Origin of the sequence: Polymorphospora sp. NPDC051019, from assembly GCF_040683055.1 — a bacterium.
GTDB lineage: Bacteria > Actinomycetota > Actinomycetes > Mycobacteriales > Micromonosporaceae > Polymorphospora > Polymorphospora lycopeni.
Genome location: NZ_JBFBCH010000008.1, coordinates 169,417 through 225,694, shown reverse-complemented (window position 1 = coordinate 225,694; position 56,278 = coordinate 169,417). Strand labels below are relative to the sequence as shown.

The 56,278-nt window shown below is 73.7% G+C and carries 51 protein-coding genes (2 of these 51 running past the window's edge); 26 read left to right on the top strand and 25 right to left on the bottom strand.

All coding sequences use genetic code 11. The features are described from left to right. Positions 1 to 1,513 carry the 3' portion of an ATP-dependent RNA helicase HrpA gene (hrpA, locus tag AB0M79_RS17315; protein WP_364214147.1) on the top strand. Its footprint begins 2,576 nt before the window's first position, so 1,513 of the gene's 4,089 nt are visible here — the last part of the coding sequence; its start codon lies off the left edge, out of view; its stop codon occupies positions 1,511 to 1,513. A gap of 22 nt (positions 1,514 to 1,535) precedes the next feature. Here the strand turns inward: hrpA and AB0M79_RS17310 are convergent, their stop codons facing one another. The 4 genes from AB0M79_RS17310 to AB0M79_RS17295 form a co-directional block, all read right to left on the bottom strand. Next, entirely contained in the window at positions 1,536 to 1,805 is a 270-nt protein-coding gene (locus AB0M79_RS17310; protein ID WP_364214144.1) for a hypothetical protein, read from the bottom strand. Positions 1,806 to 2,055: 250 nt separating this feature from the next. Then, positions 2,056 to 4,962, bottom strand: a complete 2,907-nt coding sequence (locus AB0M79_RS17305) for a DUF87 domain-containing protein (protein ID WP_364214141.1) — start codon at positions 4,960 to 4,962, stop codon at positions 2,056 to 2,058. Between the two features lie 5 nt (positions 4,963 to 4,967). Then, a complete protein-coding gene (locus AB0M79_RS17300) occupies positions 4,968 to 6,764 on the bottom strand; it encodes a hypothetical protein (protein WP_364214138.1) in 1,797 nt (598 codons plus the stop codon). Positions 6,765 to 7,209: 445 nt separating this feature from the next. Then, positions 7,210 to 7,518 carry a hypothetical protein gene (locus AB0M79_RS17295; RefSeq protein ID WP_364214135.1) on the bottom strand — a complete coding sequence of 103 codons (309 nt, stop codon included), beginning with the start codon at positions 7,516 to 7,518 and terminating at the stop codon, positions 7,210 to 7,212. 105 nt (positions 7,519 to 7,623) lie between these two features. On the opposite strand from AB0M79_RS17295, the gene AB0M79_RS17290 reads away from it, so the two are divergent. The 3 genes from AB0M79_RS17290 to AB0M79_RS17280 all read left to right on the top strand — a co-directional run bounded on the left by AB0M79_RS17290 (position 7,624) and on the right by AB0M79_RS17280 (position 10,732). Next, the gene (locus AB0M79_RS17290; protein WP_364214132.1) at positions 7,624 to 8,142 is read left to right on the top strand and encodes a hypothetical protein; all 519 of its coding nucleotides are present in this window, start codon (positions 7,624 to 7,626) and stop codon (positions 8,140 to 8,142) included. 602 nt (positions 8,143 to 8,744) lie between these two features. Further along, complete coding sequence (locus tag AB0M79_RS17285; RefSeq protein WP_364214130.1) at positions 8,745 to 9,956, top strand: hypothetical protein; 1,212 nt, start codon at positions 8,745 to 8,747, stop codon at positions 9,954 to 9,956. Between the two features lie 95 nt (positions 9,957 to 10,051). Then, a complete protein-coding gene (locus AB0M79_RS17280; RefSeq protein WP_364214127.1) occupies positions 10,052 to 10,732 on the top strand; it encodes a hypothetical protein in 681 nt (226 codons plus the stop codon). A 22-nt stretch (positions 10,733 to 10,754) separates the two neighbouring features. Here the strand turns inward: AB0M79_RS17280 and AB0M79_RS17275 are convergent, their stop codons facing one another. Continuing rightward, positions 10,755 to 11,690: a LysR substrate-binding domain-containing protein gene (locus AB0M79_RS17275; protein ID WP_364214284.1), complete on the bottom strand. Its 936-nt coding sequence runs from the start codon at positions 11,688 to 11,690 to the stop codon at positions 10,755 to 10,757. 113 nt (positions 11,691 to 11,803) lie between these two features. On the opposite strand from AB0M79_RS17275, the gene AB0M79_RS17270 reads away from it, so the two are divergent. From AB0M79_RS17270 to AB0M79_RS17255, 4 genes are all read left to right on the top strand, one after another. Beyond that, positions 11,804 to 12,448 carry a succinate dehydrogenase cytochrome b subunit gene (locus AB0M79_RS17270; RefSeq protein ID WP_364214281.1) on the top strand — a complete coding sequence of 215 codons (645 nt, stop codon included), beginning with the start codon at positions 11,804 to 11,806 and terminating at the stop codon, positions 12,446 to 12,448. Between the two features lie 3 nt (positions 12,449 to 12,451). Continuing rightward, positions 12,452 to 14,392, top strand: coding sequence for a fumarate reductase/succinate dehydrogenase flavoprotein subunit (locus AB0M79_RS17265; RefSeq protein WP_364214124.1), 1,941 nt, complete (start codon positions 12,452 to 12,454; stop codon positions 14,390 to 14,392). After that, positions 14,389 to 15,144, top strand: a complete 756-nt coding sequence (locus AB0M79_RS17260) for a succinate dehydrogenase/fumarate reductase iron-sulfur subunit (RefSeq protein ID WP_364214121.1) — start codon at positions 14,389 to 14,391, stop codon at positions 15,142 to 15,144. Before AB0M79_RS17265 ends, AB0M79_RS17260 begins: the two co-directional genes overlap by 4 nt. Before the next feature lie 113 nt (positions 15,145 to 15,257). Beyond that, on the top strand, positions 15,258 to 15,809 hold the full coding sequence (locus tag AB0M79_RS17255; protein WP_364214119.1) for a hypothetical protein: 552 nt from the start codon (positions 15,258 to 15,260) through the stop codon (positions 15,807 to 15,809). On the opposite strand, the gene AB0M79_RS17250 is transcribed toward AB0M79_RS17255, so the two are convergent. From AB0M79_RS17250 to AB0M79_RS17235, 4 genes are all read right to left on the bottom strand, one after another. Next, positions 15,785 to 18,208, bottom strand: a complete 2,424-nt coding sequence (locus AB0M79_RS17250; protein WP_364214116.1) for an EAL domain-containing protein — start codon at positions 18,206 to 18,208, stop codon at positions 15,785 to 15,787. The genes AB0M79_RS17255 and AB0M79_RS17250 overlap by 25 nt on opposite strands. Positions 18,209 to 18,331: 123 nt before the next feature. Then, entirely contained in the window at positions 18,332 to 19,876 is a 1,545-nt protein-coding gene (dgt, locus tag AB0M79_RS17245) for a dGTP triphosphohydrolase (protein ID WP_364214113.1), read from the bottom strand. 477 nt (positions 19,877 to 20,353) lie between these two features. Further along, positions 20,354 to 21,091: an SDR family oxidoreductase gene (locus AB0M79_RS17240; RefSeq protein ID WP_364214110.1), complete on the bottom strand. Its 738-nt coding sequence runs from the start codon at positions 21,089 to 21,091 to the stop codon at positions 20,354 to 20,356. Positions 21,092 to 21,187: 96 nt separating this feature from the next. Further along, positions 21,188 to 23,326: an EAL domain-containing protein gene (locus AB0M79_RS17235; RefSeq protein ID WP_364214107.1), complete on the bottom strand. Its 2,139-nt coding sequence runs from the start codon at positions 23,324 to 23,326 to the stop codon at positions 21,188 to 21,190. A 291-nt stretch (positions 23,327 to 23,617) separates the two neighbouring features. Here AB0M79_RS17235 and AB0M79_RS17230 point away from each other — a divergent pair, with 291 nt between their 5' ends. Both AB0M79_RS17230 and AB0M79_RS17225 read left to right on the top strand, forming a co-directional pair. Then, positions 23,618 to 24,643 carry an ROK family protein gene (locus AB0M79_RS17230; RefSeq protein WP_364214104.1) on the top strand — a complete coding sequence of 342 codons (1,026 nt, stop codon included), beginning with the start codon at positions 23,618 to 23,620 and terminating at the stop codon, positions 24,641 to 24,643. A gap of 345 nt (positions 24,644 to 24,988) precedes the next feature. Further along, positions 24,989 to 27,436: a Tex family protein gene (locus AB0M79_RS17225; protein ID WP_364214101.1), complete on the top strand. Its 2,448-nt coding sequence runs from the start codon at positions 24,989 to 24,991 to the stop codon at positions 27,434 to 27,436. A 211-nt stretch (positions 27,437 to 27,647) separates the two neighbouring features. Here the strand turns inward: AB0M79_RS17225 and AB0M79_RS17220 are convergent, their stop codons facing one another. Further along, entirely contained in the window at positions 27,648 to 28,952 is a 1,305-nt protein-coding gene (locus AB0M79_RS17220; RefSeq protein ID WP_364214098.1) for an NAD(P)/FAD-dependent oxidoreductase, read from the bottom strand. Between the two features lie 137 nt (positions 28,953 to 29,089). Between AB0M79_RS17220 and AB0M79_RS17215 the strand changes: the two genes are divergently transcribed. Both AB0M79_RS17215 and AB0M79_RS17210 read left to right on the top strand, forming a co-directional pair. Next, complete coding sequence (locus tag AB0M79_RS17215; protein WP_357538001.1) at positions 29,090 to 29,266, top strand: hypothetical protein; 177 nt, start codon at positions 29,090 to 29,092, stop codon at positions 29,264 to 29,266. A 42-nt stretch (positions 29,267 to 29,308) separates the two neighbouring features. Continuing rightward, entirely contained in the window at positions 29,309 to 29,992 is a 684-nt protein-coding gene (locus tag AB0M79_RS17210) for a methyltransferase domain-containing protein (protein WP_364214278.1), read from the top strand. Between the two features lie 152 nt (positions 29,993 to 30,144). Here the strand turns inward: AB0M79_RS17210 and AB0M79_RS17205 are convergent, their stop codons facing one another. Beyond that, positions 30,145 to 30,534: a DUF2267 domain-containing protein gene (locus AB0M79_RS17205; RefSeq protein ID WP_364214094.1), complete on the bottom strand. Its 390-nt coding sequence runs from the start codon at positions 30,532 to 30,534 to the stop codon at positions 30,145 to 30,147. 166 nt (positions 30,535 to 30,700) lie between these two features. Here AB0M79_RS17205 and AB0M79_RS17200 point away from each other — a divergent pair, with 166 nt between their 5' ends. Together AB0M79_RS17200 and AB0M79_RS17195 are read left to right on the top strand one after the other, a co-directional pair. Further along, positions 30,701 to 31,549, top strand: a complete 849-nt coding sequence (locus tag AB0M79_RS17200) for an aldo/keto reductase (protein ID WP_364214091.1) — start codon at positions 30,701 to 30,703, stop codon at positions 31,547 to 31,549. A 15-nt stretch (positions 31,550 to 31,564) separates the two neighbouring features. Then, complete coding sequence (locus tag AB0M79_RS17195) at positions 31,565 to 31,978, top strand: hypothetical protein (protein WP_364214089.1); 414 nt, start codon at positions 31,565 to 31,567, stop codon at positions 31,976 to 31,978. A gap of 8 nt (positions 31,979 to 31,986) precedes the next feature. Here AB0M79_RS17195 and AB0M79_RS17190 read toward each other — a convergent pair whose 3' ends face one another. The 5 genes from AB0M79_RS17190 to AB0M79_RS17170 form a co-directional block, all read right to left on the bottom strand. Then, on the bottom strand, positions 31,987 to 32,457 hold the full coding sequence (locus tag AB0M79_RS17190; RefSeq protein WP_364214086.1) for a MarR family transcriptional regulator: 471 nt from the start codon (positions 32,455 to 32,457) through the stop codon (positions 31,987 to 31,989). 22 nt (positions 32,458 to 32,479) lie between these two features. Continuing rightward, a complete protein-coding gene (locus AB0M79_RS17185; protein ID WP_364214083.1) occupies positions 32,480 to 33,694 on the bottom strand; it encodes a PP2C family protein-serine/threonine phosphatase in 1,215 nt (404 codons plus the stop codon). 102 nt (positions 33,695 to 33,796) lie between these two features. Next, entirely contained in the window at positions 33,797 to 34,501 is a 705-nt protein-coding gene (locus AB0M79_RS17180; RefSeq protein ID WP_364214080.1) for an SDR family NAD(P)-dependent oxidoreductase, read from the bottom strand. 112 nt (positions 34,502 to 34,613) lie between these two features. Continuing rightward, positions 34,614 to 35,288, bottom strand: a complete 675-nt coding sequence (locus AB0M79_RS17175) for a phosphatase PAP2 family protein (protein WP_364214077.1) — start codon at positions 35,286 to 35,288, stop codon at positions 34,614 to 34,616. Positions 35,289 to 35,329: 41 nt separating this feature from the next. Continuing rightward, complete coding sequence (locus AB0M79_RS17170; RefSeq protein ID WP_364214074.1) at positions 35,330 to 35,887, bottom strand: GNAT family N-acetyltransferase; 558 nt, start codon at positions 35,885 to 35,887, stop codon at positions 35,330 to 35,332. Between the two features lie 154 nt (positions 35,888 to 36,041). Here AB0M79_RS17170 and AB0M79_RS17165 point away from each other — a divergent pair, with 154 nt between their 5' ends. The 3 genes from AB0M79_RS17165 (at position 36,042) to AB0M79_RS17155 (ending at position 38,468) form a co-directional block, all read left to right on the top strand. Beyond that, positions 36,042 to 36,410 carry an FKBP-type peptidyl-prolyl cis-trans isomerase gene (locus tag AB0M79_RS17165; protein WP_364214071.1) on the top strand — a complete coding sequence of 123 codons (369 nt, stop codon included), beginning with the start codon at positions 36,042 to 36,044 and terminating at the stop codon, positions 36,408 to 36,410. A gap of 74 nt (positions 36,411 to 36,484) precedes the next feature. After that, the gene (locus AB0M79_RS17160) at positions 36,485 to 37,636 is read left to right on the top strand and encodes a polysaccharide pyruvyl transferase family protein (protein ID WP_364214068.1); all 1,152 of its coding nucleotides are present in this window, start codon (positions 36,485 to 36,487) and stop codon (positions 37,634 to 37,636) included. Positions 37,637 to 37,745: 109 nt separating this feature from the next. Then, entirely contained in the window at positions 37,746 to 38,468 is a 723-nt protein-coding gene (locus AB0M79_RS17155) for a DUF4142 domain-containing protein (protein ID WP_364214065.1), read from the top strand. Between the two features lie 63 nt (positions 38,469 to 38,531). Here the strand turns inward: AB0M79_RS17155 and AB0M79_RS17150 are convergent, their stop codons facing one another. After that, entirely contained in the window at positions 38,532 to 39,170 is a 639-nt protein-coding gene (locus AB0M79_RS17150) for a hypothetical protein (protein ID WP_364214062.1), read from the bottom strand. A gap of 18 nt (positions 39,171 to 39,188) precedes the next feature. Here AB0M79_RS17150 and AB0M79_RS17145 point away from each other — a divergent pair, with 18 nt between their 5' ends. After that, positions 39,189 to 39,377, top strand: a complete 189-nt coding sequence (locus AB0M79_RS17145) for a hypothetical protein (RefSeq protein ID WP_364214059.1) — start codon at positions 39,189 to 39,191, stop codon at positions 39,375 to 39,377. Between the two features lie 84 nt (positions 39,378 to 39,461). On the opposite strand, the gene AB0M79_RS17140 is transcribed toward AB0M79_RS17145, so the two are convergent. Together AB0M79_RS17140 and AB0M79_RS17135 are read right to left on the bottom strand one after the other, a co-directional pair. After that, positions 39,462 to 40,553, bottom strand: a complete 1,092-nt coding sequence (locus AB0M79_RS17140; RefSeq protein ID WP_364214056.1) for a phosphatase domain-containing protein — start codon at positions 40,551 to 40,553, stop codon at positions 39,462 to 39,464. A 121-nt stretch (positions 40,554 to 40,674) separates the two neighbouring features. Next, positions 40,675 to 41,463 (bottom strand): trypsin-like serine protease, encoded by a 789-nt coding sequence (locus AB0M79_RS17135; RefSeq protein ID WP_364214053.1) that lies wholly within the window; start codon positions 41,461 to 41,463, stop codon positions 40,675 to 40,677. A gap of 288 nt (positions 41,464 to 41,751) precedes the next feature. On the opposite strand from AB0M79_RS17135, the gene AB0M79_RS17130 reads away from it, so the two are divergent. The 4 genes from AB0M79_RS17130 (at position 41,752) to AB0M79_RS17115 (ending at position 45,324) form a co-directional block, all read left to right on the top strand. Then, complete coding sequence (locus AB0M79_RS17130; RefSeq protein WP_364214050.1) at positions 41,752 to 42,597, top strand: ATP-binding protein; 846 nt, start codon at positions 41,752 to 41,754, stop codon at positions 42,595 to 42,597. Between the two features lie 48 nt (positions 42,598 to 42,645). Beyond that, entirely contained in the window at positions 42,646 to 43,551 is a 906-nt protein-coding gene (locus tag AB0M79_RS17125; protein ID WP_364214048.1) for a diacylglycerol kinase family protein, read from the top strand. Between the two features lie 121 nt (positions 43,552 to 43,672). Then, a complete protein-coding gene (locus tag AB0M79_RS17120; protein WP_364214045.1) occupies positions 43,673 to 44,593 on the top strand; it encodes an ABC transporter ATP-binding protein in 921 nt (306 codons plus the stop codon). Further along, positions 44,590 to 45,324, top strand: coding sequence for an ABC transporter permease (locus AB0M79_RS17115; protein ID WP_364214043.1), 735 nt, complete (start codon positions 44,590 to 44,592; stop codon positions 45,322 to 45,324). Before AB0M79_RS17120 ends, AB0M79_RS17115 begins: the two co-directional genes overlap by 4 nt. Before the next feature lie 43 nt (positions 45,325 to 45,367). Here AB0M79_RS17115 and AB0M79_RS17110 read toward each other — a convergent pair whose 3' ends face one another. From AB0M79_RS17110 to AB0M79_RS17085, 6 genes are all read right to left on the bottom strand, one after another. Beyond that, positions 45,368 to 46,222: an anchored repeat-type ABC transporter permease subunit gene (locus AB0M79_RS17110; protein WP_364214040.1), complete on the bottom strand. Its 855-nt coding sequence runs from the start codon at positions 46,220 to 46,222 to the stop codon at positions 45,368 to 45,370. Then, positions 46,219 to 46,968 (bottom strand): anchored repeat-type ABC transporter ATP-binding subunit, encoded by a 750-nt coding sequence (locus AB0M79_RS17105; protein WP_364214037.1) that lies wholly within the window; start codon positions 46,966 to 46,968, stop codon positions 46,219 to 46,221. The genes AB0M79_RS17110 and AB0M79_RS17105 overlap by 4 nt, the downstream gene beginning before the upstream one ends. Next, a complete protein-coding gene (locus AB0M79_RS17100) occupies positions 46,965 to 48,500 on the bottom strand; it encodes a TIGR03773 family transporter-associated surface protein (RefSeq protein ID WP_364214275.1) in 1,536 nt (511 codons plus the stop codon). The genes AB0M79_RS17105 and AB0M79_RS17100 overlap by 4 nt, the downstream gene beginning before the upstream one ends. Before the next feature lie 5 nt (positions 48,501 to 48,505). After that, positions 48,506 to 50,020 (bottom strand): anchored repeat ABC transporter, substrate-binding protein, encoded by a 1,515-nt coding sequence (locus AB0M79_RS17095; protein ID WP_364214034.1) that lies wholly within the window; start codon positions 50,018 to 50,020, stop codon positions 48,506 to 48,508. After that, a complete protein-coding gene (locus AB0M79_RS17090; protein WP_364214031.1) occupies positions 50,017 to 51,192 on the bottom strand; it encodes a DUF916 domain-containing protein in 1,176 nt (391 codons plus the stop codon). The genes AB0M79_RS17095 and AB0M79_RS17090 overlap by 4 nt, the downstream gene beginning before the upstream one ends. 159 nt (positions 51,193 to 51,351) lie before the next feature. Continuing rightward, the gene (locus AB0M79_RS17085) at positions 51,352 to 52,818 is read right to left on the bottom strand and encodes a choice-of-anchor M domain-containing protein (RefSeq protein ID WP_364214028.1); all 1,467 of its coding nucleotides are present in this window, start codon (positions 52,816 to 52,818) and stop codon (positions 51,352 to 51,354) included. A gap of 304 nt (positions 52,819 to 53,122) precedes the next feature. On the opposite strand from AB0M79_RS17085, the gene AB0M79_RS17080 reads away from it, so the two are divergent. From AB0M79_RS17080 to AB0M79_RS17065, 4 genes are all read left to right on the top strand, one after another. Then, positions 53,123 to 54,223, top strand: coding sequence for a PP2C family protein-serine/threonine phosphatase (locus tag AB0M79_RS17080; protein ID WP_364214025.1), 1,101 nt, complete (start codon positions 53,123 to 53,125; stop codon positions 54,221 to 54,223). Between the two features lie 48 nt (positions 54,224 to 54,271). Continuing rightward, positions 54,272 to 54,508, top strand: a complete 237-nt coding sequence (locus AB0M79_RS17075) for a hypothetical protein (RefSeq protein ID WP_364214022.1) — start codon at positions 54,272 to 54,274, stop codon at positions 54,506 to 54,508. A 214-nt stretch (positions 54,509 to 54,722) separates the two neighbouring features. Further along, positions 54,723 to 55,424, top strand: coding sequence for an FKBP-type peptidyl-prolyl cis-trans isomerase (locus AB0M79_RS17070; RefSeq protein ID WP_357538046.1), 702 nt, complete (start codon positions 54,723 to 54,725; stop codon positions 55,422 to 55,424). 21 nt (positions 55,425 to 55,445) lie between these two features. After that, positions 55,446 to 56,278, top strand: partial view of a M56 family metallopeptidase gene (locus AB0M79_RS17065; RefSeq protein ID WP_364214018.1) — the 5' portion only. Its footprint extends 103 nt past the window's final position; 833 of the gene's 936 nt are visible here — the first part of the coding sequence; its start codon is at positions 55,446 to 55,448; its stop codon lies beyond the right edge, outside the window.

Below are 56,278 nucleotides of genomic sequence, written 5' to 3'. Positions count from 1 at the left end.
CTACGACCAGCGGATTCCGGCCGACGTCGTCTCCGGCCGGCACTTCGACACCTGGTGGAAGCGGGTTCGCCGGGAGAAGCCGGAACTGCTCACCTTCGACCGGGAGATGCTGGTCAACGCCGGCCGGGGCGGCGTCGACCCGGCCGACTATCCGGACGTGTGGCGTTCCGACGGCTTCCAGTTGCCACTGAAATACGAGTTCGAGCCCGGCAAGCCGACCGACGGCGTCACCGTCGACATCCCGCTGCCGGTACTCAACCAGGTCCGGGCCGACGACTTCGACTGGCAGGTGCCCGGCCTGCGCGAGGAACTCGTCGTCGCGCTGATCCGCTCGCTGCCGAAGGCCACCCGGCGCAACTTCGTACCGGTGCCCGACTACGCGCGGGCGGTGCTGGCCCGGATCACCCCCGGCCAGGAGCCGCTGCTCGACGCGGTCACCCGTGAGCTACGCCGGATGACCGGGGTCACCGTCGCCCCGCAGGAGTGGGACCGGTCCCGCATCCCCGACCACCTGCGGGTCACCTACCGGGTGCTCGGCGACGACGACCGGCCGGTCGCCGAGGGCAAGAGCCTGCCGGCGCTGCAACAGCAGCTCAAGACCGAGGTACGCCAGACCGTCGCCGCCGCGGCGGGCGACATCGAACGGTCCGGGCTGACCGACTGGGCCGACCTCGGCACGATCCCGTCCACTGTGGAGCAGGTACGCGCCGGCTACCTGGTCACCGCCTACCCGGCCCTGGTCGACGAGGGCGACACCGTCGCCCTGCGGGTCTTCGAGACCGAGCTGGAGCAGCGGACCGCGATGCGCGCCGGCACCCGCAGGCTGCTGCGGCTCACCGTCGCCTCCCCGGTCAAGTTCCTCCAGGGCCGGCTGTCCAACGAGGCCAAGCTCGCCCTGAGCCGCAACCCGCACCGCAGCGTCGTCGACCTGATCGACGACGCCGCCGGTGCCGCCGTCGACCACCTCGTCGACGCCGCCGGCGGCCCCGCCTGGGACGCCGCCGGGTTCGCGGCGCTCCGTGACCGGGTACGCGCCGACCTCGTCGACACCGTCGTCGAGGTGATCGGCCGTACCCAGAAGGTGCTGAGCACCGCCTACGCCGTCGAGCAGCGGTTGGGGCGTACGTCCAGCCTCACCCTGGTCGCCGCGCTGGCCGACATCCGGGCGCAGTTGTCGGCGCTGGTCCACCGGGGCTTCATCACCGACACCGGCTACGCGCGGCTGGCCGCCCTGCCCCGCTACCTGACGGCGATCGAGCGACGGCTGGACCGGCTGTCCCAGAACCCGCAACGCGACCGGGAGCAGCAGGCCCGCATCGACCAGGTGCGCAAGGAGTACGACGAGATGCTGGCCGCCCTGCCGCCGAGCCGCCGGGCCGACGCCGACGTACGCGACATCCGCTGGATGATCGAGGAACTGCGGGTGAACGTGTTCGCGCAGGCGCTCGGCACCCCTTACCCGGTGTCGGAGCAGCGCATCTACCGCGCGATGGACCAGGCCGAGGGCCGCTGACCGGCACGCGAAGTCTGCGCGGTCAGCGACGTGGCCGACGTGGGTTCTCCGTCTGTTCGTCGCCTTCCGGCAGATCGGCGGAGAACGTTTCCACTTCGCCTCGGGCAATGTCGACGAGTTTCCGGCCGAGGGAATCGACATCCTCTCTGGCACAGCCGGTCCGGATGAAGAATTCCGCCCGGGACAAGCCAACCGTGGCCTCGGTGAGGCAGGCGGCCAATCGCATCGCCTCATCATTGTCGAGCACAATCTCGATCCGGTTCGCATTGCGCTCAGCACGCACGTCGATCACCTAGGCTTTCCGCTGATTGAAATCGTCTGAGGATTCCCTGAAAGCTGTCATCGCCATCCGCTTCCACGGTCTCAGCGGAAACATCGCCGGCGCCACCTCCCGATTGCGGGTCGTCCGGCGGGACAGGACTGTCGGCCGGCTCGTCGAGGCCACGTGACATGCGATGGATACGCTCGCCCATACGTTTCCCCATGTGAACCCAGGCCGGATTCGCAACACCGGGCCCGAGGTGTCGCAACCCGTTCGACCGTCATGCGGCGGCTCCGAGGTATCCGGCGGGCCAGGTGCAGCGCGGGAAGCGCTGCAGGGCGGCATCGACGCGCTCGTTCCAGTCGGGGTCGGTGTGACGCGCCCCGATGGCGGCGACCAACGCGGGCGGGTCGTCGTTGCCGAACACCGTCGTCCGGCGCCGGGCCCCGTCGCGCTGGTCGGCGGCGAACCAGCCCCGCACGACCGCCAGTTGGTCGGCGCTGGCCGCGTACGGGATCCGGGCCTGGTAGGTGGTGTTCCACCCGGCCGTACGAGGGTGGGCCGGCGCCGCCGGGTCGGCGCGTACGGCCTCGGTGAGTTCGTCGAGGACGAGCGCCCACCGGTACGGCGCGGCCAACCACCCGGGTTCCTCGTCGGCGCAGCGGACGGTGCGGCCGGGCAGTCCCGGCAGGGTGGCCAGCACGTGCGCGGCGAGGTCGTCCGGGGTGCAGCCGAGGACGGGGGCGCGGGCGGCCACGGCGCGGTCGACGGCGTGTGACAGGGCGCAGTGCCGCAGCCGGGCCGGCAGTGCCTCGACCTCCGCCATCAGGTCGCCGTCGGGCAGCGGGCTGCCCCAGCCGGTCAGGTGTCCCAGGACGCCGAGTTCGGCCCAGACGACGAGCAGCGGCCGGTCCTCGAGAAGGTGTTCGGCGTGCCGCATCTGGCGCAGGTCGCAGGGCCGGGCGCGGCAGTCGGTGCCGCAGGTGACGCTGCGCCGGCCGATCAGGGTGTCGACGGGTGCGGTGCGCACGGCGGCGGCTTCCCGGTCGGTGCCGTCGGGGACGGTCACCAGCAGCGGATGGTCCATCCCGTCGGTGAACACCGCGCCGGTGCCGGGCCGGAGCGTGACCAGGTATGCCGACTGCGCCTCGGTCAGGTTGACGGTGGCGCCGACGGCGTCCCGGTCGTCGCGGGCCGGCAGCCGGTGGATGACCTTGACCGCGGTGTTCTTGATGACGTCCGGGGCGATCTTGGCGGGAATCTGTTCGGCGATCACCAGGCCCTCGCCGTACGCCCGGATCTCGGCGAGCAGCGACGCGAACAGTTCGACGGCATGGGCGGCCGGCCCCGGACGTTCGCTGCGGCGCAGCAGCCGGTGTGCCTCCTCGAAGACGCTCAGGTGCCGCAGCCCGGCGCGCGCGGGTGCCGGGTCGCGCCGCTGGGCGACCCGCAGGTGTTCGACGAGCCGGATGAGCAGGGCACCCATCAGGAACGCCTTGTCGCGGTCGTCGCCGACGTCCTCGATCTCGAACACGACCCGGGCGGCGAGCAGCCGGTCGAGGTCGAGCGGGTGGCCGCCCTCGAAGAACCGGCCGGTCGTGCCGAGCCGCAGGCTGGCCAGCCTGACCCGGACGAATCCGCGGACGTTGTCGCTGATCTCCGGGCCGTACCCGATCTCGGCCACCACCTGTTCGGCGGTCCGTTGGAGGTCGGTGAGGGTGGGGTGGCGGGGCCGGCGGCCGGCGGTGCGGGCGGCGCCGAGCGGCAGGTCCCAGCCCTGCTCGGTGTAGCAGCGGTGCAGCGCGGCGGCCAGCACCTGCGGGAACGGTTCGTCGGCCTCGAACGCCGCCAGGAACAGCGCGCGGACCAGGTCGAGATGGGTCTGGAGCGGGAACCCGGCGGCGGGTTCGAGCGGGTTGAGGCCGACGGGCGGGGCGTCGGGGTCACCGGGCCGGACGGCGACGACCCGGCCCGGACCGAGCCGGGCGGCCATCGAGCGGTATTCGGCCTTGGCCGGTTCGACGACCAGCCACGGCAGGCCGGCGGCGGTGGCACCGTCGAGCAGGTGCCGGATGGTCTGCGACTTGCCGGCGCCGGTCGCCCCGCAGACGAAGGTGTGCCGGTTGAGGCTCGCGCCCGGCAACCGGAGCCGGCCGGCGGGCGCTCCGTCACGGTCCAGGATCTCGCCGATGTCGATGCCGCCGGGGTCCGCGGCCTCGGGGGTGACGTCAAAGGTCGGCCTGGGTACGACCCGCAGACCGGGCACCTCCACCGCGGGTGGCCGGGCGAGCGCGGCGACCAGCAGCGAACCGGCCAGCAGCGGTTCGCCTCCGGGGCCGTCGGCGGCCGGGTCGAGCGGGCCGGCCGGATCGACCGGGGCTGGGTCGGGGACGAACGCGTACGGCAGTCCGGTCAGGTCGGCGCCGGCGCAGAGCAGACCCGCGACGGCCGTGGCGGCGGCCGGGTCGGGGCCGCCGGCGAACAGCCGTACCCGCCAGAGGCCGGTCGCCTCGGCGGCGCGCAACTCGCGGTGCCGGTGTTCCAGCCGGACGGCGCGTACCGCGTGCTCCGGTGACGAGGCGCGGGCCCGGGCGTCGCGTTCGGCGGCGGCGACCCGGTCGGCCTCGCGGCGGATGTCGGCGGGCGGGACCGGTACGGCGACCAGCAGCCAGGCGAAGGGGCGGTGCCAGGCGCCGAGCAGCCCGTCGGCGAGATCGGGGCGCCGCGCGGCCGGCTCCGGTGTCGGCTGGTCGACGAGGAGGCCGTCGACCACGCCGCGCAGTTCGGCCCAGGCGGGCAGGGCGCCGAGGAGCCCCGCCACGTCGGCGGCGGGACAGGGCTCGCCGCGGCTGCCGGGCGGGAAGCTCAACGGCACGGCCCGCCCGGCGGCGGCACCGCGCGGTGCCGGTGGCGCGTCGCGCGGTCGCGGGACCGGTGCCGTCGGTGCGGTCGAGGCGGTGGTCAGCACGGTGACCGGGCCGCCTTGCGCTGTCCGGCACCAGCCGAAGACCAGCGGTGGGGCCGGGGCGTGGACGCCGAGGTGGTAGGCGGAGACGACCGCCGCGTGCCGCCGGGGCCGGTCCGGGTCGTTGCCGGCGCGGTCCGGGTCACCGGGCGGTGGTGGGGCCGGCGCGAACACCTCGACGACGCGGCACAGGTCGGCGGGCGCGACGACGGGCGCGGACACGGTGGTCACGATGGCGGCCGTTGGCGCGGCGGCCGGGCCGGCGGCGCCGCGGTGAGCGGCAGCGGGGACGCCGCGGGTAACGGGGCGGCGGCGGTCGGGCCCCCGACGGCCGGTCCCGTGACCTCCGGCGGGGACGGCAGCGGGCCCATGCCGACCCGGGGCAGGGTGACGAGGTCCGGGTTGCACTCGGTCGGGACCACGGTGGCGCCGTCGTCGTCGCGGCGGACCAGGATCAGCGCGTAGTCGGGCAACTCCTGGAAGGTCCGCGGTTCGACGGCGTACTCGTAGACCCGCTGCCGGCTCTCGGCGTCGCTCCAGTTGGTGCCGTCGGCGAGGCTGCGGGTGCGGCTCCAGTTCCGGGTGACGCTCCAGTTGGCGCTCTCGCTCAGGTTCCAGCCCCGGTTGCGGCTCCAGGTGGTCGGCGTGGATCCGCGACCGCCGCCGCGGCCGGTGCCGTCCGACGTCCCCCACCCGGTGCCGTGCCCCTCGGTCTCGCTCGCGCCCTCGGTGTCGGCGACCGTGTGCGTCTCGTTGCCGCCCAGGGTCCGGGTCAGCTGGGAGAGCACGAACCGGTGTTCCCGGCCGACGAAGTCGGCGGCGTGCCGGGCCTCCTCGTGGTTGCCGAGCCGCATGAAGCCGACCGTGCCGGCGCCGATCGCCTGCACCACCGGGCCGCGCAGGTGGCGGTGGAGCAGGACCAGCCGTACGCCGCGTCGCTCGCAGAGGTCGCCCAGCCGCTCGACGTGCCGGGCGGGCAGGTCGTCGGCACCGGCGACGACGAGGCTGCCCGGTCGGGCCGGCCCGTGGGCGATCCGCCGGATCAGCCACTGCACGACGAGGTCGTCGAGCAGTTCGGCACGTACGGTGCGACCGCCGGTCGCCAGGGCCAGGCAGGTCAGGGCGGCGGCCGGGCGGGCGTCGCGCCGGGTGCCGAGCGGGGCCAGCGGTTCGACGAACGACTCCAGCCGGCTCAGGTGCTGGTGCGCGTGCCGGCGGTAGTCGTCGCCGAAGAGCCGGTCGGCGACGTGCCGGCGCTCCTCGGGGGTCAGCTCGGGGGTGTCGCCCGGTTCGTTCATGAGGACCCGGAGCGCGGCGGCGAGCCTGGCCATCGAGATGTGCTCGCCGAGCGCCGCGCAGACGGCGGTCAGGATCCGGTCGTCCATCAACCGGCCGGCCAGCTCGGTCGACGGTTGTCCGGAGTGGATCGACTCCACCAGTGAGTCGACGAGCTGGCGGGGAGTGAGCCCGACGAGCAGGTCGCTGTCGGCCAGTTCGTCGGGGAGCAGCAGCAGATCGACGGTCAGCCCGTTGGCGGCGGCGACCCGCAGCAGTTCCCGGCTGACCGCCTCACCGGACAGGTCGACCATGACCATGGGGCCCCGGGTGGCCAGCAGCGACGTACCGCAGACGGTCAGCAGGGCCTCCCAGCCCCACAGGTTGCCGCCCACGACGTCGACCCGGCGGGCGTCCGGTCCCGGCGACACGGTGCCCCATTCCGGCAACGCGTCGACCCGGTCGGTCTCCTGCCGTTCGAACGTGGCCTTGCGGGCCGCCCATTCGGCCTCGGCCCGCTCGTGCCGCTGACGCAGTTCGTCGGCGGTGCGGACGGCCCGGCCGCGCAGTACGCCGTACCGGACGAGGACGCCGGCGGCGGCGCCCAACCCGGCGAGCAGCGACACCGTGCCGAGTGTGCGGAACAGGTCGCCGGCCATCGAGCCGACACACGCCAGAATGGTGGCGGCCGCCGTCCCGGAGCCGGCGGTGACGAACAGGTTCCGGGGCAGCCGCGCTCGGGCGACCACCACTTTGGCCGAGAGATCGACCCGAGGTGGCGGTGGCAGGGGGAGCCTTTCGGGAAAGGGCCGCCGCTGCGTGTTCCGGTCCCGGAAGACCCAGCCGAGACGCTCTCCGGCGGTCAGGAGGGTGGTGGTTTCGTCACCGGGCGACGGCGCTGCCACCGGCACTGTTTCCCATGATCGACACCCCGTCATCGAATGCATGAGCTTCAATTGAAAGAGGTCATGCTAGACCGATTCGCAAGCTCTCCACCAGGGACGTTTCATTGTTGCCGCAAGGGCGACGCCCGCGAAGCCCAGTTATTACGCCACGATCGGGTGATATGACCAAGGGTGCCACTTTGAGCACGTCGCCAGATGGCGCGAACCGTCCTCAGTGGTCGCGGCGCCCCTGCCTGACGGCGGCCCAGCCGCCGGCGACCCAGCCGTCGGCGGCTCAGCCGTCGGCGGCTCAGCTCACGGCGGCGCGGACGAGCGCGGCGGCCCCGCCCAGCGACGCCTTCTCGGCGGCGCTCAGCGTGGGATCGCCGGCCCGCATCGCGACCGCCGTACGAGGTGTCCTTGAGCGGGCCGATGCGGGGGATGCCGGACCGAAGTCCTTCATGCCGAAGAACTGCGATTCGATGTCGCCGCGTTCGACGACGAGGTAGGGGTAGGGCGCCTTCTGGAGGTAGGTCACCTCGAAGCCGAGCGCGTTGTAGAAGTCGGACACCGGGCTGATCTGGGCGCAGGTGAGCAGCGGGATGGTCTTCTCGGCCATGCGGCGACGGTAGACCGGATCGGTGCCCATACGCCTATGGAAAGTTCGGGGCGGCGCCGGACCGGCGGGACGGTGCGGGGCGGCCGCGGTCGCTAGGTTGTCGGCATGGCGGGTGAAGCGGCACGGACGCGCCGGTCGTGGCTCCTGGTCGGGCTGCCGGCGGTGGCCGTCGCCGCCGGGGCGCTCGCGGTGGGCCTGCCGGTGCTGCGTGGCCTGGGAGTGACCGGGAACGACCCGCCGGTGGTCGTCGAGCGGTCGGCTTTCGCCGTCGTGTGCGAGGTCAGCCGGCCCGACGACTGCGAGCGGCGGACGCGGCTGCACGCCGACCGGCGGCCGGTGCCCCTGCCGGAGCACATGCGGGCGCTGACCGACTGGCAGCGGGTCGTCCTGCCCGCCCCGTCCGGCGGCGTGGTCACCGTCGACGAGGTACGGGCGGCGATCGTCGCGGCCGGGCACCCCGATCCGGTGGTCCAGATCGCGCTGGCCGACGACCCGGCACCGCCCGGCACGGTCCTGTTCGCGGTGCCGGTGTACGAGACCTGCGTGATCGGTCACCTCGGTGGTGGATCACACGACCTTCAGGTGGTCGGCCGGCTGCCCGACGGCCGCTGCCTGGCCGGCTGAGTCGGGCGGGCCGACACGCCGGGGCGGGCCGCCCGAGCCGGGCGCACCAGTACGCCGGGAAGGGCGGGCCGCCCGAACCGGGCGGGCCGGGTGCCGCCGGGAGGCGGGCCGCCCGAGCCGGGCCGGCCGAGTGCCGCCGGCGCCGGCGCCGGCGCCGGCGCTCCCACGCGACCTCGGCGACCCGCCGGCCACGGGAGACTTTTCAGCACTTATCGCCGTGGCGGACCGAGGGCGACGGACAGAGACCGGTTGATCTGGGCGGGAGAGACCTTATCCACGCGTGGTGAGGTCTCTCCCGCCCAGATCAACGAGGACCGCCCACGACGCTCCGGCAGAGGAGCGTCCGTCGACCGTGCGCCGGGATGGGCGGACCGGTCGGATGGCGATCCGGCGCCTGGCCGTCGGCGCTGGTCGACCCTCATCGCCCGGCAGATTTCGGGATCGTTTCGGACCACCCCCTTGCCTGAGTTGATCGAGACCTTCTAGGGTCCGAGAAAGCGCTTGCCGCAACAGTTGCAGCCGGCCGGCGAGCCGTTTCGCCGGAGGTGGTCCGTGCGCCCGTACCCGCAGATCATGGTCGCCGGGACGGCGGGTGCCGCGCGATGAGCGCCAGCCCCACGACCGCCCCGCGGCGGTGGACCGACGCGGCCGGCGCCTGGCTCGGCCTCGGCGCCGCCCCCGCCGCGCTGATCATGGGCGCCGGGATGGCCGACCGCAACGGCGGCGCGCTCCCCCTGGTCGCCGTACTCTGCGGTGCGGTGCTGATGGCGCTGCTGCTCTTCGGGCAGGGCGCGCTGGGCGTACGTCCCCCGTACGGCGAGGGCGCGACGCTGACCGAGGTGGCCCCGCGCTACCTGCACCCGTCGAGCCGTCCGCTGATCGGCCTGGTCCTCGGCATCGCCATGATCGGCTGGAACGGGTTCAACGTCGGACTGGGCGGCGCCTCCCTGGCCGCCGTGACCGGGCTGCCCGGCCCGGTCGCCGCGCTGCTGCTGGCCGCCACCGTGATCGCCGCGTCGTTCGCCTCGCCCCGGCTCGGCAACCGGATCGCGGTGCTCACCACGCTGTCGGCGCTCGCCCTGGTCGCGCTCTGCCTGATCCGGTTGCGCCCGGACTCGTCGCCGGTCACCGCCGGGGTCGGGGGCCTCGGCATGGCCGCCGACGTCGCCGCGATGTGCGGGTACGCCGCCGTCTTCGCCCTGCGTGCCCCCGACTTCAGCCGTGACCTGGCGGGCCGGCGCGACCTGCTGTGGTGCGTGGGGCTGCTGGTCGTACCGGCGGCGCTGCTCGTCGTGGCCGGTGCCGGGGTGTGGCTGCGTACCGGCTCGGCCGACGTGGTCGCGGTGCTGGGCGGCACCGCGGGAATCGCCGCGTACGGGAACCTGTTCGTCACCGCCGGCATCTTCGCGCCGTCGCTGACCACGACGTTCTCCGGGGCGCTGGCCCTGCGCGGGGTGTGGCCGAGGTTGTCGACGGCCGTCGCGACGCTGCTGGTGGCGGTGCCCGGCGCGGCGCTGGCCGCGATGCGGTTCGACCGGCTGATGCTGCCCTGGCTCACGGTGCTGGCGGCCGCACTGCCGCCCCTGGTCGTGCCGATGGCCGTCGAGGCGTTCCGGCGCCGGCGCGGGCGGGTGCCGCGGACCGTACCGGTGTGGACCTGGCTGCCGGCGGGTGCCGTCGCCGTCACGCTCACCGTCGTGGGCACGCCCGTCGCGGCCCTGGTCGGCCTGCTGCTGGCGGCGCTGGCCACCGCCGGTCACCTGCGGCGCCGACCGCCGGGTACGGGTACGACCGACGGACGCCTTTCGCGCTGACCGACGGAAGTTTTCGGCATCGGGGTCGAACTATGGACTGGTATCGACGAAAGCCGTAACCTCTGCGCAACAGCGCCCGCCTCGAGGAGCCGTGCATGTCGCCGAGAACCGGCCCGCCGTCGTACACCCGGAACCGGACCGGTGGCGGACGCCCCGGGTGGCGGACGGCGCTGGTCCTGCTGCTGTCGGTCGTCCTGGCCGGGCTCGTCGGCGGTGCGATCGGCTATTCGATCGCCGCTCCGGACGCGACCGAGTCGGCGGTGGAGCGGATCCGGGCCGAGGAGGCCCGGCGGGACGTCGCCCAGATCACCGCGCTGACCGCGCAGGCCCGGACCACCCGGGCCGAGTTGGAGACCCTGCTGGGCGAACTCGACCCGGCCCTGGCCGCCGGCGCGCCACCGGCCGACGCCGACCGGGTGGCCCGCTGGCAGGCGACCATGCGGACCGCCGTCGAGCGGCACGCCGAGACCCCGTCGGGTACGACCGCGACCAACGTGGCCCGCGGCGCGCTGCGCGGCGCCGTCGACGGCTTCGCGACCGCGGTCGACCTCTACGCCGCCGCGCTGCCGTTGCCGGCGGCCGACCGGGCCACGCTGCTGACGGTCGTGCAGCGCCAGCGGGCCGACGCGGCGACGGCCTGGTCGGTGGCGGCGGCGCAGCTCGACCAGATCAACATCGACGCCGGCAACGGGCACCAGCACGTCTACCTCGGCGGGCACGCCGGCGAGGGCGCGTTCACCCCCGACGGCGCACCGGAGGGCCACTCCGACGACTGAGGCCGCTCTCCCCCGGGCCGGTTCACAGGGGTTCGACGCCGGCCGGGAGGGTGCGGTCGGCGGCGGCCCTGCGCAGGTATTCGTGCAGGGTCTGGCGCAGCGCCTGGGCGGCGTGGGTCGGCACCACGCCCCGGCGCCAGGCCAGCGCGATCGTGCGCCGGATGCCTGGTGCGGCCAGCGGGGTGGCGTGCAGTTGGGGCCGGCCGGCGACGACGATGCCGGGCACCAGGGCGACGCCGAGGCCGGCCTCGACGAAACTGAGCACGGCGTCCATCTCGCCGCCCTCGACGGCGAACCGCGGGGTGAACCCGGCGTTGCGGCACGCCTCCAGGGTCGCGTCGCGCAGGTCGTATCCGGTGCGGAACATGACCAGCGGCTGGTGGCGCAGCGCGATCAGGTCGACCGGACCCTCCGGTGCCACGCCGAACAGCGGGCCGACCGACGCGACCACGAGGTTCTCCCGCAGGATCGGTTCGGCGGTCAGGGTCGGGTCGGTGCCCTGGCCGGGCAGGATGATCAGGGCCAGGTCGAGTCCGCCCTGGGTGAGTTCGCGTACGAGGTCCTGCGAGCCCCCTTCCTCGACGTGCAGGTCGATGGTGGGGTGGGCGGCCCGGAACCGGCTGAGCACCTGCGGGGCGAGCGACGAGCACAGGCTGGGCGTGGCGCCGAGGCGTACCCGGCCGCGCCGCAGGCCAACGAGTTCCTGGACCTCGCGCCGGGCGGTGTCGACGTCGGCCAGGATCCGGGCGGCCAGCGGCAGGAGGGCGTCGCCGGCGGCGGTGAGGGTGACGTTGCCGCGTACGCGTTCGAACAGGGGGGCTCCGAGCTCGGCTTCCAGGCTGTGAATCTGCTTACTTAAAGAAGGCTGAGTGATCCCGACGCTCTCGGCCGCCTGGGTGAAATGTCGGTGTTTGGCCACAGCCAGGAAGTACTTGAGCTGTTGGAGCTGCATACCGATAGCCTATGGCTATCGTCGCTGCGGCTGCGATGCATTGGACGACTGGATCAGGCGGTCCTTACGTTCGTGCCGTGGCAGTAGCGACCCGGTCGCCGATCCGCTCCAGCGTCGGCATGAAGGCCCTCATGGCGGTGACGGGCATCCTCTTGGTGCTCTTCCTCTTCGCCCACATGCTCGGCAACCTCAAGATCTTCGTGGGCCAGTCGTCGTTCGACGAGTACGCCCACTGGCTGCGCGGCATCGGCACCCCGATCCTGCCCGACACCTGGTTCCTGTGGATCCAGCGCTTCGGGCTGCTCGCCGCGGTGATCGGACACATCGTGGCGGCGACGGTGCTGGCCGTACGCGCCCGCAAGGCCCGCCCGGTCCGCTACGCCCACCGGCCCAAGGTGCAGGGCAGCTACGCGGCCCGCACCATGCGCTGGGGCGGCGTGATCATCGTCCTGTTCGTGGTCTACCACATCCTCGACCTGACCACCGGACACCTGAACCCGATCGGCGACAAGTCCGCCCCGTACGGCAACGTGGTCGCCGACTTCGCCCCGGACCGGTGGTACGTCACCGCCTTCTACACGCTGGCCATCCTCGCCCTCGGCTTCCACCTGCGGCACGGCATCTACAGCGCGCTGCGCACGCTCGGGCAGCAGACCGCGGACGGGGAACGCAACGCCCGGGTGATCGCCCTCGGCGTCGCGGTCGTTCTCTGCGTCGGCTACCTGACGGTGCCGTTCGCCGTACTCACCGGATTGGTGTCCTGAGCCATGACCGAACTGTTCACGGTCGGCGACCCGATCGCCGACACCAAGGCGCCGGACGGCCCGGTCGAGACCCGGTGGGACCGGCGGCGGTTCTCCGCGAAGCTGGTCAACCCGGCCAACAAGCGCAAGCTGTCGGTGATCGTGGTCGGCACCGGCCTGGCCGGTGGCTCCGCCGCCGCGACCCTGGGTGAGCTGGGCTACCGGGTCCGGTCCTACTGCTACCAGGACAGCCCGCGCCGGGCGCACTCGATCGCCGCGCAGGGCGGCATCAACGCCGCGAAGAACTACCGCAACGACGGCGACTCGGTGCACCGGCTCTTCTACGACACCGTCAAGGGCGGCGACTTCCGCTCCCGGGAGTCGAACGTGCACCGGCTGGCCCAGGTCTCGGTGGAGATCATCGACCAGTGCGTGGCGCAGGGCGTGCCGTTCGCCCGCGAGTACGGCGGGCTGCTCGACACCCGCTCGTTCGGCGGCGCGCAGGTGTCGCGGACCTTCTACGCCCGCGGCCAGACCGGCCAGCAGTTGCTGCTCGGGGCCTACCAGGCGCTGGAGCGGCAGGTCGCGGCCGGCACGGTGGAGATGTTCACCCGGCACGAGATGCTGGAGCTGATCGTCGTCGACGGCCGGGCCCGCGGCATCGTGGTCCGCGACATGGTGACCGGCGAGATCAGCACCGACCTGGCCGACGCCGTCGTGCTCGCCTCCGGCGGCTACGGCAACGTGTTCTTCCTGTCGACCAACGCCAAGGGCTGCAACGTCACCGCCACCTGGCGGGCGCACCGCAAGGGCGCGCTGTTCGCCAACCCCTGCTACACCCAGATCCACCCGACCTGCATCCCGGTCTCCGGCGACCACCAGTCGAAGCTGACCCTGATGAGCGAGTCGCTGCGCAACGACGGCCGGGTGTGGGTGCCGAAGAAGGCCGGCGACGACCGGGCCGCCGCCGACATCCCCGAGGACGAGCGCGACTACTACCTGGAGCGGATCTACCCGGCCTTCGGCAACCTGGTCCCCCGCGACATCGCCTCCCGGGCGGCGAAGAACGTCTGCGACGAGGGGCGCGGGGTCGGCCCCGGCGGGCTCGGCGTCTACCTCGACTTCGCCGACGCCATCGGCCGGCTCGGCCGCAAGGCCGTCGAGGCCAAGTACGGCAACCTGTTCGAGATGTACGAGCGGATCACCGGCGAGGACCCGTACACGGTTCCGATGCGGATCTACCCGGCCGTGCACTACACGATGGGCGGCCTCTGGGTCGACTACGACCTCCAGTCGACGATCCCCGGCCTGTTCGTGATCGGCGAGGCCAACTTCTCCGACCACGGCGCCAACCGGCTCGGCGCCTCGGCCCTGATGCAGGGCCTGGCCGACGGCTACTTCGTGCTGCCGAACACGATCGGCGACTACCTGGCCGCCGGGCCGTTCGAGCGGCTCGCCGCCGACGACCCCGAGGTCGCCGCGGCCCGTACGGCGGTCGAGGACCGGATCGCCAGGCTCCTCGCCGTGAACGGCGACCGTACGGTCGACTCGTTCCACCGCGAGCTGGGCCGGATCATGTGGGAATACTGCGGCATGGAGCGCACCGACGCCGGGCTGCGCAAGGCGATCGACCTGATCCGCGGGTTGCGCGAGGAGTTCTGGCAGCGGGTCCGGGTGCCCGGCGAAGGCGAAGGGCTCAACCAGGCGCTGGAGCGGGCCGGCCGGGTGGCCGACTTCTTCGAGTTGGCCGAGCTGATGTGCGTCGACGCGCTGCACCGCACCGAGTCGTGCGGCGGCCACTTCCGGGCCGAGAGCCAGACCCCGGAGGGCGAGGCCGAGCGGGACGACGAGAACTTCAGCTACGTCGCGGCCTGGGAGTTCACCGGCACCGGCGACGCGCCGGTGCTGCACAAGGAAGACCTGATCTTCGAGTACGTCCACCCGACGCAGCGGAGCTACAAGTGAAACTGACCCTGCGCATCTGGCGCCAGAACGGCCCCGAGGACAAGGGCCGGATGGTGTCCTACCAGCTCGACGACGTGTCGCCGGACATGTCGTTCCTGGAGATGCTCGACGTGCTCAACGAGCGGCTCACCCTCGACGGCGAGGAGCCGGTCGCCTTCGACCACGACTGCCGCGAGGGCATCTGCGGCATGTGCGGCATGGTGATCAACGGCGTGGCGCACGGGCCGGAGCGGGCCACCACGACCTGCCAGCTCCACATGCGGCACTTCAAGGACGGCGACACGATCGACATCGAACCGTGGCGGGCCCGGGCGTTCCCGGTGGTCAAGGACCTCGTCGTGGACCGCTCGGCGTTCGACTCGATCATCCAGGCCGGCGGGTACGTCTCCGCGCCCACCGGCAGCGCGCCCGACGCCCACGCCACCCCGGTGCCGAAGGCGAACGCGGACGCGGCGTTCGAGGCCGCGGCCTGCATCGGCTGCGGCGCGTGCGTGGCGGCCTGCCCGAACGGCTCGGGCATGCTCTTCACCGCCGCCAAGATCACCCACCTCGGGCTGCTGCCGCAGGGCCAGCCGGAGCGGTCGGCACGGGTGATCGACATGGTGGCCGCCCACGACGACGCCGGGTTCGGCGGCTGCACCAACGCCGGGGAGTGCACCACGGTCTGCCCGAAGGGCATCCCGCTGACCACCATCGGCCGGCTCAACCGGGACTTCCTCAAGGCGTCGGCGAAGCGTCCGGACAACGCGTAAACCGGCCGACCGGGCCGGTCGGGGCGGGCCGGTCGGCGGTTCGATCGGCCGCCGGTGGCGCGATACCGTTTCGGCTCCCGTGTTGATCACGGGCGGGATCGGGAGGTGGATCGGTGCGGGTCGTGGCCGAACGGGTGTTGCCGGCCGAGATCGCCGAGCAGGCCTGGCAGATCTACGCCGAGGCGTTCGAGGAGATGAAGATCCGGGCGGTGCAGCGGCACGTGCTCCACCGCCACGAGTTCGACGAGGTGATGACCGACGAGCGGGTGCGCAAGCTCCTCTACGTCGACCAGCGCCGGCCCGACCGGATCCGGGGCGTCGCCACCGTCACCGACGACCTGTCGGCGATCCCGTTGATCTCACCGGAGTACTTCGCGCACCACTGGCCGGACCTCTTCGCCGCGCGCCAGATCTGGTACGTCGGCTTTCTCGCCGTACACCCCGCCGCCCGGGGCACCGGCGCCTTCGCCCGGCTGACCCGGGAGATCTGGCGACCGGTGCTGGCCGCCGGCGGGATGGCCGTGGTCGACGTCTGCCGGCACAACGACGAGCTGGGCTTCCACCGGGCGATCCACCACGCGCTGGGTTCGCTGGGCGGCGGCGTACGCGCCGAACACATCGACGACCAGTCGTACTGGATCTACGAGGCGCCCGTGCCGTCCTGAACCGGTCCCCGCCATGCCGCCGCCGTCGGCGGGCCGGACGGCACGGTCGCCGGCGGCCCCGGTGACCGGGACGGCACGACCGGCGACCCCGGTGGGAGGGCCGGCAGCGTGGACCAGCGCTCCCCGAACCGGGCAGGGCCGATCGGGGCGCCCCACAGCAGCCCCTGCCCCATCACCACGCCGAGTTCGGCGAGGACACCCTGCTGGGTCGTCGTCTCCACGCCCTCGGCGACCACGGTGAGCCCGAGCGCACTGCTCATCGCCGTGACCGCCCGGACGATCTCCTCGTCCTGCGCGTTGACGCCCAGGCCCCGGACGAACGACCGGTCTATCTTGACGCCGGTGACCGGATGGCGCCGCAGGTAGCCCAGCGCGGAGTAGCCGGTGCCGAAGTCGTCGACGACGATGCGTACGCCGATCTCGCGCATCTGGCGCAGGACCTCGTCGGTCACCGCCGACGCGTCGATCATCACCGACTCGGTGATCTCCAGTACGACGACGTCGGGCGGGACGCCGTACTCGGTGAGCGTCGAGGCGAGCACGTCCGGCAGGTAGGGGTCACGAAGCTGGCGGGGCGAGACGTTGACGGACATCCAGAAGTCGTCGCCGACGGCGTCGGTACGCCGCCAGTCGGCAAGCTGCCGCACGCTCTCCCGCAGCACCCACCGACCGATCTTGGCGATCAGGCCGGTGTCCTCGGCGATCGGGATGAAGACACCCGGCGGGATCGCCCCGCGCGTCGGGTGGTTCCAGCGGATCAGCGCCTCGGCGCCGAGCAGCCCACCGGTACGCAGCTCGACGATCGGCTGGTAGGCCAGGTGCAACTGCGGCGACACCGCCGACCCGTCGGGGGTCTCGGCCGGCAGGGCCTTGCGCAGGTCGACCTCGATGTCGACCCGCTCCCGGACCCGCTGGTGCATCGACGAGTCGAACATCGTCCACTTGCCGGGGCCCTCGGACTTGGCCTGGTACATGGCGGTGTCGGCCTCGCGCATCAGGTCGTCGGCCGTGACCTCGGTGCCGGCGTCGACCGGCCGGCCGGCGATGCCGACGCTGGCGCTGATGACGACCTGGGCGAACGGCATCGACAGCGGCGCGCCGAAGCAGTCCAGGACCCGTTCGGCGAGCGCGACGGCGTCGTCCCGGCTGCCGACGTCGACCATCACGAACTCGTCGCCGCCGACCCTGGCGACGGTCGCCGGCACGGGCACGACCGTACGCAGCCGCCGGGCCACCTCGACGATCAACTGGTCGCCGGCGGCGTGCCCCCACGAGTCGTTGACCCGTTTGAAGCCGTCCAGGTCGAGATAGAAGACCCACACCATCGCCCCGGGCGGGGCCGGCGTGTGGAGCAGCCGACCGACGTGCTCGGGCAGCATCGTCCGGTTGGGCAGCTGGGTGAGCGCGTCGTGGGTGGCCTGGTGCTGGTAGCGGTGCTGAGCGGCGGCGTACGCCGACACGGCCGACACGGCCCGCCCGAGCAGCAGGACGACCATGGCGACACCGCCGACCGCGATCACCACCCGCTGCAGCGCGCTCTTGTCGGGCAGCAGGACGGTGAGCAGGAACGGCACGGCGAGCGCCGGCACGATCAGCAGCAGCCGCGGCCACGACCACGCCTGCACCGGCAGCGGGGTGGCCCGCCCGAGTTCGACCATCGACGGGTGCAGGGCGGCCGCGCCGATGAACGCGAAGCTGAACAGGAACGGCAGGTCGAGCAGGGGCGACCCGGTCAGGTGACCGGTCCGGCCGATGATCGCGTACGCGACGTCGCCGATCAGGACGCCGGTCATCGTGGCGACCAGCAGCAGGTAGCTGGGCCGCCGGGCGGCGGTGGTGAACGCCAGGTTGACCACCAGCAGGACCAGCACCGTGTCGAAGAGCGGATAGACGCCGGCCAGCGCCGACACGACGGCGGACCGGTGCGCGATGCTCGCCGCGGGTACGGCGAACAGCAGGATCGACACGATGGCCATGCCGACGCAGACGATCAGCCCGTCGATGACCGCGTGCTTCTCGATGGCGCGCCGGGCGCGTAACAGGCCGGCGAGACTGAGCAGCATCAGGACGTATCCGGGCACGGTGAACATGTCGGCGGCCAGCTCGCTGACCCCGGTCCGGCCCGACGCCCACGGGCGCAGCAGTGCCCCCGCGGTGAAGACGACGATGGCGGCGGCCAGCAGCGTCCAGGGGTTGCGCAGTTCGGTGCGGTGCCAGCGGGGGCCGACGAGGAGCGCGACCACACCGGCGATGGCCACGACGATGAACGTCAGGCCGGACAGGACCGGGCTGACGTCGGCGACGTAGAGAACGGCGGCCAGAAGCCCGCCGACGACGTAGAGGCAGGCGGGCAGAGCCGAGGCGGCGGGGCTGTCCGACGGCGAAGCCGTACGCGGCATCGGCATCGCCCCCTGAACGGACACGTGTGCTGACTGATCGTCTGGCAGGGCCACACAGTATCAAGGCAAGCCGGAACCGGTGGGTGAAGATCCCCACCCGGCCCGTCGGCGCCGCCGGGCAGGTCACAGCACGAAGGCGTCGGTCCAGAGCTGACGGGAGCGCCCGGAGAGGGCGTCGAGCAGGGCGACCGCCTGCCTGTCGGTGAGCGCCGCGACGAAGTCGATGACCGCGCGGCCGCGGGCCCGGGCCCTCAGGTCCGGACCGCTCCCCCGGCCCGTACCGGCCGCGTCGACGCCGGCCGACGGCAACTCGGCCTCGGCCAGCTCGACCAGGTCGTGCAGCCGGCGCGGGAGCCGGGTCTCCTCGCCGGGGTCGAGGATCCAGGCGACCAGCGCCTCGACCAGGGTGGCCAGCAGCCGGGCCTGCCCACGCTGGTGCAGGGCCAGATCCGGACGTTCGAGCACGAACCGGTGGTGGACGAACTTGAGCACCTGCACCTCGTGCCACTGTGCCGCGTGCAGCAGGACGTGCCCGGACCGCATCGACGGCTCGGCGACCACCTCGATCGCGTCGACCAGCCGGCGGGTCCACCGGCTGGAGAACCCGGTGACGTACTGCTCGGCCGCGAGCGAGCCGTCGAAGGGGGCGGCGAGCAGCCCGTCGACCAGTTCGGCCCGGACGTGCTCGACGGCCGCCGCGAACGCCTCGTCGTCGCTGATCCAGCCGTCGCGGCGGTGCAGCCGGCGACGCAGCCGTTCGATGGCCGCGCCGGGCCGCCGGCCACCGGCGTCGAGTTCGCCGTCGGGCAGTTCACGCAGCCGGGTCGCCTCGCGCTGCCAGCCCATCAGCTCGCCGGCCACCGCCCCCTGCTGGAGCACGCCGACCCGGTGGAAGTCCTCCAGGTCGTGGATGGCGTACGCGATGTCGTCCGCGGTGTCCATGATCGACGCCTCGACGGTCTGCTGCCAGTCGGCGACCCGGCCGGCGAACGGGGCCCGGGCCTGGCGCAGGTCGTCGACCTCGGTCGTGTACGCGCCGAACTTCAGCGACCCGCTGCCCGGGTCGTCGGCCGGCGGGGTCGCCCCGCGCGGCGCCGGATCCAGGTCACGCGGGTGCGGATCTGGATGATCGTGGCGGGTCCACGGATACTTCAGGATCGCCGCGCGGACCGCGGCGGTCAGGTTCAGACCGATCGTCGCCGTCCCCCGGATCTCGGTGCTGGTGACGATCCGGTACGACTGCGCGTTGCCCTCGAACCCGTCCGGCAGGCCGAGCCGCTGGCGGGCCAGCCGGTCCAGCACCTGCTCGCCGAGATGGCCGAACGGCGGGTGTCCGAGGTCGTGTGCCAGCGCCGCGGCCTCGACCACGTCCGGGTCGCAACCACCGAGCTTGTCCAGCAGGTCGCGGTAGCGGTCGTCGGCCGACAGCCGCTCGGCGACCGCCCGGCCGACCTGCGCGACCTTGAGGCTGTGCGTCAGCCGGTTGTGCACCAGCAGGCCGGACCCGCCCGGGCTGATGACCTGGGTCACCCCACCGAGCCGGGAGAAGAACGGCGAGCCGACGATCCGGTCGCGGTCGGCGCGGAACGGGCTCGCGGCCAGATCGCCGTACGCGGTGGCGCTGTCGCCGAACAGGCGCTGGGCGCGGGGATCGACGGGGTGGGTCATGAAGTCGACCGTACTCCCGACCGGTTCGGGCGCGCCGGGCCGGTCCTCGGCGTGCCGGGAGGGTCGGGTCGGACGGGGCGGTCCGGTCGTCGGTGGCGGAGCGGGATGGTCCGGTCGTGGGTGGCGGGGCGGGCCATCCGGTCGTCGGTGGCGGGCGGGACGGTCCGGTTGTCGGTGGCGGGCGGGGCGGGGTTGGGCCTCCGGACGACCGATGTGCGGCCGCCGCAGGCATGGATTGCTGTCGCGGCCCACAGCGAATTCGGCGTATCCACAGCGATTTCGCTGTGAGCCCGGACGGCTACACCCGTCCGAACTCCGCGGCGAATCCGGACTGACCATCAGTAACGGGCATGAGCCGGTCACCGCTTCTCCTTGATCGCGTCCCTCCTGGTCGCGACACCCCGGCCCGGCACCCCGCACCCGGCGACCGGGGGCCGCCGGCCCGCGTCATCGCGGCGGGGCCCGGGGGCGGGGACTCTACGGGGCCGGCCGCCGGGCCAGCCACTCGGCGAAGGTCTGGGTGCCGTGCTCGGCGGCCGGGCCGGCGACGAGCGCGCCGTCGCGCATCGCCCGGCCGAACGCGCCGGGCAGCGGGAACTGGATCACCGGGCCGCGCGCGCCGACGGAGCGTGCGTAGGCCCGGACCAGGTCGGCCATCATCTCCTCGCGTGGCCCGCCGAGGTCGGTGGCCCGGCCGACCGGTTCACCCTCGGCGAGGTCGACGAGTCGTTGCGCGACCTCCCGGGCGGCGACCGGCTGTGACCTCATCGTCGGGATGAGCGTGAGCGGGCCGAATCTGAGCTGCCGGTAGATCTGGGTCGCGAACTCGTGGAACTGCGTCGCGCGCAGGATCGTCCAGGGCTGTCCGCCGTTCGCCACCAACCGCTCCTGGGCGACCTTTCCGGCGTAGTAGCCGAACGGGGCCCGGTCGATGCCGACGATCGACAGCACGAGGAGGTGCCGTACCCCGGCGGTGAGCAGGTTCGTGGTCACGGCCCGGAAGAACCTTTCCGCCACCTCGGCGGAGCGGGTCGACACCGAGGTCACGTCGACGACCGCCCGTACGCCGCCGAGCGTGGCCGCCAGGCCGGTGCCGGCGACGAGGTCGACGCCGGTGGAGCGGGCGAGCACGACCGCTTCGTGCCCTCGTTCCCGCAGGACGTCGACGACGTGCCGTCCGACGGCGCCGGTTCCTCCGGCGACTGCGATCCTCATCCGTGTCTCTCCCGCCTGTGCTGGGTGCGGTTGCCGTCATGGAGGACGGGACAGCACCGACGGATGTGACGGACCGGTTGTGGACGGCTGCCGGCGTCAGGTGGCGGGGTGGGTGAGGTGGTGCGGGTATTCACCGATCTGTTCCGGCCGGCCGGCCGGGCCGAAGTGCCAGCCCTGGGCCAGGTCGCTGCCGAGGGTGGCGAGCCGCTCGGCCTGCTCGGCGGTCTCGACGCCCTCGGCGGTAACGCTCATGCCGAGCATGTGGGCGAGGCGTACGACGGTCTCCACGATCTGCTCGTCGACCCGGTCGGGGGTCGGCAGCCGCATGCCGGCCATGAACGCGCCGGCCAGCTTCAGCCCGTGCACGGGCAGGTGGCGCAGGTGGGCCAGGTTCGAGTAGCCGGTGCCGAAGTCGTCGATGACGATCCGTACGCCCATGTCGGCGATGGCCTGGAGGGTGGCGACGGGCCGGTCGTACGACTGCATCACCGCGCTCTCGGTGATCTCCAGTTGCAGTGCCTGCGGGGGCAGCCCGCTGTCGCGCAGTGCCCGGGCCACCTCGTCGGCGAGGTCGGGTTCGGTGAACTGGCGCATGGAGACGTTGACGCTGACGAACCGGGGTGGGCCGCCGTCCTGCCAGCGGGCGGCGTCGGCGCACGCCTGGCGCAGCACCCAGCGGCCGAGCGCGACGATCACCCCGGACTGCTCGGCAACCGGGATGAAGGTGTTGGGCGACAGCCGGCCCAGCTCGGGGTGGTGCCAGCGCAGCAGTGCCTCGGCACCGCGCAGCCGGTGGTCGGTCAGCGAGACGATCGGCTGGTATTCGAGCTGGAACTCGCCGCGGCGCAGTGCCTCGGGCAGCCGGCCGGCGAGGTCGTAGCGGCGCATCTGGGCGGCGTTGCGGTCCGGGTCGAACAGCGCCCACCGGCCCCGCCCGTCGGCCTTGGCCAGGTAGAGGGTGGCGTCGGCGGCCCGCAGCACCTCCTGGAAGTCCTCGCCGTAGGCGGGCCGTTCGAGCACCCCGATGCTGGCCGACACGGTCAGCCGATGGCCCTCGACCTCGACCGGCGTGTCGAGCACCTCGAGGAGCTGCTCGGCGAGCGCGGTGACCTGGCCGGGGCCGTCGGTGTCGCGCAGCAGGACGACGAACTCGTCGCCGCCGACGCGTGCGATGACGTGGCCGGCGCCGGTGACCCGGTCGTGCAGCCGGCCGGCCACGGCGACCAGCAGTTGGTCGCCGATCCCGTGCCCGAGCGTGTCGTTGATGATCTTGAAGTCGTCGAGGTCGAGGAAACAGACGCCGACCCGACGGTCCGGGGTGGCGGCGGCGATGGTGTCCTTCAGCCACCGGTAGAGCAGGGTGCGGTTGGGCAGGCCGGTCAGCGGATCATGGTGGGCCTGGTGGTGCAGCTCGGTCTGCAGGCGGTGCCGGTCGGTCACGTCTTCGGCCATCGCCACCAGGTAGGCCGGCCGGCCGTCGTCGCCGTGGACCAGGGAGACCGACAGCGTCATCCAACCCGTCGTGCCGGCCGCGTCGACGAACCGCTTCTCCATCCGGACCAGGCGCCCGCCGGAACCGAGCAGCCGTTCGACGATCTCCTGCCGGATCGACGGCACGTCGTCGGGGTGGAAGAAGTCGAGCACCCGCCGGCCGACCAGCTCGGCGGCCGGGATGCCGAGCATCAGGGAGACGGCGGGGTTGGCCTCGACGAGCCGGCCGCGCAGGTCGGCGATGGCGATGGCCGTGCCGGCCGCGCTGAACACCGCCCGGAGCCGGGCCTCGCTGTCGCGCCGGGCGTGCTCGGCGGTGTCGACGGCCGCCAGCGCCGCCGCCCGGATCCGCTCCTGCCCCATCAGGGTGCGTTCCCGCTCCGCCGCGCAGAAGCCGGCCGACAGGCCGCCGAGCAGTTCGCCGAGCCGGACCTCCACCGCTCGTCCGGCCAGTCCGGCCTCGGCCGGGAGCCGGGCCAGCGTGGTGATCGAGTCGCGCAGCACCTCGGGGGCGGTGAGCCGGGCGCGGACGAGGGCGACGCCGACATCGTGCCCGACCCGCTCGTGCTCGGCCGGGGCGCGCAGCGCGCCGGCCATCCGCCGGACGAGTTCGTGCAGGAAGACGCGCAACTGGTCACCGTCGGGGGCCAGGTAGCCGCTGGCCCGCACCGCGGACACCCAGCGTTCCGTCAGGTCGGACAGATCCCGTCCGGCTGTCGTCTGGTCGCTTTCGGTGCCATGCACGCCATCACCGCCCTTTCGGCCGCACCTTAAACCAAACCGTCCACCCACGGGACCCCGCACCCCGCCTCTCCCGCCCACCCGCAGGCCCGCCCGCCGCCCGCCCGCCGCCGTCGCGCCGGCCCGGCCGCCACCCGCCCGCCACCCGCCCGCCGATCAAGGAGGAATCGTGGGGGGGTTATGTCCACTTTGGGCAGCCACGAGTCCTCGATCAACGCGGCGGTCGACGTCGGGCCGGTCACCCGTCCCCTGAGTACGATTCCTTTCCAGTCAACGCGAAAGGGCGGCAACTCTATGGGGACCGTCGACCGACCGGTCGTCGTCGGACTGGACAACGGTGGCAACAGCACGAACGCGACCGTCCTCGACGTGTCGGGCCGGTTCCTGGTCGACCGGCTGGTCGAGACACCGAGCCGGGTGCTGGAAGGGCCCGCCGCCGCGGTCGAGGCGATGGTGACGGCGATGGACGCCGCGCTCACCCTGACCGGGGTCGCCCGGGAGCGGGTCCTCGCGGTGGGCCTCGACACCCCCGGTCCGGCCAGCGCCGACGGGGTGATCAGCTCGAAGGGCTCCACCAACTTCTCGCAGCCACCGTGGCGGGGTTACGACATTCGTACGGCGCTGGCCGACCGGCTCGGCCTACCGGTGGTCTACAACAACGACGGCAACGCGGCCGCCCTCTACGCCCACCACGTGCACTTCGGCGCCGACGCCGGACAGCACTCGTCGATCTCGGCCATCGTCGGCACCGGACTGGGCGGCGGGGTGGTCGAGTCCGGCCGGGTGGTCCGGGGCGCGGCCGGGATGGCCGGCGAACTCGGGCACGTACACATCCCGCTGCACGGGCTGCTCGCCGAGGGGCAGCCGATCCCGACCTGCCGGTGCGGCTTCGCCGGCGACGTGGAGAGCGTCGCCTCGCTGACCGCGATCGAGCGCAACCTCCTGCCGTACTGGTTGGGTCGCTACCCGGACCACCCGCTGGCCGCCGCCGAGTCGCCGCGCGCCGCGGCCAAGCTCGTCCGCACGTACGGCGAACAGGGCGACGAACTGGCCCGCCGGGTCTTCGACCAGCAGGCGATGGCGCTCGGACGGCTGTTCACGATCGCGGCCAACTTCACCGACCCGAGCGTGTTCTTCGTCGGCGGCGGTGTGGTCGAGACGGATCCGGGGTTCCGGGAATGGTTCCTCGGCCGGATCCGGGAGCACACCCTGCTGCGTACCGAGCAGGCCGCGGCGTCGCACTTCGCCCTGGTTCCCGACCTCGACATGGCCGGCGCCCGCGGTTCGGCCATCGCCGCCCTGAACGTCCTCCCCCGCTGACCCACCCCACCCACCCCGTCTCGCATCCCGCCCACTCCCGCCCCGCCCTCGCCCGCCCTCGCCCGCCCCGCCCCGCCCTCGCCGATCAAGGGGATCCTCTTCGGAAAGCGGGCGGGCAACACCACAACTTCCCCTTGATCGGCGCTCACCCGACGCTCACCCGGCGCTCACCGGGCGCTCACCGGGCGCTCACCGGGCGCTCACCGGCGGCGGAGGCGCGGGAGGTGCCGCACAGCGTGGGGTGGGCCACGGGGGCCGACGCGCCGGGGTGGGCGCGCGACAAGCGGGGTCGGGCCCGGGCAGAATGCAGCGGCGAAGTCCACCGGAAAGGGACGGATCAGGATCGTGACTACGGCGGTTTACCAGCGGATCGCGCAGGAGCTCGGCGTACGCGAGCGGCAGGTGCAGGCGGCGGTCGACCTGCTCGACGGCGGCGCCACGGTGCCGTTCATCGCCCGCTACCGCAAGGAAGCGACCGAGATGCTCGACGACGCCCAGTTGCGGACCCTCGAGGAGCGGTTGCGCTACCTGCGGGAGATGGAGGAGCGTCGCAGCGCGATCCTCGAGTCGATCCGCGCCCAGGGCAAGCTCGACGACGCCCTCGAAGCGTCGATCATGGCCGCCGACTCGAAGGCCCGGCTGGAGGACATCTACCTGCCGTACAAGCCGAAGCGGCGGACGAAGGCGCAGATCGCCCGCGAGGCCGGGCTGGAGCCGCTGGCCGACGGGCTGCTCGCCGACCCCACCGTCGACCCGAAGGTCGCCGCCGAGAAGTACGTCGACGCCGACCGGGGCGTCGCCGACGCCGTCGCCGCGCTGGACGGGGCCCGGGCGATCCTGGTCGAGCGCTTCGCCGAGGACGCCGACCTGATCGGCGGGCTGCGCGAGCAGATGTGGTCGCGGGGCCGGGTCACCTCTGCCGTACGCGACGGCAAGCAGGACGAGGGCGCCAAGTTCTCCGACTACTTCGAGTTCGCCGAGCCGTTCACGAAGCTGCCGTCGCACCGGGTCCTGGCCCTGTTCCGGGGCGAGAAGGAGGGCGTGCTCGACCTGTCGCTGGAGCCGGACGAGCAGCCCGCCGACCCGACCGCCCCGGTGACGCCGAGTGACTACGAGCGGCGGATCGCCCACCGGTTCGGCATCGCCGACCAGGGCCGTCCCGGCGACCGGTGGCTCGCCGACACGGTCCGCTGGGCGTGGCGCACCCGGATTCTCGTACACCTCGGGGTCGACCTGCGGACCCGGCTGTGGCAGGCGGCCGAGGACGAGGCGGTCCGGGTCTTCGCCGCCAATCTGCGCGACCTGCTGCTCGCCGCGCCGGCCGGGACCCGGCCGACGATGGGGCTCGACCCGGGATTCCGTACCGGGGTGAAGGTGGCGGTGATCGACGGCACCGGCAAGGTCGTCGCGACCGACACGATCTATCCGCACGAGCCGGCGCGGCGGTGGGACCAGTCGGTCGAGACGCTCGCCAAGCTGGCCGCCGCCCACCAGGTGGAACTCGTCGCGATCGGCAACGGGACCGCGTCCCGGGAGACCGACAAGCTCGCCGGTGACCTGATCAAGCGGCATCCGCAGCTCCGGCTGACCAAGGTCGTCGTGTCGGAGGCCGGCGCGTCGGTCTACTCCGCGTCGGCGTACGCCTCCCAGGAACTGCCCGGCCTCGACGTGTCGCTGCGCGGCGCGGTGTCGATCGCCCGGCGCCTGCAGGACCCGCTCGCCGAACTGGTGAAGATCGACCCGAAGTCGATCGGGGTCGGGCAGTACCAGCACGACCTGGCCGAGACCAAGCTGTCCCGGTCGCTCGACGCGGTGGTCGAAGACTGTGTCAACGGCGTCGGCGTCGACGTCAACACCGCGTCCGCGCCGCTGCTGAGCCGGGTCTCCGGGATCGCGCCCGGACTGGCCGAGAACATCGTCATGCACCGCGACACGAACGGGCCGTTCCGCAGCCGCAAGGCGCTGCGGGACGTACCCCGGCTCGGGCCGAAGGCGTTCGAGCAGTGCGCCGGCTTCCTGCGCATCCCCGGCGGCGACGACCCGCTCGACTCCTCCAGCGTGCACCCCGAGGCCTACCCGGTGGTCCGGCGCATCCTGGCCAGCACCGGCACCGACCTGGGCGCGCTGATCGGTAACAACTCGCTGCTGCGCGGACTGCGCCCGGAAGGGTTCGTCGACGACACGTTCGGTCTGCCGACCGTCACCGACATCCTGCGGGAACTGGAGAAGCCGGGCCGTGACCCGCGGCCGGCGTTCAAGACGGCGACGTTCGCCGACGGCGTGGAGAAGATCTCCGACCTGACGCCGGGGATGCTGCTGGAGGGGGTCGTCACGAACGTGGCGGCGTTCGGCGCGTTCGTCGACGTCGGGGTGCACCAGGACGGGCTGGTGCACGTGTCGGCGATGTCGAACACCTTCGTCAAGGACCCGCGCGACGTGGTCAAGCCCGGCGACATCGTACGGGTCAAGGTCGTCGACGTGGACATCGCGCGCAAGCGGATCGGGCTGACGCTGCGCCTCGACGACGACGTGACCGCCGGCCGGGGCGACCAGCGGTCCGGCGGCGGCCGTCGCGAGGGCGGCCAGCGCGGGGACGGCCCGCGCGGTGACGGCCAGCGCGGCGGGCAGCGCGGGGACGGCCAGCGCGGCGGCGGGCAGCGCGACGGGCGGCAGGGTGGTCGCGGCGGTTCCGGCGGCCGGGGTACGTCGGGCGGCTTCACCGGCGGCGGTGCGCTCGCCGACGCCCTGCGCCGCGCCGGCCTCGACAAGGGCCTGGGCGGGTCCGGGCGCTGATCAGCGCCCGCGGCGCGGGCCGGCTTGCCGTCGCGCGCCGCGGGCTGGCGTGCCACCGCGCGTTGATCAAGGAGAAAGCGTGCCCGTTCCGGGAGGCTTTGTCGCCCGACTTCTCCTTGATCAACGCGCAGACCCGGCACGTACGGCCGCGCGCCGACGCGTGCCCGTCGCGCACGCGGCCGCGCGTCCGACGCGTGCCGGGCGCGCGGGCTCAGCGGGCGGCGTGCATCAGTTCCGGGGAGGAACTGTCCAGCGGGACCGCCTGGGGCGGTACCAGGCCGAGTTGCACGCCCTGCCGGGGCAGGACCGAGCCGACCAGCCAGTCGGCGAGGACCCTGATCCGGTTCCCCGGCATCGACACCAGGTGGTAGCCCCGGGTCACCACCTTGGCGACCGGCCCGGACAGCGGCACCCCGAGCGGGTTGCCGGCCGCCTGCGTACCGCCGAGGTCGACCACGAAGCCGAGGTCGTGGTGCTTGTACGGGCGCCGCGCCCCCCGCCCGTACGAGGCGGCGATGTTGTCGGCGGCCAGCCGGCCCTGCCGTACGGCGTGCTGGGCGGTCATCGTGGTGATCTCGCCCGGCCGGGTCAGGTCCGGTACGGCGGCCGCGTCGCCGCAGGCGTACACCTCGGGGTGGCCGGGGACGTTGAGGTACTCGTCGACGACGAGCCGGCCCTTGGCGGTCGGCACGCCGAGGTCGGCGACCAGCGGGTCGGGGCGTACGCCGACGCACCAGATCAGTGAGCGGGTCGCGACGAATCCGCCGTCGGTGAGGCGTACGCCGTCGTGGGTGGCCTCGGCGACCGACGTACCCATGCGGACGTCGACGCCGCGGCGCCGCAGCACCCGGTCGGCGGTGCGGGACATCCGCTCGTCGAGTTCGGGCAGGACCCGCCCGGCGACGTCGAGCAGCAGCCAGCGCGGCGGGTTGCCGGCCAGGCCGGGCAGCCGGCGGGCGAGCGCGTCGGTGTAGAGGATGCCGTTGCCGGCGACCTCGGTGCCGGTGTAGCCGGCGCCGACGACGACGAAGGTGCGGCGGGCGTCGCGTTCGGCCGCGTCGGACGTCTCGGCCGCGAGTTCGACCTGCCGGGTCAGGTGGTCGCGCAGGAAGAGCGCCTCGGGGATGCCCCGGAAGCCGTGCGCGTGCTCGGTCAGGCCGGGGATCGGCAGCAGCTTGTTGACGCTGCCGGCGGCCAGCACCAGCCGGTCGTACGTCAGCTCGCGGGGCCCGCCGCCCGGTCCCCCGTACGTGACGCACCGCCGGCCGAGGTCGATCCGCTCGGCCTCGCCGAGGATCAGGCGTACCCCGGGCAGGGTGTCCACCAGCGACACGGTGACCCGGCGCGGCTCGAGCACCCCGGCGGCGACCTCCGGCAGCAGTGGGAGGTAGAGGAAGTAGTCGTGCGGGTTGACCAGCACGATCTCGGCGGCACCCCGGGCCAGGCGGGACAGCCGGCGGGCGGCGTGGTAGCCGGCGAACCCGGCTCCGATGATCACGATTCGTGGTCGGCTCATGCCTGGGTCTCCGATCGGTCGTCGGTGCCGCCGGATTCCCCGCCCGTCGGCGGACAAACCCGGCCGCCCGGTTTACCGTGCGTGCCGCGGGTATACCGCGCCGTCCGGACGGACGATCCGACAGCGGAGGGCGTGACATGGGCGAGGGCAAGAAGAAGCGGACGGACGACCGGGAACCGGCCGGTGAGCGCGACGAGCGGCAACTGTCCCCGGACTGGGCCGACGAGGCGGCCGAGGCCCGGACGGCGGACGACCCGAGGGCGCGGGCACCGCACGACCGGACCGGGACGCCGAGTACCGGCGCGGCCCGCTGACCGGCCGCGGTGACGGTTGTCGAGGCGCCGGCGCAGAGCCGGCTGCGGTTGCGTGACCGGTGCCTGGACCATTTCGCCGACGATCTGCTGACCAACGACCCCCGGCTGCGTGACCTGCGGGTCAACGTGACGTTCGACCGGGGGGTGGCGCACGTGACGGGCGCGGCGGACAGCCGTGCCCATCTCGCGATCCTGCGTGACCTGCTCGGCCGGTTCGAGGGCGTGTACGCCGTCTGGGACCGGGTCGCGGTCGCCGGGCGCGAGCCGGTGGTCCTCGACCTGGGGTGTGGGGACACCCTGCAACAGCCGGGCAGCCTCGGCATCGACTGGCGGCCGGGGCGTGGGGTCGCGGTGGTCGCGGACCTGGCGGCCGGGATCCCGGTACGCACCAACTCGGTCGACCGGATCTTCACCGTGCACGTCCTGGAGCACCTGACCGACTACCTGCCGCTGCTCGACGAGTGCCACCGGGTGCTGCGGCCGGACGGCGTGCTGCACGTGCTCGCGCCCTGGTGGCGGCATGTCAACGCGGTGGCGGACCCGACCCACGTACGGTACTTCGACCCGCAGACGATCAAAAGCATCTGCGAGCGGCGGGACGCGGCGTACCCGTGGCGGCCGCTGCACGCGGCGTGCGACGGCGCCACGGTCTTCGCCGACCTGTCGCCGGCCCGGCCCGGCGACGACACACCCGGCCCGGCGTTCCTCGCCCGCTTCTTCGACTGAGCCCGCCCGACCGGCCGGCCCTCGGCCGCAGCGGCCTCGGCCGTGCCGGCCCGGCCGTCGGCCCGTCATGATCCCGGTGATCAGGGGCTGGTGACGGCGGCACGCCGACGACACGCCCGACGTACTCCCTGATCACGCGGATCTAGGGCGGGTCAGCCGCTCAGGCCGGGGCGGCCGAACAGGACCGCGTAACCGGACGGGAGCTGGCCGAGCACGTCGTTGAGTTCGCCGCCGGTGACCGAGTCGGCGACGGTCGACAGCACCGCGCTCGCGTCCCACTCGGCGGTCATGTCGGTCGCGCCGGTCTCCTCCGCGACCCGCTCCAGGAACTCCCGGACGCTGAACTGCTCGGCGGCACCGGACCGGGCCTCGAACGGTGTCGCCGCCGCCCCGGGCAACTGGGCCCCGAGGTCGTGGGCCTCGCCCGGCGAGAGCCGCTGCGCCAGCACCCCGAGCACCGTCGTGGTGATCCGTTCGGCCTCGTCCCGGTCGACGTACTCGCCGCGTTCCCGGACGTCGGCCAGAAACTTGTCGTACCGCATTGCGTACCTCCCGGTCCGCGTTCGCGCCGGACTGCCCGGCCCGTCGGGCCGAACGGGTGGCCGGCCCGTCGAGCCCCACGGATACCCGGCGCGGCGGCGACGATTCCGGTTTGCCCGTACGGCGGCCCGGGAACTCGCCGCGTCCGGCAATCGTGGAGGAGCAGCCATGACTCAGACCGCACAGCGCGCGATCAATCTGCCCTCGGGTGACGCCGTTCCCGTTCTCGGCCTCGGCACGTGGGGAATGGCGGAGGACGTACGCCGCCGCGACGAGGAGGTCGCCGCCCTGCGGCTCGGGCTGGACCTGGGCATGCACATGATCGACACCGCCGAGCTCTACGCCGACGGCGCCGCCGAACAGCTGGTCGGCGAGGTCATCAGGGGCCGGCGGGACGAGGTCTTCATCGTCGACAAGGTGTCGCCGACGAACGCGAGCGCCACCGGCGCGGTCAACGCCTGCGAGCGCAGCCTGCGCCGGCTGGGTACCGACCGGATCGACCTGTTCCTGCTGCACTGGCGGGGCACGGTACCGCTGGAGGAGACGATCACCGCGATGACCACGCTGGTCACCGAGGGCCGGATCCGGCACTGGGGGGTCAGCAACTTCGACCTGCCCGACCTGGTGGAGCTGACCAGCCTGCCCGGCGGCACGGCGGTGGAGGCGAACCAGGTGCTCTACAACCTCGGCAACCGGGGCATCGAGTGGGAACTGCTGCCCAGGTGCCGGGAGGCGGGGCTGCCGGTGATGGCGTACTCGCCGCTGGGACGCGGCCGGGTGCTGGGCGACCCGGCCCTGCGCGAGGTGGCGATCCGGCACGACGCGAAGCCGGCGCAGGTGGCGCTGGCCTGGACGCTGCGCCAGGAAGGGGTGTGTGCGATCCCGAAGGCGAGCACGCCGGGCCACATCCGTGACCTGTGGGGGGCGTTCGACCTGCGGCTCACCGGCGACGACCTGACGATCCTGGACCGGGCGTTCCCGCCGCCGAACGGCCAGACCACGCTGGAGATGCTGTGAGCGTACGGTCGTCGGATGGACGACGAACGCGGGTGGCAGGAGCGGCGCAGGCTCGCCGTCGAGGCGCACGGGGCGGCGCTGGCCCGGGCCCGGGCGGCCGAGGAGGAGCGGGCGGCGGCCCTGATCGCCGGGTTCGTCGCCCGGGCACGTGACCGTGGCCTGGCCACGGCCGCGCTGACCGCCCGCTCGTACGGCGGTCGCGGCCGCTACCGGACCGGGCTGCGGGGCTGGTACCTGCGGGCCGACCTGGCGGTCGGCGAGGACGGCAACCTCTACCTGCTGACCGTCCCGGCCAGCCTGCGGGCCCGGTTGGTGGGTACGGCGCTACCGCCGTACCCACCACGGCTGGTGATCGGCGAGGGTGGCCGGGACGGCGAGTCGATCCCGCTGGAGGTGCTGCTGCACCGCCGGCTGGACGCCGACGGCTGACCGACGGGTCAGGCGCTCTTCACCTCGGTCGGGGTGTCCACCGCGCCGTGCACCGTCCCGGCCGCGCTGCTGAAGGCCACCAGGGAGAGCAGCAGTTCGCGCTGGGCCCGGCTGGGCATCCGGTCCAGCACCGCCTGGACCGCCTGGTAGCGGCGTTCCTTCAGTTCCTGGAGCAGCACCCGGGCGGACGCGGTCACCGAGAGCTGGACCTCGCGGCGGTCCCGGGGGTCGGGGGCGCGGCGCAGCATGCCGGTCGCCTCCAGCCGGTCGCAGAGCCGGCTCGCCGACGACGGCACGACGTCGAGCAGTTCGGCGAGCCGGTTGACGTTGGTGCCGGGCCGACTGCTGATGATGGACAGCACGCGGAGCTGGGTCGGCGACACCGTCGAGTCGTGGCTGGACCGTGCGGCGTCGAGCACAGCGATCAGCGACTCTGCGGCCGCCTCGACCGCGGCGGCGAGATTCGCAGATCGCTCCATGCCGTTGTCCTCTTGCCTTGGTCTAGCCCGTCCGATCCGGTTCGATCCTGCGTACGCCGCTACCCGCGGTATCGAGTTTCATACCATCCCAATCCAGACAGACGATGACGGCGTCGTCTTCGAGATCAGCATGTTCGTGGTAGGCGCGCAACTCGCGCATCACCGTACCAACCGCTTCGGTCGCCGGCTGCAGCCGAGTTCGACGGATGGCTCTGGCAAGGGCACTCTCGCCGTACGGGGCCCGGCCGCCGGGAGCGGCGGTGTAGACGCCGTCGCTGACGACCACCAGCCGGTCGTCCGGTTCGAGCTTGAACTCCTGCGCCTCGTAGCGGGTGTCGGCGAACATCCCCAGCGGGAGCTGCTGGTCGAGCCGGAGCAGTTCGACCTGCTGGCCGCGCATCAGCAGGGCGCGGGGCGAGCCGGCGTCGACGACCCGGACCCGGCCGGTCGGCAGGTCGACCTCGACGAGCAGGGTGGCGACGTGCCGGGTCCCGCGGTGTTCGGCGAAGACGGTGTCGGAGGCGAGTTCGGCCTGCTCGACCAGGCTGCCGCCGGACCGCCGGGCGTTGCGCATGGCGTTGACGGTCACCGCGGTCAGCAGCGACGCGGCCAGGCCGGCGCCGTATCCGTTGAGGACGGTGACGGTGAGCCGGTCGTCGGTCAGCGCCCAGTCGAAGTGGTCGCCGCCGACGGTGTACGCGGGTTCGAGCTGGCCCGCCAGCCGGTAGGCCGGATGTGTCTGGCCGCGGCCGGGCAGCAGGTCCCACTGCATCTCGGCGGCCATGGTGAGCCGTTCCCGGCGGCGGGCCCGGCGGTAGCGGTCGGTGTCGCGGTCGGCGGCCCGCAGCGCGACGGCGAGTTCGTCGGCGACCAGGCCGACCTCGTCGACGAGTTCGCCGTCGGGGGTGGCGGCGAAGTCGGTGACCAGCACCCCGATCCGCTCGCCCCAGGCGGTGACCGGAAGGTGGAGCCGTACGCCGCCGGCGGCCAGTTGCTCCACGACGGACCGCTGGCTGCCGAAGCAGCGTACGGCCGCGCTGGTCTCGGCCAGCGGGCCGTGGGCGGGGTGCGACTCGCCCAGCACCGGCCAGAGTCCGGAGATGCGGTAGTCGGCGACCAGCACGTCGGTCCGGGCTCCACCCAACCGGGTCCGGATGAATCCGTCGGCCACCTCGACCAGTTCATCCGGCGCGGCGGCCCGGAGAAGGGCCGCCACGGATCCGCGTGATTCCGGCATTTAATGGCTCTCCCGATCAATGTTTGCCACAGGGCAAGCATCATATGCGCAGAGAGATGTGGGGTGTCGCCCGGCCGTCCACCCGGGACCGGCGGCCCGGGCTCACCGCAGCGCGCGGATCCGGGCGGCGGTGACGGCGCGTAGTCCACCGACGACGGCCGCCATCCGGCGCGGCCGGGACACCGTGACCCGGCCCCGGTCCAGCGTCCGCAGCACCACCTCGGCGGCCTCCGCCGCGGACATCAGCAGCGGCCGGTTCGGCGCCTTGCCCATCTTGGTGTCGACGAACCCGAACCGGACCACCGACACCCGCACCCCTCTGGGCCGCAGCGCCAGCGCCAGACCCTTCAGGTACGCCGTCAGCCCCGCCTTCGACGCCGGATAGGCCGGCGCGTCCCCGGAGACCAGCACGTCGGCCAGGCTGGACAGCCCGACGAAGTGGCCCCGCCCGGCGGCGACCATCCTGGGCACCACCACCTCCACGGTGCGGGCGGCACCGAGCAGGTTGACCTCGAACGCCCGGGTCTGGGTGGCCAGGTCGGCGAGGTCGAGCGGGTCGCCGATCCCGGCGGCGTAGACGCAGGCGTCGATCCGGTCGACCGGCTCGACCGCCGCGGCCAGCAGCGCCGGGTAGTCGGGGGCGGTGACGTCGGCGACGACGTGGCGGTAGCCGTCGTGCGTGACCGGGCTGTCGCGCCGGGAGACCCCGGTCACCGTCCACCCCGATTCCAGCAGCCGCCGGGTCAGCACCAGGCCGATCCCGTCGCTGTTGCCCACCAGCAGGGCGTGTCCCCTGGTCCGCGTCATCTGTTGTGCCGTCCCTCGTGGTGCGTGTGCCGTGGAACCCCGCCGGTGGCGGGCCGCCGATGCTACCGACGCGGAACCACCCGGCGCCCCGGGTCGGTCCACGGCGGACGGGTCAGGCCCGTCCCGTACGGCGGGCGCGGGCCAGCGCGGCGACGGCCGGTACGGCGGTCAGCGCGACCAGCCAGCCGGCGAGCACGTCACTGGGCCAGTGGACACCGAGCAGCACCCGGGTCGCGCCCACCACCGCCGGGGCGGCGACCGCGCCGGCCAGCACCCCGGGACGGCCCGGCGCCGGCACCTCGGACCAGGCGACCCCGGCCACCACCGCCGCGGCGAGGGTGGCGTTCGTGGCGTGGTTGGACGGGAAGGCGTATCCGTCGGCGATCCGCAGTGCCCGGTCCGGCCGGGTCCGGGCCACCCGGGCCCGGACCAGCCGGCACAGCAGGGTTCCGGCGGCCGGCGCGGCGGCCACGAAGGTGAGCGCCCGCCACCGGCGGCGCCGGGCGACGACGGCGGCGGTCGCGGTGAGCACGCCGACGACGACCCGCCCGTCACCGAGGTGGGTCAGCCGGCCGGCGGCGGTGGCGACGCCGGGGTGGCGGACGGCGAACCGGTGTGCCCGGCGGGCCAGTGCGGTGTCGGCGGTGACCAGTGCCGGCCGGCGGGTCGCGACGGCCACGGCCAGCGCGGCGAGCCCGGCGCCGGCGACCGCCGCCGCGCCGAGCATCGGACCGGCCGGCGTCGTGCGGGACGCCGCCGGACGGCCGTACCACCGGTCCCCTGTCATCACTGACCGCAACGACCGGCGCGGGCCACCGTGACGCCCGGCTACCCCGGGTGGCACCAGGTGCGCAGGCTGACCGTACGGCCCTCGGCCTCGCGGGTCACCGGCGGCTCGTCGGTCGGTGCGAAGCCGGCCGAGTGGGCCACCGCCACGCTGGCCACGTTGGCCGGGTCGATGCGCAGCACGACCCGGCGCATCCCGAGCGACCGGTGGGCGTACCCGGTCAGCAGGGTGACCGCCCGGCGGGCCAGGCCCCGGCGCCGGTGGGCGGCGCCGACCGCGTAGCCGACCTCGGCCTCGTCGGGCCCGCCGCCGGTCTGGAAGAGCAGGACCTCTCCCAGCGGGGTACGGCCGTCGGTGGTGATCGCGAGATGCAGCCCCCGGTCCTCGGCGCGGGCCCGGAACGCCTTGTCCAGGTATTTCCGCGCGGCCGTCAGGTCGAACGGCGAGCGGAGCGGGGTCCACCGGTCGACCTGCGGTTCGTCGAAGAGTTCGGACAACGCCGGCAGGTCGTCGTCGGTCCACTCGCGCAGGTGCAGCCCGTCGCCGGTGATCTGCGGGTGGGGCGGAATCCGCAGGGTGCCGTGGTCGGCCGTCGTCATGGGGTGATCATGCCGGACGGGCGCCGCCCCGCCCACGCGTTTTCCGACCGTGGCGGGGTGGTTCGCCCGGTCGTGGCCGGATGCCGCGCCGGCGCCCGGCCCGGCGGCTAGGCTCGGACGGTTCATGCCACCGACCGTTCAGGAGAGCGACACGATGAGCAAGCCACAGGTCGACCCGATCCAGGGCCAGCCGCCCGCAGACCTCGTGATCGAGGACATCTCGGTCGGCGAGGGCGAAGAGGCCAAGGCCGGCCAGTCGGCGACGGTCCACTACGTCGGGGTGGCCCACTCGACCGGCCAGGAGTTCGACGCCTCGTGGAACCGGGGCGCGCCGTTCACGTTCCCGCTCGGCGGTGGCCGGGTCATCGCCGGCTGGGACCGGGGCGTCGTCGGGATGCGGGTCGGTGGCCGCCGCCGGCTGGTCATCCCGCCGCACCTGGGCTACGGCGACCGCGGCGCCGGCGGCGCCATCCGCCCGGGTGAGACGCTCATCTTCGTCGTGGACCTGCTCGACGTGAACTGAGCGCCGGCTCCCCGTCCGGTGTCTACTCGGCACCGGACGGGGTAAGCGCCGCGAACCCGACCTGGGAGCGGCGAATGGACGCACACGGTATGACCGTCGGGGTTCTCGGCTCGTACGGCGGCCGCAACCTCGGCGACGAGGCCATCCTCACCAGCCTGCTCGACGACCTGAAGGTCCGGGCGGACCGGGCCCGGATCCTGGTCTTCACCCGCGACCCCGACCAGACCCGGCGGGCGCATCCCGGCGTGGAGGCGGTCCGCTGGCAGGACAGCAACCACGACGGCCGGCTCGCCCTGCTGCGCGGCCTCGACCTGCTGGTGCTCGGCGGGGGCGGGGTGCTCTACGACACCGAGGCCCGGCGCTACCTGCGCATGGTGCGGGCCGCCCAGGAGCAGGGCGTCCCGGTGTTCACCTACGCCGTCGGGGCCGGCCCGCTCACCGAGCCGCTCGACTGCGCGATGGTCGTCGAGACGCTGAGTGCCGCGATCGAGGTGACGGTCCGCGACGAGGAGTCCAAACGGGCCCTCGAGGATGCCGGGCTCACCCGGCCGGTCACGGTCACCGCCGACCCGGCCCTGATGCTCGAACCGGAGCAGTTCGACCTCGGGATTTTGCACGGCGACCGGCTGCCGGAGCAGCGGCGGCTGATGGGGATGAGCGTACGGGAGCCGGGGCGGGCGGCGGAGAGCCTGGACCCGGCCGAATACCACCGGTTGCTCGCGCACGTCGGCGATTTCCTGGTGCACCGCTTCGACGCGCACCTGCTGTTCGTGCCGATGGAGAACCGGGACCTGCGGCACGCGCACGCGGTGCTGTCGCACATGACGGCCGCCGAGCACGGCCGCATCCTGCACGGCGACTACCGGCCCCGGCAGATCCTGGGGCTGATGGAGCACCTGGAACTGGTGGTGGGGATGCGGCTGCACTTCCTCATCTTCGCCGCGCTGGCCGGGGTGCCGGCGCTGCCGCTGCCGTACGCCGGGAAGGTGTTCGACTTCGCCCGGCAGATGGGCGCCCCGGCGCTGCTCGGCGTGGTCCGTGAGTCGGCCGGCCCGTTGCTGGCGGAGGTGGACCGGCTGTGGGACGAGCGGCCGGTGCGGTTGCCGCAGAACACCGCCCGGCTGTCGACGCTGCGGGACCGGGCGGCCTGGACCGGGGTACGCCTGGAGGCGGTGCTCGGCGAGGTGCGGGCCGGTACGGCTCGTCCGGTCGTCCGGGTGGGGTGAGACGGGGGTGAGCAGATCGGCTCAACATTTCCGGAATGCCAGGTAATCAGTCGAATGCTCGATGAGGAACCGGGTACCCGAGCATTTCAGGAAATAAGGGGGGAAAGCAATGTTTGTCATCAAGCGTTTGGGCGTGCTCTGCGCCGCCGCGGCACTCGCCCTGGCGCCGGCCGGGGCGGCAGCGGCGGTGGAGGCACCGGCGGCCCCGCCGATCGCGGCGCAGCCGTCGCAACAGGACACCCAGTTCCTGCAGACGATCCACCAGGTCAACCTGGCCGAGGTCGCGATGGGCAACCTGGCCCAGCAGAACGCCGGGAACCAGCAGGTGAAGGACGCCGGGGCGCGTTTCTCGGCGGACCACACCGAACTCGACAAGCAGGTCCAGCAGGTCGCGTCCAACCTGAACGTCAGCCTGCCCAACCAACCGACCGCCGAGCAGCAGGCGACGATGACCCAGCTCCAGGGGCTGACCGGCAACGAGTTCGACTCCGCCTGGGTGACCGCCGAACTCAACGGCCACATGCAGACGATGCAGGCCGTCGACACCGAGATCGCCCAGGGCAGCGATCCGCAGGTCGTGCAGCTGGCCCAGACCGCCCAGCCGGTGATCCAGGCACACATCGACCTGCTGGTGTCGCTGGCGCAGGGCCTGGGCATCGCGGTGCCGAGCATCACGCCGAGCCCCGGCGGCACGGTGACCCCGGCCCCCGGCGCCACCACGACCACGCCGGCCCCGGGCGGCACGCCCACCACGCCGTCGCCCGGCCGCACCTCGGTGACGCCCGGCCCGGGCGGGACCGAGACCCTGACTCCCGAGCCGGAGGTCTCGTAACCGCGAACCGCTGAACGGCCCGCCACCGGTCGCGCCGGTGGCGGGCCGTCGCGTGTGGACCGGCTACCGGCCCGGTACGTCCACCGCGATCTCGGCCCCGAGCGAGTAGCCGCCGGTGAGCCTGAGGTCGTCGCCGCTCCAGAAGCGGCCGGGGTCGTACCAGTTGGGGCGACGGCCGGGCGCGAGCAGCCCCATCGCCTCGTACGTCACCGCGACGACCTCGGCGCAGTAGGCGCTCTCCAGGTCGTTGTCGCGTACGCCCCGGCGGAACGCCGGCACCCGGCCCCGGGCCCACCGCCAGGCCAGTTGCGCGGTGGAGGGGAACGGGACGCCGTCGAGACGGGCGATCGTGCGCAGCACCGCGTCGTCCATCTCGCCGGTGACGGCCGGGTCGAGTTGGCGCAGCCAGGCGCGCTGGCCGTAGCGGCCGGCCCAGACCGAGACGGCGTCGCGCAGGTCGTGCAACTGCACCCCGCGGTGGTGGGTGCCCGACCACATGTCGGGCAGTGACCGGCCGAGTTCGGCGTGCCACATCAGCGGCGGCAGGTCGTCGAGGACGACGGCCATGCCGACGTGGTTGACCGGGCTGTTGGTGGTGAACTGGATGGCGCGGTCGGCGCCGCTGGTGCCCCGGAAGACCCAGAGGTCTCCGGTGCGGGTCAGGTTGACCGCGTCATCGAGGTTGATCGGCGTGGCGGACACGAGCCCTACCATAGGCAGATGCGTTGGTGGAAGATACTTGGGCTGGCCGGTTTCGTCGGCGTGGCGGCGTCCGGGGTGGTCATCGCGCGGGCCGAGCGGCGCCGCCGGGCATACACCCCGGAGCAGGTCCGGCAGCGGTTGCTGGAGCGACACGCGGCGGCGGCCACCCCCACACCCCCCGCCCCCGCCGAAGGCGCCTGGCCCTGACCGTCCTACCCTCCCGCGATCTTGGAGTTGTCTCCCCCTTTTGTCGGGTTCGTCGGGCGACAAGTGCAAGATCGCGGGAGAAGGTCAGAGCAGGCCGGCAGAGCGGAGCAGGGTGACCAGCCCGGCACCGTCGGGGGCCGACACCCACTTCTTGGCGAACCGGCCCGGCGAGTCGACGCCGCCGAGCTGGGGCGGCAGCATGCCGGCGATGTGTGCCGGCAGCGCGCCGGCCAGCACGACCTGGGCCGGTGACAGCCGGCGGATGGCGACCGCGGCGACGTTGTCCGGGTAGGCGGCCGCGAACTCGGCGTAGATCTCCTGGTCGTGCTGGCCGTCGTCGCCGATCAGCAGCCATTTGATGTCGGGGAACTCCTCGGCCAGCCGCACCAGGGTGGCCCGCTTGTGTTCCCGGCCGCTGCGGAACCACCGGTCGACCGTCGGACCCCAGTCGGTGAGCAGCAGCGGACCGGCCGGGTAGAGGTGCCGGCCGAGGAACCTGGTCAGCGTGGGCGCCACGTTCCACGCCCCGGTCGACAGGTAGAGCACGGGCGCGCCCGGGTGGGCGTTCACCAGGCGCTCGTAGAGCACCGCCATGCCGGGCACCGAGGCGCGGGCGTGTTCGTCGAGCACGAACGTGTTCCAGCCGGCGAGCAGCGGCCGGGGCAGCGCGGTCACCATGACGGTGTCGTCGATGTCGGAGACGATCCCGAACCGTACGGCGGGGTCGACGACGCGTACGGGGGCGTCGACCGGCTCGCCGCCGGGGCTGCTCAGCCGTACGGTGTGCCAGCCCGGCTCGAGGTCGGCCCGCACGACGACGTCGACGAACCCGCCCCGGTCGGCGAGGACCTCGTGCCGCTGGTCGCCGGCCTCGATGACGACGGGGGCGGAGTTGACCGACACGGTCAGGAAGCTGCGCCAGCCGCGGACCTTCTTGGGTCGCCGCCGGGGCTTGCCGCCGGTGCGGCTGAGCAGCACCCGGCCCAGCACCCGTATCCAGCCGGGCGCGCCGTAACCGGTGTACGGCAGGAGCACGACGTCCCAGCCGCGCTGGCGCAGCCGGCGCTCCATGATGTTGCGGACCGCGTCTTCGAACCGGGCGGCGCGGTGCAGGCTGGGCACGGCCGGTTCACCCACCGGGATAAGCGACACACTCCAACCCTGCCCTATGGCCATGGGTGACAAACCGCCGCCCCGCCCACCCACGGCAAAAAACGACCTTGCCCCTGTCGCCGCCCGGATCAGGTCGAACGGGCGGTGACAGGGACAGGATCGCGTCGGGTGGTACGGGTGCGGATCAGGCGGGCAGACCGCCGACCTGGGTGTTGATCCAGGGGCGGATCGACGACAGGTCACCGTAGATGGACGGGCCGGTCGCGCACACCGAGTTGTTGTTGCCGGCGCGGCTGGTGGCGCCGATCAGGTGCCAACGGTTGTTGATCATGCGGACCTGCGGGCCGCCGGAGTCGCCGTAGCAGGCGCCCGCGTTGCCGTTGGTGTTGTTGGTGCAGATCTCGTACGGGCCGTTGATGCCGATGCAGGCGCTGTCGGCGCGGATCGAGGTGTCCAGCTCGTGGGCGACCAGCGGGGCGCCGCCGCAGCCGGGCTGCGGGCAGGTCTGGCCCCAGCCGATGATCCGGGTCGCCGTGCCGACCGCGCCGGAGCTGGTCGGGATCGGCGCCGGGGCGTAGCTGACGGAGCTGCCGAGTTGGAAGAGCTTGACGTCGATCGTCGGGTGGTTGACCACCCGGATCACCGACACGACGACGCCGCCGCTGCTGCGGTTGACGCTGCCGACCCGTACCGTGCTCGGGCTCGGACAGTGCTTGGCGGTGACCGCCCAGTTCGCCTTGATCAGCGAGCCGGTGCAGCCCGAGACGTAGACCATGAACGAGTAGTTCTCCGAGGCCGGGCGGCCGTTCACGACGAGGGTGCCGACGTCGCCCTGCGGGCCGCTGGCCGCCTCGGTGGCGGCGTACGTGGGAGTGGCGGGCGCCGCGCTGGCCACGGCGGGTGCGGCGAGGCCGGCGGCGACGACGCCGGCCGCCAGCAGGAGACGGGCGAGCAGGACGGGTGCCTTCATCATGCTTGTCCTTGTCTGTGGGAGGACGCCGGACCGGGGGTGGATCCGGCGGCTGACCGCGTGCCGGCGCGCATCCGGCGGCCGACCGGATGCGCGGGCGCGCATCGTTGGAGGTGAAGCACTGGGACGCCCAGGGAAAACCATATCGACACGGTGAAGAATTTCAATCTGTCTATCTATATTGATTCGCGCCCTACCCCCGTGTGATGACCGTCGACACCGGCCCGTGACGCGTAGAGCCGGCCCGTCCCGGGTATAGGCGCATCCAACGCAGGTGAGGGAGGGATCGCGGTGACGTTCGCAGCCGTCTCGGCGCACATCGAATCGGGCGCTCTCGTGATCACCCTTTGTGGACCGCTGACCGTGCCCGCGGTGGCCGCCACCCGGCGGGCGCTGGCCTGGTGCGTCGCCCACCGGCCACCGGCCGTGCTGGTCGACTGTGCCCGGGTGGCCACCGGCCGGCGTACGACCGCGACGGTGCTGACCGCCGCGATGGCGCGTACGGCGAGCCGGTGCGGCACCCGGCTGGCGCTGTGCACCCCCACCCGCCGGGTGGGCGGCCTGCTGCGCCGGGCCCGGCACGCCCCGTTCCGGATCTACGGCGGTCTCGGCGCGGCGCTGCGCGAACTGCGGCCGCACCACGTACCGGCCGGCACCCGGCGGGCCCACCTGCGGCTGGAGCCACAGCCGGACGCACCGGCCGCCGCCCGCCGGCTGCTGCGGGCCAAGTGCGCCGAATGGGGCCTCGACCAGGTCGTCGACCCCGGCCAGATGATCGTCTCCGAACTCGTCGCCAACGCGGTCGAGCACGCCGGCACGCCGATCGACCTGACGCTCAGCCACGCCGGCCGCAAGCTGCGAATCGCCGTCGCCGACCGCTCGCCGGCCCACCCGGCCTTCCCCGGGTCTGAACCGGCCCCCCGGGACCCGGCGGCCGGCCTGTCGATCCGCGGCCGGGGACTGGGGCTGGTCAGCCTCGACGCCGACGGCTGCGGCGTGGTGACCGGACCGGACGGCAAGATCGTGTGGGCGAGCGTGACGACGCCGGCCCGGGTCCGGGTGGCCGGCCTGCGGCGCTGGCACCCGGCATCCCTGTCCGGCCAGCCGCGACGCGTCCCCCGCTACCGCACCGCCTGACCCCGCGGTCAGGTTGGCGGACCCGCCCGCGCGGGTAAGGAACCGGCCATGGGCGCAACCGGAAAGCCACGCCGCGTCGCCGTCGTCGCGCACGCGAAGAAGACCCTCGACGGCGGTCTCGACGAGCTACGCAAGCTGATCGCCGACGAGGACGTCGACGAACTCCTCTGGTACGAGGTACCCAAGAGCCGCAAGGCCCCGAAGAAGGCCCGCAAGGCGGCCGAGGCCGGCGCCGACCTGGTGTTCGTGTGGGGCGGCGACGGCACCGTGCAGCGCTGCCTCGACGCGCTCGCCGGCACCGGCACCACCGCCGCGATCGTGCCCGCCGGCACCGCCAACCTACTGGCGTCCAATCTGGACATCCCGCGCGACCTGGCCGAGGCGGTCCGGATCGGCTTCCGTGGCGACCGCCGCGACCTCGACCTCGGGCGGGTCAACGGCGAGCACTTCGCCGTCATGGCCGGCGCCGGCTTCGACGCCGCGATGATCGGCGAGGCCGACCGCGACCTGAAGGACCGGGTGGGCCGGCTGGCGTACGTCTGGACCGGCCTGCGCCACATGCGCGACGGCGCGGTCGGGGTACGGATCCGGGTCGACGGCACCGGTTGGTTCGACGGGAAGGCGAGCTGTGTCCTGATCGGCAACGTCGGCACCATCACCGGCGGCATCGAGGCGTTCGACGACGCGCGGCCCGACGACGGCTGGCTCGAGGTCGGCGTCGCCACCGCCGACGGCGCCGTGCAGTGGGCCCGTACCCTCGGCCGGATGGCGGCCAGCCGCTCCGACCGGTCCCCGTTCGTCCGCATCACCCGGGCGAAGAAGATCGACGTACGGTTCGCCGAGCCGGTGACGTACGAACTGGACGGTGGCGAGCGGGGCACCACCCGCCGGCTCAAGACGAAGGTCCGGCCGGGCGCGGTGACGGTGTGCGTGCCACGCCCCGGGCCGGCCTGAACCCGACGGCCGCCGCCCCCTCCCCGGCGGCCAGGACCCGGGCGAGGGGTGTAGCTGGCCCCACCCGGGTCGGCAGCTTTCCGTATACCCTCCCGACCCGCCCGGTCCATACCATCGACGCATGACAGCGATCGAGGTACGCAACCTCCACAAACAGTACGGCGACCGGGTCGCCGTGCGCGACGTGTCGTTCGCCGTCGAGGAGGGCGAGATCTTCGGAATCGTCGGCCCGAACGGCGCCGGCAAGACCACCACGGTCGAGTGCGTGACCGGCCTGCGGCGCCCCGACGGCGGCTCCGTCTCGGTGCTCGGCCTCGACCCGGTCCGGGACCACCAACGGGTCAGCGAGCTCGTCGGCGCGCAACTGCAGGAGAGCGCCCTGCCCGACCGGCTGCGGGTCGGCGAGGCGCTGGAACTGTTCGCGTCGTTCTACGCGTCGCCGGCCGACCCGGCCCGGCTCATCGACGAGCTGGGGCTGGCCGACAAGCGGCGGACCCCGTACGCCAAGCTGTCCGGCGGGCAGAAGCAGCGGCTGTCGATCGCCCTGGCCCTGGTCGGCAACCCCCGCATCGCCGTACTCGACGAGCTGACCACCGGGCTGGACCCGCAGGCCCGCCAGGACACCTGGCGGCTGGTCGAGCAGGTCCGCGACCGGGGCGTCACCGTGCTGCTGGTCACCCACTTCATGGCCGAGGCCGCCCACCTGTGCGACCGGGTGGCGGTGATCCGCGACGGCGAGGTCGTCGCGCTGGACACCCCGCACGGGCTGACCGGCGGTGTGGAGTCCGGCCAGCGCCTCGGCTTCCGCCCGGACCGCGACTTCGACGAGCGGCTGCTCGCCGACCTGCCCGGGGTGACCTCGGTCCGCCGGCAGGACGGCGAGGTGCTGGTCACCGGCACCGGTGACCTGGTGTCGGTCGTGCTCGTCGAGCTGACCCGGCGCGGCGTGGTGCCGACCACCGTCCAGCTGAGCCAGCCCAGCCTCGACGACGCGTACCTGGCCCTCATCGGCGGATCCGCCCGGCAGGAGGAGACGGCATGAACACCCGACTGGTACGCACCGAACTGCGGCTCTTCCTGCGCGAGCCGGCCTCGGTCGGCTTCGGGCTCGCGATGGCCCCGCTGATCCTGGTGATCCTGGGCTGCGTCCCAGCGTTCCGGGAGGTCAACGAGGACCTCGGCGGCCTGCGGGTGATCGACCTCTATGTGCCGATCATCATGCTGATGGCGATCGCGATGATGGCGGTGAACGCGCTGCCGAGCGAACTGGTCACCCGCCGGGAACGCGGGGTGCTGCGCCGGCTGTCGACGACCCCGGTGAAGGCGTCGGCGATGCTGTCCGCCCAGATCGTGGTGCACCTGCTGCTGACGGCCTGCACCGTCGTGGTCATCCTCGCCCTCGGCCGGCTGGTCTTCGACGTCCGGATCCCGCAGAACCCGGCCGGCTTCCTGCTGGCACTGGTGCTGAGCACGTTGGCGCTGTTCTCGATCGGGATGTTGATCTCGGGCCTGTTCCGCACCAGCCGGGGTGCGCAGGGGGTGGGCACCCTGCTCTTCTTCCCGATGCTGTTCTTCGCCGGGCTGTGGGTGCCGCGCGAGGCGATGCCGGACCTGCTCAACCGGATCGGCGACTTCACCCCGCTGGGCGCCGGCGCGCAGGCGCTGCGGGACACCTCCGACGGGGGCTGGCCGTCCGCGCTGCACCTGGTGGTGCTGCTCGCTTACGTGATCGGTGTCTCGGCCGCCGCGGTCCGGACGTTCCGCTGGCAGTAGGGGCAGGTGCGGGGGCGGGCCGGGCGGCCCGCCCCCCGCCTCGTCAGGGTGCCGCCGGCACCGCCCGAGTACGGCGCCGCAGCAGGCCGTAGCGGGGGGCGAACAGCCAGGTGCCGACGAAGACCGCGCTCAGCGTCAGCACGATCAGCCCGCCGGCGGCCAGGTTCAGGTGGTACGACAGGTAGAGGCCGGTGACCGCGCAGACCGCGCCGATCCCGGCCGAAAGCGACATCATCACGCCCAGCCGGTCGGTCAGCATCCGGGCGGTCGCCGCCGGGGTGATCAGCAGCGCCAGCACCAGGATGTTGCCGACCGCCTGCAACGAGATCACGATGGCCACCGTCACCATCACGTACAGCGCGGTGTCCAGCCAGAAGACCGGCAGCCCGGACGCCGCGGCCGTCTCCCGGTCCAGGCTGACCGTCACCAGTTCCCTGCGCAGCGCCAGGACCGCCGCGACCAGCAGCCCGCCGACCACCGCCACGGTCACCACGTCGGCGTCGGACAGGCCGAGGATCTGTCCGAACAGGAACGACGCCAGGTCGCCGGTGTAGCTGCTCCGGGTGCTGACCAGCACGATGCCCAGCCCGAAGGCGAAGGCGAAGAACACCCCGATCACGGCGTCCTCCTTCAGCCGCCGGTTCTGGGCCACGACGGCCACGGTCAGCGCGGTCGCCACCCCGGCCACCGCACCGGCGACCGCCAGGTTGACCTGGAGGACATAGCCGACGGCCACCCCGGGGAACACCGCGTGGGCGACCGCGTCGCCGATGAACGCCATGCCGCGCAGCACGACGAAACTGCCCACGACCGCGCACACCACGCTGGCGAGCACCGCCACGACGAACGCCCGCTGCATGAACACGTGCTGCCAGGGTTCGGTGAGCGCCTCGATCACCGCCGTACCCCAAGGGTGTCGAGCAACCGGTCGGACGAGGTGACCCCGAAGGCGCGCAGCCACAGGGCCGGGTCGGTCAGCCGGTCCGGCGGCCCCTCGGCGACCACCCGCCGGTTGAGCAGGCACAGCCGGGTGCAGGACGCGGCCGCCGCCGGCAGGTCGTGGGTGGTCGTCAGCACCGCCACGCCCTCGCCGCGCAGCCGGTCCAGCAGCGCGGTCAGCAGTTCCTGGGTGGGTACGTCCACCCCGGTGAACGGTTCGTCGAGCAGCAGCACCCGGGGACGCAGCGCCAGCGCCCGGGCGACCAGGACCCGCTGGCGCTGGCCGCCGGAGAGCTGCCCGACCGGGCGGTCCCGCAGGTCGGTGAGACCGGCCAAGGCCAGTGCCTCGGTCACCGCCGCCCGGTCGGCGGGTTTCGGCCGGCGCAGCCAGCCGATGGCGCGGGTACGGCCGGTCAGCACCGCGCCGGCCACGGTGACCGGGAAGTCCCAGGCGAACTCGTGCCGCTGCGGGACGTACCCGATCAGGGACCGGACCCGGGCGGCGGGTGAGCCGGCGACCAGCACCCGCCCGCGCTGCGCCGGGACCAGCCCGAGCACCGCCCGCAGCAGGGTGGTCTTGCCGGCGCCGTTCGGGCCGATCAGCCCGACGATCTCGCCGGCCCCGACGGTCAGGTCGACGTTGTCGACGGCGAGCCGCTCCCCCAGCCGGACGGTGAGCGCCTCGACCCGCAGTGCCGGGGTCACGACGCCCGCCCCGCCCGCCGCCGGCCGAGCCGGACCAGCAGCGCGCCGGCGCCGAGCAGGACCAGGCCGCCGACGGCGGCCGGCAGGACCCACGACTCCCCGGTACGCGGCAGCCGGCCGCCCGGCCCGTCGCCGTTGCCGGCGCCGCCACCGGGGGTGACCCGGCCCGGGTCGGTGCCGTCACCGACGGCGACCGTGAGGGTACGGCTGTCGGTGACCGGCGCGCCGCCGGTCGTGGTGGCGCTCATCGCCACCTCGAGCCGGTAGACGCCGGGGGCGCCGAACGCCCAGTTGCCGTGGGCGTGGGTGTTGAGCGGGATGTCCAGTTCCCCCGGCAGCCTGGTGCCGTCGAACAGCACCTGTGGTCTGCCGAACGAGCCGGTCAAGAACAGCGTGAACGCGCCCGGTCCGGTGACGCTCTTCAGCGTCCAGGTCACCGGCCCGCGGATCCCGCCGACGACCGCCTCGTGCTGGGTGTTCCAGCCCGGCCAGACGATGCCGTCCTGCTGCGCCTGCGGCAGCAGCCACACGCTCCCGCCGGCCGGGCCGAGGAAGGCGTGGTCGGCGCCGTCCGGAACGGTGATCCTCGCCTTGTCGCGTACGTGCAGCACGGTGTCGCCGAGTTCCCGCCAGACCGGCGGGCTGACCGTGCCGTCCTTGATCCGGATCCGCCACCGCCCGTCGGTCAGCGTCGGCCCCATGTCGACGTGGCCGTCGTCGATCACCTTGCGCTCGCCGGTGCCGGCCGGAGCCGTCGCGGCCAGCGCCGCCGGTGCGGGTGCGGCGGCCGGGACCGCCGGTGGCGCGGCGGCCCGCGCGAGCGGTACCGGCCCGGCGGTACGGTCCCCCGCCGGGGCGGACGGCGGGCCGACCGGCGGCGGGCTGATCGGCGGCGGGTCGACTGGCGGCAGGTCGATCGGCGGCACCGTCACCCGCCAGGTGGCCGCCGCCGGGCCGACCGGCCCGGCGGCGGCGGTGAACGTCAGCTCGTAGTCGCCGGCGGCGTCGAAGGCCCACACCACCCCGCCGGTCCGCGTACCGGCCGGCAGCAGGACCGAGTCCGGTAGCCCGGCCCCGCTGCCGAGCAGCGGTGTCGGGGTGCCGAAGCCGGACAGCGTGTACGCCGTGAACCGCCCGGGGCCGGTCACACCGGTCAGCGCCAGCGTCACCGGGCCGCCGGACACCCCGGTGGTGTCCAGGGCCGGCAGGGCCGGGTCGCCGCCGGCCAGCGCCCACACCGGCCGGCCGGCGGCGCCGAGGAACCGGAACGCGGACCGGTGCGGCACCCGGGCGGCGAGCCCGCCGTCCGGCCCGAGCCGCACGTCGTCGGGGCGGTACCCGGCCTCGCCCCGGGCCGCCTGCCGGGCGTCGCGGAACCGCAGCGACAGTTCGCCGCCGTCGACCCGCACCGAGAGCAGGTCGGCCCCGGCCACCACCGCTGTCGGGGGCGGCGGCGGGGACGGCGGCGCGGCCACGGCCGGCGGCGCGCCGCCCAGCAGTACGGCGGCCAGCACGCCGGCCGCCACCCGCATCGGTCTCATCGTTCTCCTCCCAGGCAGCGCAACAGCTCGTCGGCGTTGTGCCGCATCATCGCGACGTACGAGGTGGTGTCGTGGTCGAAGGCGTCGCCGTAGATCCGGCAGACCCGCACGCCCTGATCGGCGGCGACCCGTTTCAGCACGCCGGCCCGGGCGGCGAGTTGCGGTTCGACGAAGACGGCCGGCACCCGCAGGTCGCGGATCGTCTCCGTCAGCTTCGTCACCTGGGCCGCGCTGGGCTCCTGGGCCGGGTTCGGCACCACGAAGCCGGCGATGGTGAGCCCGTACGCGCTGGCCAGGTAGCCGAACGCGTCGTGGGTGGTGACCAGGTTCCGCCGGTCGGGCGGGACCTTCGCGAGCTGCGCGCCGACGTACGTGTGCAGTGTGGACAGTTCGCCGAGGTAGCGGTCGAGGTTGCCGGCGTACAGGTCGGCGCCGGCCGGGTCGACCTCCGCCAGGGTGTCCGCGATGACCTCGGCGTACGCCCTGGCGTTGCGGACGTCCTGCCACAGATGCGGGTCGATCTCGCCGTGCACGTGCTTGCCGAGCACCGCCTGCGGCAGCTGCCACACCCTCGTGCCGGGTGCGCCGAGGAACGCGAACCGGGCGTCGTCCGGCACCTGCTCGACCGCCCGGTCGGGTACGTCGACGACGACCTGCCCGGCCGGGATGTCGCCCTGTTCGTCGGTGCGGGCGAACACCTGCCCGGTGTCGAGGTCGACGGCGAGGTCGGTGTGGCCGGCGTCGAGCAGCGTGGTCCGGCCGTCGCGCAGCGCCCCGCGCGGGTCGACGCCGACGGCGAAGGCGAACGTGCCGCTGCCGAGCTGGCGGGGCGGGCTGCCGTCGCCGGCGTCGACCCGCGCGGTCATCGTCACCCGGTACTCCCCCGCCGCGCCGAACGACCAGTTGAGGTGGGTGTGCGCGTCGGGCGGCAGGACGGCCACGTCGGCGTCGGTGATGCCGTCGGCCGAGTCGTAGTAGACCCTCGGCTGGCCGAGGGCGTCGGTGAGATAGGCGGCGAAGCGGCCCGGCCCCTCGACGGCGGTCACCGACAGCCGTACGTCGGCGGTGCGGCCCGGCCCCTTGCCGCGTACGGCGAGGCCCAGCCAGACCACGTCGAGGTCGAGGTTCTCGACCAGCGGGATCAGGGTCGCGCCGTACGGTTCGGCGCTCTCGGCAAGCGAGACGTTCGGGGACCCGGTGGGGACGTTGCTGTCGAAGAGCTTGATCAGCGAGTGCTCCTCGAGCAGCAGGTGGTTGGTGAAGGCCGCGTCGGCGCGGGCCACCTTCGCGGCGTCGGCCGGGGTCGGCTCGTAGGAGTGCGGGTCGCCGCCGGCCGGCACGACGGTCTCCACGGAGATCCGGTCGCCGCCGACGTTGCGTACCAGGTCGGCGATGATCTCGGTGCTCGCCACCACGGTCACCGCGCCGTCGGCGGCGGCGCCGGTGCAGCCGGCGAGGGCCAGGGTCACGGCCAGGGCGGCGGCGCCCGGGCCGGTGCGGGGCCGTCTCACGGTCGGTCCTTTCCGGTGGTCACGGTCGGTCGGCGGTCGTCCACGGGCGGGTCGGCGTCGGTGTCCGACCGGCCGGCGGCTTCGGCGCGGCCCTGGGCGCGGGCCCGCGCGACCGCCTCGGCCAGTGCGGCCCGGCGGCGCCGGCGCAGCCGGACCGCCGCGAGGGCCAGCAGCCCGAGCACGGCGAGCAGCAGCAGGTGCGGCCACGGCCAGGCCCACACCACGGCCCGCGCCGGGTCGGCGGCCGGCGGCGGATCGAGCACCTGGTCACCGACCGCGGCCGGGGTCACCCCGGCGGTCGCGGCCAGCCGGAGGAGCGGCGGTACGCCGGACAGCCGGACCTGGGCCCGCAGTTCGCCGCCGGGCAGGATCTCCGGCAGCGGTTGGGCGGTCGCGGTCCACCGGCCGAGCCCGAGCGGGCCGGTGGCGGTCAGCGACGGCCGCCCGGTGAGCCGGACGTTGCCGGTGTTGCGGACGGTGAACGTCGCGGTCAGGTCCCCGCCGGTGAACGGGTGGACCGGGCCGTCGTACCCGATCCGCAGGTCCCCGACGGCGAGCACGGGTCGCAGTTGACCGGTGACCCGCAGGTGGACCCGGGTGCCGACCCGGTGGTCGACGGCGACCCGGTTGCCGTCCGGGCCGGTGCCCTCGGCGGCCAGCGACGCGACGATGCCGCCGGCGTGGTCGCCGGGGGTGGCGTCGGCCGGCACCCGCAGCTCGAACGGGATGTCGACCCGGGAGGTGGCGGGCACGGTCACCGTCCGGGCCGGCAGCGTGATCCAGGAGCCGACGTCGACCGGTGCCGCGCCGGCGGCGAGCAGGTCGAAGCCGCCCTGTGCGGTGGTGAACGCGTCGCTGGCGTAGACGTCGAGGGTCAGCGGGCGGGGCGTGTGGTTGGTGACCGCGACGTGGTCGGTGAGCACGGCGCCCGGGTCGAGCTTGTATTCGAAGCCGGGCCGGCCGTCCGGCCCGGCCGGGCCGGACGGTGCCACGCCCCAGGTGACGGCGCCCGCCGCCGGCCCGGGTGCGGGCGAGGGGGTGGCCGGGGCCGGGGTCGGCGCGGGCGCGGCGAGGGTGACGGCGGGCGGCGGGTCCGCCGCCGCGGCGGGTGGGGCCGGGCCGGCCGGTACGGCGGCCAGGAAGGCGGCGGCGAGCGCGGTGGGCAGGCGCATGGGTGGTTCGGTCCGTTTCCGGGGCGAGGGATGTCGGGGTCGGTGGCCGGGTCCGCCGGTCCGGTCGGCCGGCGGTCCCGGCCGGGACGCACCGGCGAGGCCGGCCGGCGGTCCCGCCCGCCGGGGTACGGCCGGTGGCCCGTACCCCGGCGGGGCGGCTCAGATGGCGGTGAGGGTGAGGGTCGCGGTGTACGTACCGGGCGGGGTCTCCGTCGGCACGCTCAGCCGCAGGCCGGCGGAGAGTTCGGCGGTGCCGCGGCCGGCGCCGCCCGGGGCGGTCGCCAGTACGCTGCTGGCGCCGAGGCCGGTGCCGGTGGCGTACGGGGCGACCTCCGGGCCGGCGACCGCGCCCTGCCCGCTGCCCTGGCTGACCACCCGGGGCGTCCAGCCGAGGTGGCCGGCGCCGAAGGTGATGCCGTCCGGGCCGGCGAAGTCGGCCGGGATCTGGCCGGAGACGCTCCAGCCCGGGGCGGCCGAACGGGTGTCGGTCACCTTGACCGGCCGCAGTTCGCCCTGGCTCTCCCACCGGTCGCCGGCGGCGTTGAGCCGGGCGGTCGGCAGCACGACGGACCGGTCGTCGGGGTCGACGCTGACCACCAGGGCGCCCTGCGTGGCGTCGATGGAGGCGGTGATGGTCTGCGCCGCCCCCGGCTGTTGCGGCTGGTCGGCGACCCGCAGCGTGACGGGGGGACTCGTGGCCACGACGCCGTGGCCGGGCCCGTAGAGCTTGACCACGTACTCGCAGGCGTCCAGTCCGCGGGTGGCGGTGAAGCGGTAGGTCTCGCCGGCCTCGCCGGGGATGATGGCGAAGTCGGTGGCGCCGGGGCACCGGCTGAACCAGTGGTAGTGGTCCAGTTCGGACGGTGGGGTCTGGACGGCGCGCAGGGTGACGGTGTCGTTCGGCTGGTAGCTGTCGGCCAGGCCGCCGATGGTCAGCCCGTTCTCGGTTCCGCCGCCGGTCAGGTCGCCGACCACGAAGGAGTAGTCGACCGGGCCGGTGGTGAGGGCGGTGCCGTCGGCGAGCGTGGCGTCGGCCCGGAACTTCAGGGTGTATTCGCCGAGTGCGGTGAACGCCCAGCTCGCGTGCGCGTGGGTGCCCACCGGTACGTCGATGGCGTCGGGCAGGCCGTCGGAGCTGCGGAACCTGACCAGCGGGTCGCCGAAGGCGTTGACGCCGAAGAGCGTGACGGCGCCCGGCCCGGCCACGTCGACGAGGCTGAGCCGGACCTGGTTGCCGGCGAAGACGCCGGTGCCGAGTTCGGTGGTGTTCCAGCCCGGCCAGAGCAGGTCCGGGTCCTGGGTCTGCGGCAGCACCCAGACGTCGGCGCCGGGGGTGCCGAGGAAGGCGTACCGGGGGTCGTCCGGCACGGTGGTGGCCGCGCCGGGTGCCACCTGGAAGGTGACGTCGGCCGGGTCGCGCTCGACGGACGGCTCGACGGTGCCGTCGTGCACCTTGAGCTGGAGCTGTCCGCCGGTGTAGTGCACGTCGACGGCGTCGACGTGCCCGCGGGACAGCACGACGCGCTCGGCCGCCGCCGCGGGTTGCGCCGCCAGCAGGGTGCCGGCGACGAGTACGCCGCCGGCGATCAGGGACGCGAGGGTACGCGTCCGCGTGGTGTCGGTCATTCCTCCCCTTTCATCGCGACCGGTGGTGGCCGCCGCATGGACGGTCCACTCCGGACAGTTCGCGCCGCCTCCCGGTCCGGCCGGGACGGCGTGACGCCACGGCAGGGCCGGGCCGATCGGCCGGGCCGCCGCGAGGCGAAGCCAACCTATAATGACAATCATTTTCAAATAAGTCGAGGGGGTATCCGGACCCGACCCGCCGGAACCGTCGGGGCAGTCGGCTCCCAGCAACGTCGGCTAGCCTCAGTGCGCGCGTGACGAAGCGGCCGGACCGGTAGCCCGGTCAAGGGTGAGGAGCCGACAGGTGCCCGGACGGCAGGCGAAAACCGGTCGGGGTGCCGGCGGCACCCTCGACCGGTGGCGTGGACTGCCCGCCGCGCTCGTCTTCGTCGCCCTCGTCTGGCTGCTCGACGTCGTCAGCCAGACGCACGCCGTGTTCATCGGCTTCCTGGCCCTGGCACCGCTGATCGCCGCCGCCGTCGAGGGCGGCCGGCGGACCGCCGTCGTGTCCGGGGTCGCCATGACGGTCGCGGTGCTCGCCGGGCTGCCCAGCGGCCTGTTCGGCAGCCTCGACCACCTGCTGCGGGTGGCCGTCGTCTTCTCCGTCGGGCTCGCCTCGATCTACGTCGCCCGCTCCCGCACCCAGCGCGAACACCGCCTGCGGCAGGTCAGCGAGATCGCCCAGGTGACCCAGCGGGCCGTCCTGCGGGTGCTGCCCGAGCAGGTGGGTGACCTGCGGGTGGCGGCCCGCTACCTGTCGGCGTACGAGACGGCCAAGGTCGGCGGCGACCTCTACGAGGTGGTGGTCACCCCGTACGGCGTACGGGCCATCATCGGTGACGCCTGCGGCAAGGGACTCCAGGCGGTGCTGACCGCGTCGACGGCGCTCGGCGCGTTCCGGCACGCCGCCTACGTGCACGAGGACCTCGCCGCCGTCGCCGTCGACCTGGACCTGGCCGTCGCCCGGGACCCGGCGGGCGGGGCGGCGCCGGTCGCCTTCGTCACCGCCGCCCTCGTCCAGTTCGGCGCGACCGAACTCGAGGTCGTCAACTGCGGTCACCCCGCCCCGGTGCTGCGCTCCGGCGGGGACGACCTGGTCACGATCGAGCCGCCCGACCGCTACCCGCCCCTCGGCCTGCGCCGGGGGGCGCCGCCGCCGACCCCGGTCCGGCACGCCTGGCGCCCCGGCGACCGGTTGCTGCTCTACACCGACGGACTGCTCGAGGCGCGCGACCGCGACGGCGGGTTCCTGGCCCTGTCCGAGATCTACGACTGTCTCGCCGAGTCGACCGGTGACGAGTGCGTCGACCGGATCGTCGCCCGCCTGCTGGCCCACACCCGGGGCCGGACCCGCGACGACGCGGCCCTGATGGTCCTCGACCGCACCCCGAACCCGGCCCGTTGATCAAGGAGTAGTCGCCCGATCTTGCCTGTCCGTCGTTAGCGTGAAGCCATGAACTACGACCAGGAACTGGTCATCGACGCCGACGCCCACCACCTCCTCGCGATGGTCGCCCGCCATCATGGACAGACGATGGAGAAGGCGCTCACGTCGATGATCGAAGCCGAGGCGGAACGGGTCGAACCCGGCCTGGTCGAGGACATGCGCCGTCCCGGCGCGGCGGTCAACCGGTTCTACGCGGCGATGAGCCGTCGGGTACCGGTCACCTTCCTCGACTCCGAGCGCTGATCCCGCCCACCGCACACCACACCTCACATACAACCCATATCCACCATTCCGCCCGTCGGACGGCGGTCGGGGACGGCGGCCCGGACGCGTGAGCAGGGCCGTCCCGGGGACGGGTGGGTGCCACTCGCAGGTGGGGGCGGTACCGTGTCTGGCAGTTTTTCGCCGGCACCCCACCCCCTCACCCCCGCCGGCCATGACCCGACGGGAGTCGACGTTGAGTGACCGGGTTCAGAACCGCCCCCGCTTCGAGCCGCCGGAAGGGCGCACGCTGACCAAGCCGGAGAAGCGTGCCCTCGCCAAGGAGGCGAAGGCCAAGGCCGTCGCCGCGCAGAAGCGCCGGCAGGCGATCCTCGGCGGCGTCGCCGGGCTGGCCGTCATGGCCGTCATCGTCGGCGCGTTCTTCCTGCTGAGGCCCGGTGACGACGACACCGGCACGGCGAGCCTCCCCAGCCCGGGCGCGAGCGCGCCCGGATCGCAGGCCGGCGACCCGCCGGCCGGTCCGCCGACCGAGGCGCCGTTCCCGCCGCTGCCCGAGGGCGCCGACCCGGCGCTGGGCACCAAGCCGACGGTGACCGCCGGCACCGGCGAGCTGACCGAACTGAAGGTCACCCCGATCATCGAGGGCACCGGCCCGGCCGCGGCCAACGGCCAGACGATCACCGTCAACTACGTCGGTGTCTTCTACGGCTCCGGCGAGGAGTTCGACGCCTCCTGGAACAGCTCGCGGCCGTTCTCCTTCCAGCTCGGCGCCGGCGGGGTCATCCCCGGCTGGGACCAGGGCCTGGTCGGTGTGAAGGTCGGCAGCCGGGTGCAGCTGGACCTGCCGACCGCGCTGGCGTACGGCGAGAACCCGCGCCAGGGCGCGCCGGAGGGCCCGCTGCGGTTCGTCGTCGACGTGCTCGGCGCGCAGCAGTAACCGCGGAACGCCGGATCCGCCGTGTTCGACCACTGGGTGATGGCCGTCGTCGTCGGCCCCTTCGCGGGAATGGTGGTGGTCCGGCTGCTCGCCGAGCGGCTGCGCCCCGGTGACGCGGCGGTGGTCTTCGCCTGGTCGGCGGTGATGCTGGCGGCGTCCAGCACGGTGAGCCTGTTCGTCTTCGCGCTGAAGGCCGCGGCCGAGCTTCCGGCGGTCGCGGCCCGCGGCAACTGGTCCCACGAGCGGGTGCTGCTCGACACCGCGCACGTGCCGTGGGCGTCGTGGCTGTCGCTGGCGCTGCTCGTCGCCGCGTTGCTGAATCTGGGGCGTACCCGCTGGTCGCAGCGGCGCGCGGTCCGGGCGGCGCGGCGGCACGCCGCGGCGCTGCCCGGCGACGGGCCGGGCGGGGTGGTGCTGCTGCCCGACGGTGCGGCGGACGCCTTCACGCTGCCCGGCCCCGACGGCCGGATCGTGGTGACGACCGGGATGCGCGAGGCGTTGACCGACGAGCAGTACGCGGCCCTGGTCGCCCACGAGCGGGCCCACCTCACCGGCCGGCACCACCAGCTGGTGATGCTGGCCTGGCTGGCAGCGGCCACCCACCCGCTGCTGCGGCCGATGGCCCGGCACGTCGAATACCTGGTCGAGCGGTGGGCCGACGAGCGGGCGGCGGAGCAGACCGGCGACCGGCGGACGGTCGCGCAGGCGGTCGGGGTGGCGGCGCTGGCCGCCGGCCGGCGCGGCGGGCTGGCGCACGCGGGGGCCCTGCACGTCAGCGTGACGACCCGACCCGGGGCGGTGCCGCGCCGGATGGCGGCGCTGCTGCGGCCCGCGGGGCCGGTACGGCACAGCTA

Bases quoted from the DNA above. Each gene is read 5' to 3' on its own strand.
- AB0M79_RS17170 (WP_364214074.1), bottom strand. From the start codon at position 35,887: ATGACGACGGCCGACCACGGCACCCTGCGGATTCCGCCCCACCCGCAG.
- AB0M79_RS17145 (WP_364214059.1), top strand. From the start codon at position 39,189: ATGCGTTGGTGGAAGATACTTGGGCTGGCCGGTTTCGTCGGCGTGGCG.
- AB0M79_RS17185 (WP_364214083.1), bottom strand. From the start codon at position 33,694: ATGCCGGAATCACGCGGATCCGTGGCGGCCCTTCTCCGGGCCGCCGCG.
- AB0M79_RS17180 (WP_364214080.1), bottom strand. From the start codon at position 34,501: ATGACGCGGACCAGGGGACACGCCCTGCTGGTGGGCAACAGCGACGGG.
- AB0M79_RS17200 (WP_364214091.1), top strand. From the start codon at position 30,701: ATGACTCAGACCGCACAGCGCGCGATCAATCTGCCCTCGGGTGACGCC.
- AB0M79_RS17280 (WP_364214127.1), top strand. From the start codon at position 10,052: ATGTCGCCGAGAACCGGCCCGCCGTCGTACACCCGGAACCGGACCGGT.
- AB0M79_RS17220 (WP_364214098.1), bottom strand. From the start codon at position 28,952: ATGAGCCGACCACGAATCGTGATCATCGGAGCCGGGTTCGCCGGCTAC.
- AB0M79_RS17270 (WP_364214281.1), top strand. From the start codon at position 11,804: ATGAAGGCCCTCATGGCGGTGACGGGCATCCTCTTGGTGCTCTTCCTC.
- AB0M79_RS17205 (WP_364214094.1), bottom strand. From the start codon at position 30,534: ATGCGGTACGACAAGTTTCTGGCCGACGTCCGGGAACGCGGCGAGTAC.
- AB0M79_RS17125 (WP_364214048.1), top strand. From the start codon at position 42,646: ATGGGCGCAACCGGAAAGCCACGCCGCGTCGCCGTCGTCGCGCACGCG.
- AB0M79_RS17090 (WP_364214031.1), bottom strand. From the start codon at position 51,192: ATGCGCCTGCCCACCGCGCTCGCCGCCGCCTTCCTGGCCGCCGTACCG.
- AB0M79_RS17285 (WP_364214130.1), top strand. From the start codon at position 8,745: ATGAGCGCCAGCCCCACGACCGCCCCGCGGCGGTGGACCGACGCGGCC.
- AB0M79_RS17290 (WP_364214132.1), top strand. From the start codon at position 7,624: ATGGCGGGTGAAGCGGCACGGACGCGCCGGTCGTGGCTCCTGGTCGGG.
- AB0M79_RS17265 (WP_364214124.1), top strand. From the start codon at position 12,452: ATGACCGAACTGTTCACGGTCGGCGACCCGATCGCCGACACCAAGGCG.
- AB0M79_RS17135 (WP_364214053.1), bottom strand. From the start codon at position 41,463: ATGATGAAGGCACCCGTCCTGCTCGCCCGTCTCCTGCTGGCGGCCGGC.
- AB0M79_RS17165 (WP_364214071.1), top strand. From the start codon at position 36,042: ATGAGCAAGCCACAGGTCGACCCGATCCAGGGCCAGCCGCCCGCAGAC.
- AB0M79_RS17175 (WP_364214077.1), bottom strand. From the start codon at position 35,288: ATGACAGGGGACCGGTGGTACGGCCGTCCGGCGGCGTCCCGCACGACG.
- AB0M79_RS17100 (WP_364214275.1), bottom strand. From the start codon at position 48,500: ATGCGGGTGGCGGCCGGCGTGCTGGCCGCCGTACTGCTGGGCGGCGCG.
- AB0M79_RS17160 (WP_364214068.1), top strand. From the start codon at position 36,485: ATGGACGCACACGGTATGACCGTCGGGGTTCTCGGCTCGTACGGCGGC.
- AB0M79_RS17215 (WP_357538001.1), top strand. From the start codon at position 29,090: ATGGGCGAGGGCAAGAAGAAGCGGACGGACGACCGGGAACCGGCCGGT.
- AB0M79_RS17195 (WP_364214089.1), top strand. From the start codon at position 31,565: ATGGACGACGAACGCGGGTGGCAGGAGCGGCGCAGGCTCGCCGTCGAG.
- AB0M79_RS17085 (WP_364214028.1), bottom strand. From the start codon at position 52,818: ATGACCGACACCACGCGGACGCGTACCCTCGCGTCCCTGATCGCCGGC.
- dgt (WP_364214113.1), bottom strand. From the start codon at position 19,876: ATGACCCACCCCGTCGATCCCCGCGCCCAGCGCCTGTTCGGCGACAGC.
- AB0M79_RS17115 (WP_364214043.1), top strand. From the start codon at position 44,590: ATGAACACCCGACTGGTACGCACCGAACTGCGGCTCTTCCTGCGCGAG.
- AB0M79_RS17120 (WP_364214045.1), top strand. From the start codon at position 43,673: ATGACAGCGATCGAGGTACGCAACCTCCACAAACAGTACGGCGACCGG.
- AB0M79_RS17155 (WP_364214065.1), top strand. From the start codon at position 37,746: ATGTTTGTCATCAAGCGTTTGGGCGTGCTCTGCGCCGCCGCGGCACTC.
- AB0M79_RS17140 (WP_364214056.1), bottom strand. From the start codon at position 40,553: ATGGCCATAGGGCAGGGTTGGAGTGTGTCGCTTATCCCGGTGGGTGAA.
- AB0M79_RS17230 (WP_364214104.1), top strand. From the start codon at position 23,618: ATGGGGACCGTCGACCGACCGGTCGTCGTCGGACTGGACAACGGTGGC.
- AB0M79_RS17295 (WP_364214135.1), bottom strand. From the start codon at position 7,518: ATGGCCGAGAAGACCATCCCGCTGCTCACCTGCGCCCAGATCAGCCCG.
- AB0M79_RS17250 (WP_364214116.1), bottom strand. From the start codon at position 18,208: ATGCCGCGTACGGCTTCGCCGTCGGACAGCCCCGCCGCCTCGGCTCTG.
- AB0M79_RS17190 (WP_364214086.1), bottom strand. From the start codon at position 32,457: ATGGAGCGATCTGCGAATCTCGCCGCCGCGGTCGAGGCGGCCGCAGAG.
- AB0M79_RS17240 (WP_364214110.1), bottom strand. From the start codon at position 21,091: ATGAGGATCGCAGTCGCCGGAGGAACCGGCGCCGTCGGACGGCACGTC.
- AB0M79_RS17075 (WP_364214022.1), top strand. From the start codon at position 54,272: ATGAACTACGACCAGGAACTGGTCATCGACGCCGACGCCCACCACCTC.